General features: G+C 40.0%; 59 protein-coding genes (2 of these 59 cut by a window edge). 9 read left to right on the forward strand and 50 right to left on the reverse strand.

Annotation, left to right across the window (positions count from 1 at the left end):
• The 23 genes from spoIIGA to ACFQWC_RS08205 all read right to left on the reverse strand — a co-directional run.
• Positions 1-792, reverse strand: the 5' portion of a protein-coding gene (gene spoIIGA / locus ACFQWC_RS08095; RefSeq protein ID WP_377106832.1) for a sigma-E processing peptidase SpoIIGA. It extends 135 nt beyond the left edge of the window; 792 of the gene's 927 nt are visible here — the first part of the coding sequence; it begins with the start codon at positions 790-792; its stop codon lies beyond the left edge, outside the window.
• A 292-nt stretch (positions 793-1,084) separates the two neighbouring features.
• Entirely contained in the window at positions 1,085-2,251 is a 1,167-nt protein-coding gene (gene ftsZ / locus ACFQWC_RS08100; RefSeq protein ID WP_299740689.1) for a cell division protein FtsZ, read from the reverse strand.
• A 41-nt stretch (positions 2,252-2,292) separates the two neighbouring features.
• A complete protein-coding gene (gene ftsA / locus ACFQWC_RS08105) occupies positions 2,293-3,591 on the reverse strand; it encodes a cell division protein FtsA (protein WP_148968668.1) in 1,299 nt (432 codons plus the stop codon).
• Positions 3,592-3,706: 115 nt separating this feature from the next.
• Entirely contained in the window at positions 3,707-4,069 is a 363-nt protein-coding gene (locus ACFQWC_RS08110; protein ID WP_044337473.1) for a small basic family protein, read from the reverse strand.
• Between the two features lies 1 nt (position 4,070).
• The gene (locus ACFQWC_RS08115) at positions 4,071-4,799 is read right to left on the reverse strand and encodes a DUF881 domain-containing protein (protein WP_299740684.1); all 729 of its coding nucleotides are present in this window, start codon (positions 4,797-4,799) and stop codon (positions 4,071-4,073) included.
• Between the two features lie 71 nt (positions 4,800-4,870).
• Entirely contained in the window at positions 4,871-5,572 is a 702-nt protein-coding gene (locus ACFQWC_RS08120) for a DUF881 domain-containing protein (RefSeq protein ID WP_341357986.1), read from the reverse strand.
• Entirely contained in the window at positions 5,556-6,341 is a 786-nt protein-coding gene (locus ACFQWC_RS08125) for a cell division protein FtsQ/DivIB (RefSeq protein WP_377106837.1), read from the reverse strand. The genes ACFQWC_RS08120 and ACFQWC_RS08125 overlap by 17 nt, the downstream gene beginning before the upstream one ends.
• Before the next feature lie 635 nt (positions 6,342-6,976).
• The gene (gene spoVE, locus ACFQWC_RS08130; protein WP_299740680.1) at positions 6,977-8,077 is read right to left on the reverse strand and encodes a stage V sporulation protein E; all 1,101 of its coding nucleotides are present in this window, start codon (positions 8,075-8,077) and stop codon (positions 6,977-6,979) included.
• A gap of 113 nt (positions 8,078-8,190) precedes the next feature.
• The gene (gene murD / locus ACFQWC_RS08135; protein WP_299740678.1) at positions 8,191-9,540 is read right to left on the reverse strand and encodes a UDP-N-acetylmuramoyl-L-alanine--D-glutamate ligase; all 1,350 of its coding nucleotides are present in this window, start codon (positions 9,538-9,540) and stop codon (positions 8,191-8,193) included.
• Positions 9,541-10,515: a phospho-N-acetylmuramoyl-pentapeptide-transferase gene (gene mraY, locus ACFQWC_RS08140; protein ID WP_299741287.1), complete on the reverse strand. Its 975-nt coding sequence runs from the start codon at positions 10,513-10,515 to the stop codon at positions 9,541-9,543.
• Between the two features lie 2 nt (positions 10,516-10,517).
• On the reverse strand, positions 10,518-10,928 hold the full coding sequence (locus tag ACFQWC_RS08145; protein WP_377106839.1) for a hypothetical protein: 411 nt from the start codon (positions 10,926-10,928) through the stop codon (positions 10,518-10,520).
• 2 nt (positions 10,929-10,930) lie between these two features.
• Positions 10,931-12,391: a UDP-N-acetylmuramoyl-L-alanyl-D-glutamate--2,6-diaminopimelate ligase gene (locus tag ACFQWC_RS08150; protein WP_299740674.1), complete on the reverse strand. Its 1,461-nt coding sequence runs from the start codon at positions 12,389-12,391 to the stop codon at positions 10,931-10,933.
• Between the two features lie 220 nt (positions 12,392-12,611).
• Positions 12,612-14,528 (reverse strand): stage V sporulation protein D, encoded by a 1,917-nt coding sequence (locus ACFQWC_RS08155; protein WP_299740672.1) that lies wholly within the window; start codon positions 14,526-14,528, stop codon positions 12,612-12,614.
• Between the two features lie 233 nt (positions 14,529-14,761).
• Positions 14,762-16,963 carry a penicillin-binding protein gene (locus ACFQWC_RS08160; protein ID WP_299740670.1) on the reverse strand — a complete coding sequence of 734 codons (2,202 nt, stop codon included), beginning with the start codon at positions 16,961-16,963 and terminating at the stop codon, positions 14,762-14,764.
• Positions 16,963-17,325, reverse strand: a complete 363-nt coding sequence (gene ftsL, locus ACFQWC_RS08165) for a cell division protein FtsL (protein ID WP_377106842.1) — start codon at positions 17,323-17,325, stop codon at positions 16,963-16,965. The genes ACFQWC_RS08160 and ftsL overlap by 1 nt, the downstream gene beginning before the upstream one ends.
• A 25-nt stretch (positions 17,326-17,350) precedes the next feature.
• A complete protein-coding gene (gene rsmH, locus ACFQWC_RS08170) occupies positions 17,351-18,286 on the reverse strand; it encodes a 16S rRNA (cytosine(1402)-N(4))-methyltransferase RsmH (protein WP_299740666.1) in 936 nt (311 codons plus the stop codon).
• 38 nt (positions 18,287-18,324) lie between these two features.
• A complete protein-coding gene (mraZ, locus tag ACFQWC_RS08175) occupies positions 18,325-18,756 on the reverse strand; it encodes a division/cell wall cluster transcriptional repressor MraZ (protein ID WP_148968656.1) in 432 nt (143 codons plus the stop codon).
• A 248-nt stretch (positions 18,757-19,004) separates the two neighbouring features.
• Positions 19,005-20,624 (reverse strand): bacillithiol biosynthesis cysteine-adding enzyme BshC, encoded by a 1,620-nt coding sequence (gene bshC / locus ACFQWC_RS08180; protein WP_341357852.1) that lies wholly within the window; start codon positions 20,622-20,624, stop codon positions 19,005-19,007.
• A gap of 90 nt (positions 20,625-20,714) precedes the next feature.
• Positions 20,715-21,101, reverse strand: a complete 387-nt coding sequence (locus ACFQWC_RS08185; protein WP_377106846.1) for a DUF3397 domain-containing protein — start codon at positions 21,099-21,101, stop codon at positions 20,715-20,717.
• A gap of 1 nt (position 21,102) precedes the next feature.
• The gene (locus ACFQWC_RS08190; RefSeq protein ID WP_299740658.1) at positions 21,103-21,999 is read right to left on the reverse strand and encodes a 2-dehydropantoate 2-reductase; all 897 of its coding nucleotides are present in this window, start codon (positions 21,997-21,999) and stop codon (positions 21,103-21,105) included.
• Between the two features lie 134 nt (positions 22,000-22,133).
• Positions 22,134-23,675, reverse strand: coding sequence for an acyl-CoA carboxylase subunit beta (locus tag ACFQWC_RS08195; RefSeq protein WP_299740656.1), 1,542 nt, complete (start codon positions 23,673-23,675; stop codon positions 22,134-22,136).
• An 85-nt stretch (positions 23,676-23,760) separates the two neighbouring features.
• On the reverse strand, positions 23,761-23,976 hold the full coding sequence (locus tag ACFQWC_RS08200; RefSeq protein ID WP_299740654.1) for a biotin/lipoyl-binding carrier protein: 216 nt from the start codon (positions 23,974-23,976) through the stop codon (positions 23,761-23,763).
• Positions 23,977-24,042: 66 nt separating this feature from the next.
• A complete protein-coding gene (locus ACFQWC_RS08205) occupies positions 24,043-25,392 on the reverse strand; it encodes an acetyl-CoA carboxylase biotin carboxylase subunit (RefSeq protein ID WP_299740652.1) in 1,350 nt (449 codons plus the stop codon).
• 232 nt (positions 25,393-25,624) lie between these two features.
• On the opposite strand from ACFQWC_RS08205, the gene ACFQWC_RS08210 reads away from it, so the two are divergent.
• Complete coding sequence (locus ACFQWC_RS08210) at positions 25,625-26,101, forward strand: N-acetyltransferase (protein ID WP_299740650.1); 477 nt, start codon at positions 25,625-25,627, stop codon at positions 26,099-26,101.
• Between the two features lie 236 nt (positions 26,102-26,337).
• Here ACFQWC_RS08210 and ACFQWC_RS08215 read toward each other — a convergent pair whose 3' ends face one another.
• From ACFQWC_RS08215 to ACFQWC_RS08230, 4 genes are all read right to left on the reverse strand, one after another.
• A complete protein-coding gene (locus ACFQWC_RS08215) occupies positions 26,338-26,952 on the reverse strand; it encodes an RsfA family transcriptional regulator (protein WP_299740649.1) in 615 nt (204 codons plus the stop codon).
• A 137-nt stretch (positions 26,953-27,089) separates the two neighbouring features.
• A complete protein-coding gene (locus ACFQWC_RS08220; RefSeq protein WP_377106850.1) occupies positions 27,090-27,848 on the reverse strand; it encodes an enoyl-CoA hydratase/isomerase family protein in 759 nt (252 codons plus the stop codon).
• Between the two features lie 130 nt (positions 27,849-27,978).
• Positions 27,979-28,152 carry a 50S ribosomal protein L32 gene (rpmF, locus tag ACFQWC_RS08225; RefSeq protein ID WP_044337494.1) on the reverse strand — a complete coding sequence of 58 codons (174 nt, stop codon included), beginning with the start codon at positions 28,150-28,152 and terminating at the stop codon, positions 27,979-27,981.
• Positions 28,153-28,216: 64 nt separating this feature from the next.
• Positions 28,217-28,759 carry a YceD family protein gene (locus ACFQWC_RS08230; RefSeq protein ID WP_299740644.1) on the reverse strand — a complete coding sequence of 181 codons (543 nt, stop codon included), beginning with the start codon at positions 28,757-28,759 and terminating at the stop codon, positions 28,217-28,219.
• A gap of 239 nt (positions 28,760-28,998) precedes the next feature.
• On the opposite strand from ACFQWC_RS08230, the gene ACFQWC_RS08235 reads away from it, so the two are divergent.
• Positions 28,999-30,210 (forward strand): nucleotidyltransferase, encoded by a 1,212-nt coding sequence (locus tag ACFQWC_RS08235; protein WP_299740642.1) that lies wholly within the window; start codon positions 28,999-29,001, stop codon positions 30,208-30,210.
• 36 nt (positions 30,211-30,246) lie between these two features.
• Here ACFQWC_RS08235 and ACFQWC_RS08240 read toward each other — a convergent pair whose 3' ends face one another.
• The gene (locus ACFQWC_RS08240) at positions 30,247-31,290 is read right to left on the reverse strand and encodes a SepM family pheromone-processing serine protease (RefSeq protein WP_299740640.1); all 1,044 of its coding nucleotides are present in this window, start codon (positions 31,288-31,290) and stop codon (positions 30,247-30,249) included.
• A gap of 4 nt (positions 31,291-31,294) precedes the next feature.
• Positions 31,295-32,074: a patatin-like phospholipase family protein gene (locus ACFQWC_RS08245; protein ID WP_299740638.1), complete on the reverse strand. Its 780-nt coding sequence runs from the start codon at positions 32,072-32,074 to the stop codon at positions 31,295-31,297.
• A gap of 177 nt (positions 32,075-32,251) precedes the next feature.
• On the opposite strand from ACFQWC_RS08245, the gene ylbJ reads away from it, so the two are divergent.
• On the forward strand, positions 32,252-33,472 hold the full coding sequence (gene ylbJ, locus ACFQWC_RS08250) for a sporulation integral membrane protein YlbJ (protein WP_341357851.1): 1,221 nt from the start codon (positions 32,252-32,254) through the stop codon (positions 33,470-33,472).
• 89 nt (positions 33,473-33,561) lie between these two features.
• Here ylbJ and coaD read toward each other — a convergent pair whose 3' ends face one another.
• The 4 genes from coaD to ACFQWC_RS08270 form a co-directional block, all read right to left on the reverse strand.
• Positions 33,562-34,059, reverse strand: a complete 498-nt coding sequence (gene coaD, locus ACFQWC_RS08255) for a pantetheine-phosphate adenylyltransferase (protein WP_299740633.1) — start codon at positions 34,057-34,059, stop codon at positions 33,562-33,564.
• 28 nt (positions 34,060-34,087) lie between these two features.
• A complete protein-coding gene (gene rsmD, locus ACFQWC_RS08260; protein ID WP_341357850.1) occupies positions 34,088-34,645 on the reverse strand; it encodes a 16S rRNA (guanine(966)-N(2))-methyltransferase RsmD in 558 nt (185 codons plus the stop codon).
• A 261-nt stretch (positions 34,646-34,906) separates the two neighbouring features.
• Entirely contained in the window at positions 34,907-36,316 is a 1,410-nt protein-coding gene (locus ACFQWC_RS08265; protein ID WP_299740629.1) for a hypothetical protein, read from the reverse strand.
• A gap of 87 nt (positions 36,317-36,403) precedes the next feature.
• Complete coding sequence (locus ACFQWC_RS08270) at positions 36,404-36,721, reverse strand: hypothetical protein (RefSeq protein WP_341357849.1); 318 nt, start codon at positions 36,719-36,721, stop codon at positions 36,404-36,406.
• 100 nt (positions 36,722-36,821) lie between these two features.
• On the opposite strand from ACFQWC_RS08270, the gene ACFQWC_RS08275 reads away from it, so the two are divergent.
• Positions 36,822-37,211, forward strand: coding sequence for a DUF7147 family protein (locus tag ACFQWC_RS08275; RefSeq protein ID WP_299740625.1), 390 nt, complete (start codon positions 36,822-36,824; stop codon positions 37,209-37,211).
• A gap of 87 nt (positions 37,212-37,298) precedes the next feature.
• Here ACFQWC_RS08275 and ACFQWC_RS08280 read toward each other — a convergent pair whose 3' ends face one another.
• On the reverse strand, positions 37,299-37,574 hold the full coding sequence (locus tag ACFQWC_RS08280; RefSeq protein ID WP_299740623.1) for a YlbG family protein: 276 nt from the start codon (positions 37,572-37,574) through the stop codon (positions 37,299-37,301).
• Positions 37,575-37,712: 138 nt separating this feature from the next.
• Between ACFQWC_RS08280 and ACFQWC_RS08285 the strand changes: the two genes are divergently transcribed.
• Positions 37,713-38,027: a hypothetical protein gene (locus ACFQWC_RS08285; protein WP_299740621.1), complete on the forward strand. Its 315-nt coding sequence runs from the start codon at positions 37,713-37,715 to the stop codon at positions 38,025-38,027.
• Between the two features lie 43 nt (positions 38,028-38,070).
• Here ACFQWC_RS08285 and ACFQWC_RS08290 read toward each other — a convergent pair whose 3' ends face one another.
• The 4 genes from ACFQWC_RS08290 to ACFQWC_RS08305 all read right to left on the reverse strand — a co-directional run bounded on the left by ACFQWC_RS08290 (position 38,071) and on the right by ACFQWC_RS08305 (position 39,870).
• Positions 38,071-38,517: a YlbF/YmcA family competence regulator gene (locus ACFQWC_RS08290; protein WP_299740619.1), complete on the reverse strand. Its 447-nt coding sequence runs from the start codon at positions 38,515-38,517 to the stop codon at positions 38,071-38,073.
• Between the two features lie 159 nt (positions 38,518-38,676).
• Complete coding sequence (locus ACFQWC_RS08295; RefSeq protein ID WP_052504421.1) at positions 38,677-39,072, reverse strand: hypothetical protein; 396 nt, start codon at positions 39,070-39,072, stop codon at positions 38,677-38,679.
• Positions 39,073-39,196: 124 nt separating this feature from the next.
• Positions 39,197-39,439 carry a YlbE-like family protein gene (locus ACFQWC_RS08300; protein ID WP_044337507.1) on the reverse strand — a complete coding sequence of 81 codons (243 nt, stop codon included), beginning with the start codon at positions 39,437-39,439 and terminating at the stop codon, positions 39,197-39,199.
• Positions 39,440-39,453: 14 nt separating this feature from the next.
• Entirely contained in the window at positions 39,454-39,870 is a 417-nt protein-coding gene (locus tag ACFQWC_RS08305) for a YlbD family protein (RefSeq protein ID WP_299740613.1), read from the reverse strand.
• A gap of 168 nt (positions 39,871-40,038) precedes the next feature.
• Between ACFQWC_RS08305 and ACFQWC_RS08310 the strand changes: the two genes are divergently transcribed.
• Positions 40,039-40,527, forward strand: coding sequence for a PaaI family thioesterase (locus ACFQWC_RS08310; RefSeq protein ID WP_299740611.1), 489 nt, complete (start codon positions 40,039-40,041; stop codon positions 40,525-40,527).
• A gap of 65 nt (positions 40,528-40,592) precedes the next feature.
• Here the strand turns inward: ACFQWC_RS08310 and ACFQWC_RS08315 are convergent, their stop codons facing one another.
• Both ACFQWC_RS08315 and ACFQWC_RS08320 read right to left on the reverse strand, forming a co-directional pair.
• The gene (locus ACFQWC_RS08315) at positions 40,593-41,642 is read right to left on the reverse strand and encodes a CAP domain-containing protein (RefSeq protein ID WP_299740609.1); all 1,050 of its coding nucleotides are present in this window, start codon (positions 41,640-41,642) and stop codon (positions 40,593-40,595) included.
• A gap of 210 nt (positions 41,643-41,852) precedes the next feature.
• The gene (locus tag ACFQWC_RS08320; protein WP_299740607.1) at positions 41,853-42,287 is read right to left on the reverse strand and encodes a CBS domain-containing protein; all 435 of its coding nucleotides are present in this window, start codon (positions 42,285-42,287) and stop codon (positions 41,853-41,855) included.
• Positions 42,288-42,538: 251 nt separating this feature from the next.
• Between ACFQWC_RS08320 and ACFQWC_RS08325 the strand changes: the two genes are divergently transcribed.
• Both ACFQWC_RS08325 and ytvI read left to right on the forward strand, forming a co-directional pair.
• On the forward strand, positions 42,539-42,898 hold the full coding sequence (locus tag ACFQWC_RS08325) for a YugN family protein (protein ID WP_299740606.1): 360 nt from the start codon (positions 42,539-42,541) through the stop codon (positions 42,896-42,898).
• A 216-nt stretch (positions 42,899-43,114) separates the two neighbouring features.
• Entirely contained in the window at positions 43,115-44,173 is a 1,059-nt protein-coding gene (gene ytvI / locus ACFQWC_RS08330) for a sporulation integral membrane protein YtvI (protein ID WP_299740604.1), read from the forward strand.
• A gap of 115 nt (positions 44,174-44,288) precedes the next feature.
• On the opposite strand, the gene ACFQWC_RS08335 is transcribed toward ytvI, so the two are convergent.
• The 8 genes from ACFQWC_RS08335 to cyoE form a co-directional block, all read right to left on the reverse strand.
• Positions 44,289-45,434: a GNAT family N-acetyltransferase gene (locus tag ACFQWC_RS08335; RefSeq protein WP_299740602.1), complete on the reverse strand. Its 1,146-nt coding sequence runs from the start codon at positions 45,432-45,434 to the stop codon at positions 44,289-44,291.
• Positions 45,435-45,560: 126 nt separating this feature from the next.
• Positions 45,561-46,022, reverse strand: coding sequence for a DUF420 domain-containing protein (locus tag ACFQWC_RS08340; protein WP_299740600.1), 462 nt, complete (start codon positions 46,020-46,022; stop codon positions 45,561-45,563).
• Positions 46,023-46,094: 72 nt separating this feature from the next.
• Positions 46,095-47,000 carry a cytochrome c oxidase assembly factor CtaG gene (gene ctaG, locus ACFQWC_RS08345; RefSeq protein WP_299740598.1) on the reverse strand — a complete coding sequence of 302 codons (906 nt, stop codon included), beginning with the start codon at positions 46,998-47,000 and terminating at the stop codon, positions 46,095-46,097.
• A gap of 427 nt (positions 47,001-47,427) precedes the next feature.
• Positions 47,428-47,760: a cytochrome c oxidase subunit IVB gene (ctaF, locus tag ACFQWC_RS08350; protein WP_044337517.1), complete on the reverse strand. Its 333-nt coding sequence runs from the start codon at positions 47,758-47,760 to the stop codon at positions 47,428-47,430.
• A gap of 4 nt (positions 47,761-47,764) precedes the next feature.
• On the reverse strand, positions 47,765-48,394 hold the full coding sequence (locus ACFQWC_RS08355) for a cytochrome (ubi)quinol oxidase subunit III (protein ID WP_044337518.1): 630 nt from the start codon (positions 48,392-48,394) through the stop codon (positions 47,765-47,767).
• Positions 48,394-50,265: a cytochrome c oxidase subunit I gene (gene ctaD / locus ACFQWC_RS08360; protein WP_299740595.1), complete on the reverse strand. Its 1,872-nt coding sequence runs from the start codon at positions 50,263-50,265 to the stop codon at positions 48,394-48,396. Before ctaD ends, ACFQWC_RS08355 begins: the two co-directional genes overlap by 1 nt.
• A 29-nt stretch (positions 50,266-50,294) precedes the next feature.
• Complete coding sequence (gene coxB / locus ACFQWC_RS08365) at positions 50,295-51,371, reverse strand: cytochrome c oxidase subunit II (protein WP_299740593.1); 1,077 nt, start codon at positions 51,369-51,371, stop codon at positions 50,295-50,297.
• A 102-nt stretch (positions 51,372-51,473) separates the two neighbouring features.
• Entirely contained in the window at positions 51,474-52,388 is a 915-nt protein-coding gene (cyoE, locus tag ACFQWC_RS08370; protein WP_299740591.1) for a heme o synthase, read from the reverse strand.
• Between the two features lie 479 nt (positions 52,389-52,867).
• On the opposite strand from cyoE, the gene ACFQWC_RS08375 reads away from it, so the two are divergent.
• Entirely contained in the window at positions 52,868-53,785 is a 918-nt protein-coding gene (locus ACFQWC_RS08375) for a COX15/CtaA family protein (protein ID WP_377106863.1), read from the forward strand.
• Positions 53,786-53,820: 35 nt separating this feature from the next.
• Here the strand turns inward: ACFQWC_RS08375 and pyc are convergent, their stop codons facing one another.
• Positions 53,821-57,261, reverse strand: coding sequence for a pyruvate carboxylase (gene pyc / locus ACFQWC_RS08380; RefSeq protein ID WP_299740589.1), 3,441 nt, complete (start codon positions 57,259-57,261; stop codon positions 53,821-53,823).
• 142 nt (positions 57,262-57,403) lie between these two features.
• Positions 57,404-57,671: the final stretch of an FtsW/RodA/SpoVE family cell cycle protein gene (locus tag ACFQWC_RS08385; protein ID WP_299740588.1), read on the reverse strand. 950 nt of this gene lie beyond the right edge of the window; the window shows 268 of its 1,218 coding nt (coding positions 951-1,218); its start codon lies off the right edge, out of view — the gene reads right to left on this strand; the stop codon is at positions 57,404-57,406.

Consider the following 57,671-nt stretch of genomic DNA (forward strand, 5'->3'; position numbering starts at 1 on the left):
CTTCAGAATGAGAGAATCAGGCTTTATAGCGGCAAGAAGTTGGCTTTTTCTTCCGACTGATTGGGCGGGGACAATTCTCATCCGGTCAGACCAGCGTGGGTCAATAGATTTTTCACCAGAGAAAATGTCTTCAACATCGTGACAAAGTGCCATCACTTCACCTGGAATTTGACCTTCAATTTCGGCGATTGACAGAATCATGACCGGGCTTTTGGATATGGGGTCTTGAAGTTGATTCCCACTGTCAACAAGGCCGTTTACGGTACAATGAAATTCTTCAATTTTTATCCTTACCTTCAGGAGCTGATCATACTGTATCTTCACATGCTCGATGCTATCTACTCTCCCTTTAGAAAAATACCAGGCAAGAGGCAGAGCGAGCATAACGAATATCCAGCTTATTGGATCACCAAATCCACGGATACTTGCAAGTAGCATGGATGATTCTGCACTTGGGTCGAAACTTATAAAATAATGAGTTCCTATTAAAATCCCACCTGTAAAAAAGGTAACAAAATAAAACATAAGAAGATTTGATAAGTAATAGCGTAACCTTCTATACCCGAATGCTGAGTACACCATGATGATTGAAAACAATAATTTCATAAAAGGATTTCCTGCAAGATGCGCATAAGGTGAAAAGGCAAGGAGAATAATGATCGAGCCCATCAAACTGCCAATTCCAATCCTCCAAAGGGCATATTGTCTCTTTAAGATGATCCCAGTTAACCATAATAAGAAAAAGTCTACTAACAAATTCAACAACCAGATGACATCCAGATATAAGGTCAATCTCTACCCTCCTTTTGAAACTTCACCCAGCTAAAGTTACTTGAATTTCGAGATAGGAATGACTTATCAGAAGTATATCGTACATACCCTTTAAAAGGTTGTCATTTTTTGTATGCTTCAGAGGAAAACTTTTCAGAGATAAAAACGAAATATGTCACTAAATATATTCCTGATTCGAGGTATAAAAAAATGCTTTAGGGAGGGGATTCTGATTGAATGAATTAGAGAAAAAAAACAGTCCCAAAGGCATGGGTGCCTTTGGGACTGTTTTACTTTTCTTATGGTCAAGCCATTATCTACGGCGATTACGGTTTCGTAAGAAGGTTGGAATATCCAGTGTTTCTTCAGCACCCTGGTTCTGGTTTGAAGAGGTTCTCACCGGCTCTTGGTGTTGAGGCTCTTCACGTTTAGGTTGTTCGCGCTTGATAGATTGGCTTGGGTTTGGATTTTGATTCGGTTTCATTCCACCAAATGTAGGTCGAGTTTGCTTTGGAGGTTGAATGACCTCTTCATTAAACCCGGTTGCAATAACTGTTACCACAATATCATCTTTTAAATCTTCGTTAATGACGGAACCGAAGATCATATTCACTTCTTGATCTGAAGCGGATGCTACAATGTCAGCAGCTTCTTGAACTTCATATAGACTTAAGGACGTACCACCTGTAATATTCATCAGAACACCTTGTGCCCCGTCAATGGAAGTCTCAAGTAATGGACTTGAAACGGCTTTTTTTGCGGCTTCCGTTGCCCGGTTTTCACCAGATGCTGCACCGATACCCATTAGGGCTGAGCCTTTGTTAGACATAATCGTCTTTACGTCGGCAAAGTCAAGGTTAATCAGACCAGGTGTAGCAATTAGATCTGAGATACCTTGTACACCTTGTCTTAAAACGTTATCAGCTTCACGGAAAGCTTCAAGCATTGGTGTGCTCTTATCCACAATCTCAAGAAGACGATCGTTTGGAATAACGATAAGGGTATCCACTCCTTCTTTCATTGCAGCGATACCACCGCTTGCCTGATTTGAACGCTTTCTGCCCTCAAAGGTGAAAGGTCGTGTCACAACACCGACTGTTAATGCACCGATCTCACGGGCAATTTGAGCGATTACCGGAGCTGCACCAGTTCCGGTACCCCCACCCATTCCAGCCGTGACAAAGACCATGTCCGCACCTCTTAAAGCCTCTTCAATTTGTTCTTTACTTTCTTCAGCAGCTTTTTTACCTACTTCTGGATTCGCACCTGCACCTAATCCTCTAGTTAATTTACCACCGATTTGCATTTTTATTTCAGCTTTTGATAGATTCAGAGCTTGCGCATCTGTATTAACAGCAATAAATTCAACACCCTGTACTCCATGCTCAATCATTCGGTTTACAGCGTTATTTCCTCCACCACCGACACCGATAACTTTTATTGTCGCTAACGAATCTAAATTTGTATCAAACTCCAACATGACAAATCCTCCTAACTCATCGAATCTATGGATTCCTTTATTTATTCAAAGAAGTATCCAAAGAACTTTTTCACTTTTGACATGGCCTTTTCATCTTCATGTTCTTCTTCTTTAACCTTTGCAGGCTTTGGCTTTTTATTAGCTGGTTTCGATTGACGCTTCTCAGCAGCCTCTACAGGCACTGGTTCTGCACTAACAGATCTTCCTTGTAATCTAGCATTCTTTTGAGCGTACTTGATCAATCCTACTGCTGTCGTATACTGAGGTTCTCTCACTCCAATATAATCCGGAATTGCCACCCGTACACGATTTTGGAAAACGATTTGTGCTAATTCTAACACACCTGGAAGATTTGCTACACCACCAGTTAACACATATCCACCCGGCAGGTCTCTTATCCCCATTCGTTTCAACTCATGGCTGATTAGGTCTAAGATCTCTTCCAGCCTTGCTTCTATGATATCAGAAATTTCTAATTGATTAAATTGCTGATGTTGATCACTACCAATAATTGGTACACTGAACACTTCATCTTCTGATGCATGGTCATAATAAGCATGTCCATATTTTGTTTTGATTTTCTCTGCATCGTCAGTTGAAGTTCTTAAACCAATAGATAAATCCTTGGTAATATGTTCTCCCCCTACAGGTAGTACAGTTGTAGCTTTTAAGTGACCTTGTTCAAAAACAGCTATCGTTGTAGAACCGCCGCCAATATCTATTAACGCGGCACCCAGATTCTTCTCATCCTTTGATAAAGCAACAGAACCAGCTGCCAGAGGTTGGAGAACGATATCTACAATTTCAAGGCCCGCCTTTTCTACACAACGTAGAGTATTATGTAAAATCGTCTTTGATCCTGTAATAATGGTGCCTTCCATTTCCAGTCGAACACCGATCATGCCTCGAGGATCTGTAATCTCATCCAATCCATCAACAATGAATTGTCTTGGGATTACATTGATGATTTCTCTTTCTGGAGGAATAGAAACAACCTGGGCTGCATCCATCACTCTTAGAACATCTTCATCGCCGATTTCCCGATTATCACTTGATACTGCCACCACACCATGACAAGATTGAAGAGACACGTGGTTGCCAGTAATACCTACGATGACTTGGCTTATGGATAAACCAACCATCCTTTCCGCTTGTTCAACTGCTTTCTTGATTGTATGAACAGTTTCGTCTATATCTACGATGGAACCTTTTCTGATTCCTTCTGAGTTCACATTTCCTACACCGATAATGTTTAAGGAATCATTTGTCATTTCACCAATGATTACTTTTACTGTGGATGTACCGATGTCTAGGCTAACGTAAATTTCATTGCTGTTCACTCTATGGCACCTCCTTAAAGAATGTTTATTTGGAACAACAATCCTAGAAAAACACTATTCTAAGTATATCTTATTATGATATTCGTCGTAACAAAAACGATTCCCTTTTAAAATTCTAATTTTTTTCTCTTTTTTCTTGTTTATTTGACCAATTGCTAATAAGTATTCTCCTAATCACTGCAATGTTCTGGAATAACCTTACTCCAAAAGCAAATACAGCCGCCAGGTATAAGTCTACACCAAGATGTACACCTAGAAAAGCTAAACTTGCTGCTAGTAAAATATTAAAAAAGAATCCAGATACAAAGACCTTGTCATCATAAATATTCTGGAGGTGGGCACGTATCCCGCCAAATAATGTATCCAATGCTGCCAGGACGGCGATTGATAAATAATTCGAGTACTCATCTGGAATTCTAATATCTGTAAGAAGCCCCAATACGACCCCTACCAGCAACCCTAAAAGGGGAAGCCACATATTACCCGTTCCCTCCTCTTTCCTTAACCGGCTCCATTAAACGGACCCGTATGGTATCTTTGTGTGGTGGAACCGTCACTTTTTCTAAAGGCTTTGAAATAGAGACTCGAAGATTATCGATAAAAAAGTCCTCCACAGATTGTGATACCTGCATCCGATTATACAACTCTTTTGCAGAGGCTAAATCTTTGGTTAAAACTCTCACTTCAAATGGTATTGTCTTAATTGAATAACCATCAACCTTGGTTTCTCCATTAATATCACGAATGACCGAGGTATTGATCAAGCGATGGCCATCTATGGAAATGTCCACTGCATCATAACGATTCAGCTCATTCACAAGTCTTTCCAACAGTTCAGGTGATACATTTTGAACTTTTTCCCCGAGTAGGACTTCTTCCATGGCAGGCTCAATCGTTAAGATAACTCCAGCTCCTGTTTTCTCAGTCAAACCCGCTTCTGTTTTCAATTCCTCTAATGTTTGTTTCAACGCTCGTTCTGGACTCGACTGCTGTTCTGTCTTATACTGTTCCAACTTCGTTTCTACAGCACGCATTTCTGCATAAAGATTGGAGTTGACTTCTTTTTCTTTTAATAGTGCATCTCGTAGTTCCCATATATCTCGTGTATCCCGGACAACAGGTTCTTTGACTGTTTGGAACTGTATAGCAATCATAAACCCAATAATAATCGTAATGATGGTGAAGCTTATCTTTAATTTGTTGTCCATTCATTGCACCTTACTTTCACATCTAGCCCTTACTTGTTAACTGGGCGAATCGTCAATGCGTCATCAATTGCTTAGGATTCGCTGATGCTTGGTTCTAAAATAACGGTATTCTTTTTTTCCAGTTTAAAAATAATATTATCATTTACAAGCTGGTCTTTAACCCCGCCCGTGATGTTCATGGCTGAAGATAACACTTCCGGGTCACCAATAGCGGTAATTTCAAACGGCGCAGGATATTCGATTCCATCAATTTGAATAACAGGACCATTACATAGTATGTATGAATCATGCTTTAGCCTTTGTCCATTTATCGCTACGGCAGAAGCCCCGGCAATGTATAATTCATTGATCACCTTAAAGACATGGTGCTCATGAACGATATAATTATTGGCGTTTTCTTCATTCGGATCGTAATCAGCATCTGATAACGTTACGTTTACCCCAGGACCTTGTACTTTCGTCTTCCCCAGGTACATGCGATACTTCTCTGCATCTTCTGCCAGGTTAAAATAAATTTGTTTCTCTTTAGAAAATTCCTTCTCCATATTGACGACCTTCTCCTGTTTCTCAAAGAGTTCCTCTTGCAGATTATTATTCTTCTGCTGATACTCAAGGATCTGATCTCTCAATGCTTCTTCCTGTTTCCACTGACCATTCGTTCGGTTCCCAAGTTCTGCTTGTTCTGTGTTAGCAAGACTAAATGAAAAAGCAAGGATGAAACCTAACACCAGACATACAAGAGAGAGGATTACATGCTTACCTCTCACCCTCATCCTCATCATCGCTTTGTTCACCTTCCGTTTCATATGCTCTGAAATAAGAACCTACCTCTAAATCAATGACTCCTTTTACTGAAGGATCCAGTTGACTGACAATGGAGGGGTAATGGACCATCTTCTCTGAAAAGGTCCTGATGGTAGCACTCACTTCGAATCCATCATTCATAAATAGAGTCAAGTGATATTGGTCTGTTTTCTTTGGAACCAGGTTGATTTCCGATATGAGATGCTGAACCTCTTTCGGAAGCTCACCTAATTCTTCCACCATTTTCACAAGGACCTTATCTTCCTCGAAACCTCTAAGTAAAGGAGCGTCCACAGGTATTGATTCCGTGCCTTTATTCAGAACGTTCCCATTTTCTAATATGACAAAGAATTTATTATCTTTCGAAAGATATGCCTTTTTATCATATTCTTGGATGTTAACTTCATAGGAATTCGGAAAGGACATCTTAACCGTCGCATTCTTCACTTCAGGAAGCTTCTTTAATTGTTCCACAGTTTTTTCTTTGTTTACGCTCCACAAATTCATACCGCTGTCAATTCCACTATTCAGAAGGACCGTTTCATTTGAAACAAGCTCATTCCCGTGTACCACCACTTCTTTCACATGACTTAAAGGTGACTGAAAGTAAACCACCGATAGAATCATGAGCAAGAACAAAGAAAGTAAAAAAAGCAGTCTGCGATTCGCTTTCTTTTTTCGGTGTTGTTTTAATTTAGGAATACGATCTTCAAGGGAAACAACATTTTCTTTTTTCATTTCGTTCTCCTCAATTTCACTTTGTATTCATTAAGTCATGAATAAGATATTCTCACCACGTCTTATAATGAAAGTACTCTTTACATTGGGATACCTTTCATTCTATCTGAAGGCAGCAAATGTTAAAAGAGGAACAGAACGTTATTTTCTGCCATATGACATAATGTTGAACAAGAAACCCTTATGATAGAGTTGCAGGATGGATAATCGGGAGTTTGCACTCTAAGATACATTGTCCATACCACTTTTCGTATATGTATTTCCATTCACCATTTCAAAAAGAGGCCATCCTTACTATTACACTCTTACACTCTATTTTAAACAACAATTTCTACATAATGAAAGTATGTCATTGAATTGTAAAAGATTTGGCTAACAAAAGTAATAAACTCTCCTTTATTTTGAAAAGGTCTGATCATAATGCATTACGTATATGTAATTAATTGTAACATCTCCCCATTAAATATCCTATCGTTATTTCAATAAAAAACAGGGAATTCAAGCGTTTTTTTCATTAATTGAAAAAGAGACTGACCTTAAAAGACAGGTGAGGACATGAATGATGAATTCCTGACTATCAGGCTTTTATCATTCACTTCTTCCCGGCTTTTAAAGTCAATCTCTTTTTTTAATCGTTACTGTCTCGTATAGCGGCTTATATTCAGCAGCACCCCGACAGCCATTAGCATGAGGGTCAAAGAAGATCCCCCGTAACTTAGAAACGGGAGGGTGATTCCCGTAACAGGCATAAGACCTGTTACAACCCCTACATTGATCATTACCTGGATAGCAATCATTGACACGATTCCTAACGCTAGAAAAGTTCCGAATAAATCAGGAGCCCCCAAAGCGATTCTAATTCCCCTCCATAAAATCAATGAAAACAGAAGCAATACGAGCGTCCCCCCAATAAAACCGAGCTCTTCTGCTAAGATAGCAAAAATAAAATCGTTTTGAGGTTCTGGAAGATAGAAGAACTTCTGCCTGCTTTGTCCCAGTCCTAATCCAAACAAGCCTCCCGGTCCAATTGCATATAAGGACTGAATGATTTGAAATCCGCTGTTTAACGGATCCTGCCATGGGTCTAAAAAGGACGTTATCCGTGCAATGCGATAAGGTGCAGATATAACAAGACCAATAAAGCCGACTAATCCAATCATCCCCAGACCGACAAAATGCATGACCCTCGCCCCTGCAATAAAGATCATCACTACTGAAGTGCCAACCATGACAGTACCCGTACCCAGATCCGGTTGTAACATGATCATTCCAAAAGCAGCGAACACTAAGAGAAGCGCCGGCAGGACTCCTTTTCTAAAGGAAGTAATATACTTTTGGTTTTCGGATAAATACTTTGAGAGAAACGCAATCATGGCAAGTTTCATAAATTCTGAAGGCTGAATGGAAAACGCCCCTACTCCAATCCAGCTCCTGGAACCGTTCCTTAGAACCCCTATACCCGGGATTAACACCAGTACAAGAAGGACAAAGCAAATGATGATGATGATTTTCGCCCAATTTCTCCATGTCCAGTACTCTACATTCATGATGAAGAACATAGCGACTAACCCTACACCCGCAAAGAGCACTTGCCTTTTTGCAAAGAAAAAGGAATCATCGAATTTGTAATCAGCCCAGACAGCGCTCGCGCTGTACACCATTATCAATCCAATCGCAAGTAAAGTGAGTGTAACCATAATGAGTATAAAATCGGGAGTCGATTTTTTTAAAGGCAATCTTCAACACCTCGAATAGACAAATTTAGAGCCGTTCGAGCAAGGAAAACTACTTATCTTGGATTGGTATACTGGTTGTTAAAGTATGGATGCTCTTTATGGACAAGCCCTTATTAAAGCTTATGCACCGCTTCAATAAAAATGTCACCACGTTGTTCAAAAGTTCGATATTGATCCCAACTTGCACATGCTGGGGAAAGTAACACAACATCTCCCTCTTCGGCATATCCAAAAGCAACAGGAACTGCCTTTTCAACATTATCGACAGGAATAATGGATTGTATCCCTGCCTTTTCTCCTGTTTTAACGAACTTCTCAGACGTTTCCCCGAAGGTGATCAACGTTTTTACATTCTTCAAATATGGAATCAGGTCATCGAATTCATTTCCACGGTCTAAGCCGCCAGCCAGGAGGATGGTTGGCCCTTCAAAAGCATGCAGAGCACTTTTCGTCGCCAGGCTATTCGTTGCTTTCGAATCATTGTAAAACTTTACACCCTTCACTTCACGAACAAATTGCGTCCGATGCTTGACCCCTGTAAAAGTCCCCAGTACTTTCTCAATACTTTCATTTGGCACTCCGTAGATTTTACATGCAGCAACCGCACAAAGTATATTCTCCAGATTATGCGCACCAGGTAAAACGATAGAAGCTATTTCAACGACCCGCTCACCTTTGAAGAAGATAGCTCCATTTTTTATATAGGCCCCTTCCGCTACTTCTTTCCTTGTGGAAAATGGAATTAATTGTGCTTTTGTAAAGGCAACTGATTCTAACACATGGTCTTGATCTGCATTAATGATCAAATAATCATGTTCTGTTTGATTTTTCGTTATATTGGATTTCGCCTTCCAATATTCACCCAAGTCACCGTGGTAATCCAAATGTGCATCATATAAATTCGTAATGATGGCAATATGAGGAGCGAACTCTTCAATCCCCATCAGTTGGAATGACGAAAGCTCAACCACCATTTTTTCATTTTCTTTCGCTTTCTGAGCTACTTCAGAAGCGACCGTTCCGATATTGCCTGCAATAAGAGGCTTTTGATCGGCCTCTTTTAGCATTTCAAACAGAAGTGTCGTTGTCGTGGTTTTACCATTTGTTCCTGTAATCCCAATCATTTCTGCTTCAGAAATTAAGAAAGCAAGTTCAACTTCTGTCAGAACGGGTATGTTCTTTTCGATTGCTTTCTTAATTAATGGGTTGTGATATGGTATTCCCGGGTTTTTAATTACATACTGAAAGCCTTCATCAAGAAGTTCGATGGGATGGCTTCCGCAAATCACTTTAATACCTTCCTGAAGTAGACCCTGAGCTTCCGGGTTATCAACTAAAGGCTTCTGATCGTTTACCGTTACAAATGCTTCTAGCTTATGTAGAAGAGAGGCAGCACTTACCCCACTTTTTGCTAAACCTAATACAAGAACTTTTTTATGTTTGAACTTCGTTATCTTCTTCAATTATAACCACACCTCAATATAGATTCCTAATACGGCAAAAAGCAGCCCAACGGTCCAAAACGTTACAACAACCCGCCACTCTGACCAACCGACTAATTCATAATGATGATGCAACGGGCTCATCTTGAATATTCGTTTACCTGTTGTCTTAAATGATGCGACCTGTAAGATGACGGAGAGCGTCTCAATGACAAAAACTCCCCCGATAAGAATTAAGATGATTTCCAATTTGGTTAAAATGGCAATCGTGGCTATTGCTCCACCTAACGCCAGTGATCCAGTATCTCCCATAAATACTTTAGCAGGGTGGGCATTGAATACTAAGAAGCCGAGAACAGCCCCGACTACCGCCACTCCGAAAATCGCGACGTCATATTGGGATTGATTCCAGGCTAATACAGCTAGTGCACCAAAGGCAATGGCGCTCGTTCCTGATACTAATCCATCTAAACCATCCGTTAAATTGACAGCATTTGAAAATCCTACAAGCCAAAAGATAATGAATAAACAATAAAACCAACCTAATTCGAATGAAAAATCCGTTAACGGAATCGAAACTGTAGTCGGAAAGTCATTTTGCTTAAAGATGAGATAAAAAATGACAGAAATGACAATCTGACCTAATAGCTTTTGCTTAGATGTCAGTCCCAGGTTTCTCTTCATCACAACTTTAATAAAGTCATCAAGGAACCCTAATAAACCAAACCCGACGGTCACAAGAATCATTAAATAAGTTTCAGGACCAGGCTCTGAATATTTCCCTGTCATTACAAATGTAGTAATCACGATGGAGACCAGGAACACAATTCCCCCCATTGTAGGTGTACCAGTTTTCTTCATGTGAGATTGGGGGCCTTCATCACGGATACTTTGCCCAAATTTCAATCTTCTCAGGAAAGGAATAAAGATGGGGGCAAGCAATACGGTAATGAGAAATGCCATAATGATTGTAAAAAAGATCACTTGTTCCATCATCATTATTCCCCTCCTTTTCCGTTGTTGGATTCGTTCGATAATATGTCCATTGTTTGATTTTGTTCAGATTCGTTATTAGAAATAAACTTCGTCATAATTTCCCACTTTTCTTGATTGTAATTTTGTTTGTAGTTTTCTAGTAAGTCAATATAAGCCTTGTAAACATCTTCAACCATAAATAATGGAAAGTGGTTCGGAACAAATGAAGGTACTTCTTTATTCTTAGGCCAAAGTGAAGCAATTGCTCCTTTTTCGATACTTTCAAAAAGATCTATTTCATCACCAAAAGGGACGTATAGTCCCTTCTCCATTCCCATCCTAGTTGAATTTGAAACTACTAGAAACGCAAAGCCTGGTAAATGTATCCCTGAAGTTTCAGGAAATAATTTCTTGACTTCCTCATAAAAGAGCATACTTACAACCCCTTTATGATTTGTCTGGCCACTTCGCGGTCATCAAAATCGTATACGTTGTTTCCAATGATTTGATAGGTTTCATGACCTTTTCCCGCAATCAGGACAACATCATCAGTTTTGGCAAGACTTAAAGCCTCTTTAATTGCTTCTTTCCGATCCACAATTAATCGATACTGTTTGCCGACCACACCAGATTCCATATCTTCGAGGATACCATTTGGATCCTCAGTTCTTGGATTATCAGAGGTGAAGATGGCAAAGTCCCCATATTCACAGGCAATCTCAGCCATTATCGGCCGCTTAATCTTATCCCGGTCCCCTCCACACCCGACCACCACAATAACCTTTCCCTTGGTAATCGATTGGATGGTTTCTAATACATTTTTCAAACCATCCGGAGTGTGTGCGTAATCTACAATTACCGAAAATGGCTGACCTTCAGAGATCGTTTCGAAACGGCCCCTGACACCGTGTGCGCTCTCCAGGCTTCTTACGCTGTCCTCTAGGGGTATACCAGCTGCACTAGCCGTTGCAATCGCAGCCAAAGCGTTATATACATTAAATTGTCCAGCGAATTTTAATACCATCTCTTTTTCTCCAAATGGTGAAACGAGTGTAAAAGTGGACTCTGTAGCTTTTAAGACAATATCTCTTGCATGGAAGTCAGCAGAAGGAGACAGACCATATGTAAACACATGTGCGGCTGTGACTCTAATAAAATATTCAGCTGCTTCATCGTCCTTATTAATAATGGCATACTTCGGAGATTTCTTAAAATAAGTATTCCCTAATTGAGAAAACAATAAGCCTTTTGCATTTCGATAATCATCCATGGATTTGTGATAATCCAGATGATCCTGAGTCAGGTTTGTAAATACGGCAATATCAAAGTCGCAGCCGTGAACCCGCCCCTGATCTAAAGCATGTGAAGAAACTTCCATAATCGCAGAACGTACTCCTTTATCACAGAACCGTTTAAACGTTTGTTGGAGTGTTAAGCTGTCAGGAGTCGTATTATGACTTACATGTAACTCATCCCCCACTTTAATGTGCAATGTCCCAATTAAACCGGTCATCATTCCACAGTGGCTAAAAACCTGGTCAATCAGATGGGTGGTCGTGGTTTTCCCATTTGTCCCTGTCACCCCGACCAGTAAAAGCTGATGGGAGGGCTGCTTATAGAAGTAGTCTGCAAGAATTGCCATTGCTTTCTTCGTATCAGGTACGATGATAACCGGAACGTTTGCCTCTATGCTCCTCTCAGCGAGAATTGCAGCTGCACCGTTCTTCTCTGCCTTTGGGGCGAGTGAATGACTATCAATCTCCAACCCGTTAATGCAGATAAATAAATCACCATTTCTCACTTTCTTATGATGGTTAGCGATGTTTGAAATAGCTGGATTCCCTTCACCCTCTACTGAGAAAAACGGCAGTACTTCCAGCAAAGTGTGCAATCTCATCTTTTCAACTCCTCACAGGTAGAAAGCAACCTTTTTATATTTTACAAAAAAATGCGTATGAAAGCTATCAACCTTTTAACTTAGTTCGTTATAATTATCGAAAACTTGCAGCCCCGGGCATCATTTAAGGGGATACAGGACCTCCCCTTATGGTTATAAACCCCCGGCATAAATAAGAAGTATATCATGAAATGGGCCATCATGTTGACATTCTCGGCACTTATTCCGATAGATACACCCTTACTTTTGAACCTTGCTTGATCTTCACCCCCGGATCAGGAGACTGGCTAACCACTTTATCCCCAGTTCCGCTTATATCCAAGTCCAAATTAATAAGCTGCTCCTGTAACTCTTTTTTTGTTAATCCGACTAAGTCAGGGGTTTCAATCATCGGAGTATCGGTCCACGTCATTTTCTTTTCAATTTGATCTTTTCTTTTCGGAACTCCCATTGCTTCTAAACTATCCCCTATAATACTCCCTGCAATAGGGGCCGCTACTACCCCACCGAATTGAACCGTACCTTTCGGATTATCGACAGCTACGTAAACGACTATTTCCGGATCATCCGCGGGTGCTACTCCCATAAAGGAAACGATATGATTATTCTCTAAGTATTTACCATCCTTTGCTTTTTGAGCGGTTCCCGTTTTCCCACCTACCCGATAACCATCTACAAAAGCTTTCCCACCTGTACCTTGTGCAACTACACTTTCCAATGCTTCACGAATTTGTTTTGATGTTTCTTCCGAGATGACCCTTTTCTTTATTTGAGGTGTTTTTCTCATCACCACTTCTCCACTTGAAGGGTCAATAAGCTCTTTTGCAATATACGGTTGATACAGGATTCCACCATTGACGGCTGCTGACACAGCGGCTACCTGTTGAATCGGCGTAACGGCTACCCCCTGACCGAAGGCGGTAGTAGCTTGTTCTACAGGGCCGACCCGATCAAGGTTAAAGAGAATTCCTTTTCCTTCTCCTTGAAGGTCTATGCCTGTCTTTTCTCCAAAACCAAAGTCATGAATATAGCTAAATAGTTTTTCTTTCCCCAGCCTCTCACCTAACTCTACAAATCCGGGGTTACATGAATTTTGGACCACTTCCAAAAATGTTTGGGTTCCATGTCCTCCACGCTTCCAACAATGGAGGGTAGAGCCCGCTACTTCAATATGACCAGGATCATGGAACTTTTCTTTATAAAGATCTACCTTATTTTCCTCTAACGCTGCCGCAAGAGTAATAATTTTAAATGTAGAACCTGGCTCATAGGTGCTCCAAATCGGTAAATTCCGGTTATATATTTCTTGAGGTACGTTTCGGAAATTTGCCGGGTCAAAGGTAGGACGGCTTGACATAGCCAATATTTCGCCATTTTTAGGGTTCATGGCAATGGCGATAATCCCATCAGGGTTGTAAGTGGCTTGTGCAATATCCAATTCACGTTCCACGATGGTTTGAACCTTCGTATCAATCGTCAGCTTTAAATCCAACCCATTCTCAGGCTTCTCAAAGTCATCTGCCATGTCAGGCATTCTTTTTCCTTTGGCGTCTGAGAAAAATTTCACATATCCTTTATCTCCACTAAGCTCCTCATCATATGAAAGTTCCAGCCCCATCAGCCCCTGATTATCAATTCCAGCGAAGCCAAGTACATGAGATAAATAACTGCCATATGGATAATAACGCTTAGAGTCTTCTCCTAAGTAAACCCCTTTTAAATTAAGGTCTCTAACCTCTTTCGCTTTTTCATATGAGATCTTTCTAGCTTCTTTAATCAGCACCATATTTGCCCTCTGTGTAACATATTTATATGCAGATTCCACTGAAATATTAAGAACAGCCGCCAGTTTATCCGCTGTACCCTGAGGATCAGTGATTTGTCTTGGAACGACGAATATCGTCGGTGCACTCTGATTTCCGGCAAGTTCTTCCCCATTACGGTCAACTATTTTTCCTCTTTCAGGTTGAAATGGGATATTTCGACTCCAAGAGTCCTTTGCTAAGCTTGTAAGCCAGTCCCCTTTAAAAAACTGAACATACCCCAGCCTTATATCAATAATGGAGAAAATCAGGACTCCTACTACAAGTGCTACCGCTAACCTCTTCCTAACAGTTACATTGGATACTCTTTTCACTAATGGAACCTCCCCTTCTATGGCTCGTTCCATTATATGCTTGGACTTATTGTGGTATGTTTGGAAATCCACGAAAGGAAAAGGAAAGCATATTCATTCACATCAATTTGACCGATTATTCCAATAAAAAAAGGGCGACTTCGATGTGAATGGCACTCATACACAAATCGGTTCAAAAGGAATAGATCCAGTTGCCGTTGAATGAGTCACATACATAAGTCAGCCCTTTTCATTTAATTTAGAGGTGGTTCTTCCGTATTCTCATTTTCACCTTGCTGTACTTGTTCTTCCGGGGTACTAAAGTTAACCACGAGAGGCTCTTCTTTTTCCACAGGTACTCCCGGTTGAATATTTTGACTGACGGCATAACCGTTCCCAACCATATTGATCTTCAGTCCAGCAAGATTTGCCACTTTAAAGACATCCCTTACAGACCATCCCTTCATATCAGGAATCGTGATGTCTCCATCGGTTTTGATCACAACTTTTTCCCCTTCAAGTATCGCACTTCCAGCTTGGGGCAGCTGCTTCTGAACCTCTGATCCGTTTCCAACAACAACGGGTGAAGCCCCTGCTTTTTTCAACTCTTCTTTAGCTTCTTCCACACTCATTTCTTTCGTATCAGGTAGAGACTGTTTTTTCAAACTCACTTTTTCCTGAGGTTTTATATTCAAGTATTTCAAGCTATTTTGCATGACAGGATTGAACACAGCCGCTACGGGATCCGAACCGATTTCAGTAGGTTCTAATTCGGGTTGTTGAATCCCTACATAGACAATTAGCTGAGGGTCATCAGCAGGTGCCATACCCATGAATGAAAATAGATAATTTTCTTTTCCGTACATATACCTTCCCGTTTCACGATCTGGTATTTGAGCCGTACCTGATTTTCCTGCAACGCTATAGCCTTCGATGGCAAAGCGGGTACCTGTGCCATTCTCAGATGTTACTGTTGATTCTAAGTATTCACGTACTTTTTCAGCAGACTCCTTTGTAATTGGGTTTCCAGCAACTTTTGGTTTTGTTTCTTCAACCACTTTCTTCGTATTCGGATCTACTATCTTCGAGATAACATAGGGCTGCATCATTTTCCCATCGTTCGCAATGGCCGATTCCGCTTGAATCATCTGCAGCGGGGTAACGGTTGTACCTTGTCCAAAGATCGTAGTGTATTTTTCAATCGGGTAATGATAAAGGATAGATCCAGAAGCCTCATGTGGTAACCCCACACCTGTTGGTTCTCCAAATCCAAAACTATTTAAATACCCTTCGAACTTCTTGAAACCGATTTTGTCCAGTAAATTCGCAAATGCCACATTGGAAGATCTTTGAACGCCTTCTAAATAAGAAATCGTCCCCCAACCTTCCCCTCCATTATGATCCCGGATAGGATTAGGAACATTATCAACATAATATTTACCAGATTCATAGGCTTCGTTCGGATTAAACTTCCCCTCATTTACAGCAGCAGCCAATGAAAATGCCTTCATAGTTGAACCCGGCTCAATCGTTTCCTCCACAATGAAGTTTGTCCAATTATCCAGTAGACCTTCTCTCGTGTCGGGATGAAAGGAAGGTCTTTGAGACATCGCAAGTATCTCTCCCGTTTTTGGATCAGATACGATCGCAAACATTTTCTTCGGTTTATATTTCTTTTGCACTTCATTCAGGGCTTCTTCTAAGAATGTTTGAACTTTCTTGTCAATCGTTAAGTAAATATCATTTCCATCCTGTGGTGATGTTACATGCTCATCTGCATTTGGTAATAAATACCCCCATACATCACTCTTATATTCCACTGAACCGTCCTTGCCACTTAACACATCATCAAAGCTTGCTTCCACACCCATTTTCCCTACGGTTTTGGAATCACCGTTATCCGAAGTGGACTTTTGCGCAAAACCAATAAGATGAGGCGCGAAGGAACCATTGGGATAAAATCGTTTCGCTTCTTTTCTGAATGTGATCCCAGGTATGTTTTCTTCTTTAATCTCCAGCATCATTTGATGAGTCAGGTCCCTACCAGCAGATCCAAATTCCACCTGATACGGCCCATCTTGATCGAGACGGTCATAAATTTCGCTCTCTTTCATATCAAGATATGGAGCCAGAGCCTTTGCTGTTTTCTCCGGATCTGTCACATGCTTAGGCTTTTTCGGATCACTCGTGATGCTGGGGTCTAAAATGGCCACGAGTGTATAGGCTGAAGTATCCTCGGCGATGACTTCACCTTTCCAGTCAAAAATCGTTCCCCTGTGAGCTTCTAAAATGTGACTTTTTATATATTTTTTTGCCGCTTGTGATGCCAGGACCTTACCTTCAGCTTCCCCGGTAACCTGAATCGTGACAAAGCGAACCATTAATACAAAAAAGAGCAAGCCGAAAATCCCGAAAAGGATGGCTGCCCCTATGTTCATGCTTGGTCTTTTTTTCATTATTGTTCAACAACCTTAACGTTCTTTTCTTTCAAATTAAGTCCAAGCTCTTTCGCTTTTTCAAGAATACGCTCATACGTACTAAGCTCACTTACTTGAAGCTTAAGATCATTATTTGCCTTTTCCTGCTTTTCAATGGCTGATTCAACATGCTGGACTTCTTTATTCACATCATAGATGGCAGCCTGTGTTGTCACAATCTGAACGGCTAAGAAGCAAAATACTGCTGCGAAAATCGCGACAAGGATCTTTTCCCCGGGTGTGATGACGGATCTTCTCTCTTCACTCAAGCGCTTTGGTTTGGCTTGAACGGATTGATTCTCAACTTTTTGCTGCTCGTAATTTCTGGCTAAGTTACTCAAAATTCTCCCTCCTGTTTCCTTCTATTTATATATTTTTTTCTGCGATTCTTAATTTAGCTGACCTAGCGCGATTATTTTCTTCTAATTCGTCATCACTAGGCAGGATCGGTTTTCTCGTTACAAGCTTAAGCTCTGCTTCATAACCTTCAGGAATAATCGGTAATCCCGGAGGCAGATCAGGTCCTGATGCCTTCTCCTTGAACATCGTTTTGCAAATGCGGTCTTCTAGGGAATGGAATGTAATCACGCTCACCCTTCCTCCCTTATGAAGAAGCTCTATCGCTTGTTCAAGTGAATCTTCAAAGGCCCCCAATTCATCATTCACGGCAATTCGTATGGCTTGGAAGACTCTCTTAGCAGGGTGACCACCTTTTCGTCTTGCAGGTGCAGGGATACCATCCTTAATGAGCTCGACAAGTTCACCCGTTGTTTCAATCGCCTTAATATCTCTTGCCGCTTCTATCTTTCTCGCTATTTGCTTTGAGAATTTCTCTTCTCCATATCGATAAAAAATCCGAACCAAATCTTCAAACGACCAATGATTAACCACATCATAAGCAGTTACTTCACCTTGCAAGTCCATTCTCATGTCGAGTGGAGCATCATGGTGATAACTGAACCCTCTTTCTGGAGTATCCAGTTGAGGCGATGATACACCCAGGTCGTATAGAATCCCATCCACACTATGTACTCCAAGTTGTTCAAGTTCTTCCTTTAGGTTTCGGAAGTTTGATTGAACGAATGTAACTCTATCCTGGTAGGATGAAAGCTTTTCTTTTGCGTGGTTGATGGCTGTTTCATCCTGATCGAAGCAATATAGATGCCCTTCCGGTGATAACTGGCTCACAAGATACTCGCTATGCCCTGCTCCACCCAGAGTACAATCTACATAAACTCCATTTTCTTTAATACTCAGACCATCCACCGTTTCTTTTAATAATACAGTTGTATGTTTAAACATGTTGACTTCACCTTTCCAATCGAACGTTTTGTGGGGGGTCAAATATCAAACCCTACCATATTCTCTGCAAGCTCAGCAAATGAATCTTCAGACTGTGTGAAATAGTCTTCCCATAATGATTTACTCCAAATCTCAATTCGATTGGAAACTCCTAAAATAATGCATTCTTTATCCAATTGTGCATAATTCACAAGTGTAGCAGGAATATTCACCCTACCTGTTTTGTCTAATTCACTCTCAGTCGCTCCCGAGAAGAAGAATCGAGTGAAGGCACGGGCGTCTTTCTTTGTCAGTGGTAGGGCTTTGAGCTTGTCTTCAAGAGCTCGCCACTCATCCATGGGATAACCAAATAAACATTGATCCAACCCTCGGGTAATGACAAATGAATCTCCGAGGTGATCACGGAACTTGGCAGGTACGATTAAACGGCCTTTATTATCAATGTTATGTTGATATTCGCCCATGAACATATGCACTGCCCCCACTTTCTAACACAAATGTACCACATCCCCCCACTTTTCTCCACTCTTTTATAAATTCTTTCCTTGCAAAATATTTCCTCTATTTTTCATTAGTCTTTTTCTCTCTTTTCCAGACAAGTTTTCACCGTTGAAATTTGTCTTTATTCAACGTAAAAAGGACCTAATTCGCAATATAAAACGAATTAGGTCCTTTAGTTTTTGTGCTTGTCGACTGGTAATTTGCATATTGTTTCCAATCAGATATATACCACTTTATGAGTTCCGTCAAAGGTGAAATCTTGAAGTGTCAGGTCTCTTACGAAGTTGGGTCCGTATTTGTTTAAGAAATAGAGAACATTCCACGTTCTTTCCTGCGGTCCTTCATTTGGCCTGATGCTGTTTTCCACCTTCATAAACTGATTAAAGGTTAATGAGTGCTTATCTTTCAGGGCTTTATCCACTTTGTTGCGTAAATAATCGAACTGACTCAAGTGGAATTCAAGGTTCTTTTCAATTATCGGATGTAATCCTTGATCAATACTAAGCGCCTGTTCGCGAATTCTCTCATACTTACGCTGGAGTTCTTCCTGGATTTCTTGCATTTCCAACTTTAAAGCGGGACGCTCGAGGGATTTCCAAAAAGCATCACGAGCAGTAGAAACACCTTCCGTAATCACTCCATGGAGCGTCAATTGAAGGTCATGAATTCTCTTATCTATTTCACGTTCCACGATGGTAATATTTAATCTCGGGACGACCGGCGGCATTTTTAAATCTACAAGTTCAAAGGCTTTTTTCAATTCGCCCCAATAGGCAATTTCACCAGGTCCGGCAACAAATGCGAGAGTTGGAAATAACCATTCCTGCATCATAGGTCTCGTGACCACGTTATTACTGAATGATTCTGGACTTTCTTCCAGAATGGATAGCAGCTCCACACTCGAATAAGTTTTACCACTATTCTTTTCAAAGAACGTATTCCCTTCTCTTTCTAACAAAGCCCTTTCGTTCTTAAGTTGAATAAAGAGATTGGCAGCTGCAGGGGAAATGTCTAATTGAGTACTATATCCATTTTTGCGGATTTCTTCTTGTTGCTCAAACACCGCATCCGATATGGATTGACTGCTTTCAATCAAATGGTGAAAATGTCTTGATTCAAGCTTCCTTAGTAAAGGATAGGCAGAATCAATCACCAATAAGCCGAAATCTTTGAATAAGCTCATCACAAAGTGGGCAAAGAATCGAACAATATCCTCTTCTTCATCAATCATTTCAGTAAGTTCCGATGCCAGTTGTTTTGTATGCTGTGTTTCTCCCAGTATCATTAGTATATCATCAAGCCATTTCTTCATCACTGGTTTCGTATACGTAATATGAGAGGTCATTTTTTTCTCTAATACTCTCTCCGGATATCCTACCTTTTCAACCTTTGATCCGTTTTCTACGTATATATGATTGACTTCTTGATAATCATGATCTTCTCCTGCAATCCAAAAAACAGGAACCACAGGATGCTTTAACTCGGCTTCCTGCTGTCTGGCTAATTGAATGACAGAAATGATTTTATGTATCGTGTAGAGTGGGCCAGTCAGCAGACCTGCCTGTTGTCCGGCGATGACGGTTACGGCATTGTTTCTCAATTTCCCCAACGATTCTTCAACCTTTTCAGATGATGGCAATGACTTCATGTAAGAAGAAATACATTCTGCAAGATCTTCTCTCTGAAATTGTCTCGAATCTAAATCTTTCATGCGATCTGAATAGACTGAAGAACTGTTTACGTTATAGTGGAAAAAAGAAGTGACGGGCTCTTCTTGTTTTAAGTATTGAGAGGCAAACTGATTTATTGCTGGAATGTTTAAGCTTTCCAATTCCATTTGAATTACTCCTTTTCTAGCTCTTTATATCCTAACGATGAGTATATCATTCCACATTAAGAAAAGGAAAAAACTTGCCTGTTCTTTTTTCTAATATAATTCTAGGATACGGAGGACCAGTCCTGTAATCATTAACGTTATATAAGCCGTAAAGAATAACAGGAAGTTCATCCGCCAGAAACCTCTCAATACCTTAGGGTAATGGATTTCCCCCTTTGCCTTCCAATACATGATGGCAAATAGAACGCCAATGGAGCAAATTACAAGGAAAATAAGCCATAGGTAAGAAGTTTGCCAAATGGCAATGACAATAAAGTGAACAGAGAGGATTAGTAGAAAAGTCGTAATATCAATCGCCAAATGAACAGCTTTCCGATGGTTCTTCATGATTTCTTTCGCTAGAATGAAACTGATGAAATATCCCAAAAATGGGATCATTACAAATATGGCAATGATGGTCGAAAAAATCGAAGCCATTTTATCCCCCCAGACCTTCTCTTTCAATTCCTTTAACTAATCTGTAAACGACATTCATGATGGGTACAAAATGGTGTTCTTTATGTGCTTTTTCAAGTAGAACGCCTAAGATAGACTCTATTTCTGTTTTCCTACCGGATTCAATGTCTTTTAACATGGAAGATCTGTTTTGGTATGTATTGGTGCAAATTTTTTCAACCGCTTCAAAGGAAATAATCCCTTCCATTTGTGGAAAGAGGCGAAGCAGTTCCTGGAATAAATCCATTTGTAATTGATGCAAGTGTGGGTTTTCAACCAGCTTCCCGTTCGTTAACCGGGTTAAAGCCGTTAGAGGGTTAATTAGTACATTTACAAATAGCTTGGTTAGGAGCATTTCCTCGAAGTCTTGTTTTAATAAAAATGGAAAGGAAGGAATGCTCTGTGATACTAATTCTTCCATAACTCCCCATTCTCCTTTAATTAAAGCGAGATTTGTCTTTCCGTCTCCTAAATGATGGAGAGTGTGGTCGTTTTCTTTCAAAGAGCCATGCTCTACCGAACCAGCAAGTAAATTTTGGTGGGGCAATGATTTCACCCAATCCAGGTGCCCAATACCATTTTGAAGGAATAGTAGTGGTTGACGCTTATCCATAAGCTCTAACACATTTTCCAAGGACTTTAAATCATATTCCTTTACTGCCACAATCACTAGGTCAAATTCCAAGGGAACTTCTGTAAGAAGATCCGAATGGACTTGTGTTGTGAATGAAGAGGTTTCCCTATGTACATTTATGCCATTCATTAACAGGGACTGAACCTGCCCTTCTCTCCTTACAAGGAGAGTGACATCAAACTTCTGGCCCAAATACCCTGCAAATAAAAGGCCGACTGCTCCTCCTCCAATGATTCCTATTTTCATAAAGACTCCTTATCGTACATGTTTTTAAGAATAGTTTACCAAATTTTCCGTAACTAGAAAACCATAGGCTAAAAGAATCAGTCAACGTTCGAAAGAAAGGGCCCGTCCCAAAGGAACGAGCCCTATCCAACAATCTAAACAGGATATACGGGATGTTTTCTCTCACTAAATTGAACTTCTTTGGTTTCATAGAGCTTATAACGTTGAATTAATACGGAACGCAACTCATTCGGTGCTGTAATTTCATCTACTATTAATTCCGATGCCAATTTATAAATATCGATATGCTCTTTATATTCCTTCTGCTTTTCCTGTACATACTGTATTCTCTCTTTTGGATCTTCGATAGCTTGTATCTTATTTGAATAAACAGCATTTACGGCTGCTTCCGGTCCCATTACTGCAATTTGTGCAGTAGGGAGGGCAATACAAACATCAGGATCAAAAGCTGGACCTGCCATTGCGTATAGACCGGCGCCGTATGCTTTTCTTACAATGACGGATATCTTCGTAACCGTTGCAGAGCTCATGGCAGCAATCAACTTTGCTCCATGGCGAATAATCCCGGCTCTCTCCACTTTTGTCCCGATCATAAACCCAGGTACATCTGCAAGGAATAATAAAGGAATATGGAAGGCATCACATAACTGGATGAATTTTGCCCCTTTGTCTGCAGAATCGTGGAAAAGTACTCCTCCCTTTACCTTTGGCTGATTGGCAATGATCCCCACCACTTTACCATCCATGCGGCCGAAGCCTGTGATCAATTCAGGTGCAAAGAGTTTTTTCATTTCAAAGAAGCTGCCTTCATCGATCAATGTATCGATGCAATCGTACATGTTAAAAGGCGCATTTTGATGTTCCGGGATAATGTCTTCTAACAGCTTCTCATGCTTAGGGGCAAGACCATCCTTGACGGCAGGCTTCTGTTGATAATTCGCTGGGAAATAACTTAAATATCTCTTCGCTTCTTCAATCGCTTCCTCTTCAGAAGCTGCAAGAAGATCTCCACACCCACTGACAGTGCAGTGCATTCTTGCACCACCCATTTCTTCAAGCGTTACCTTCTCACCGATCACTTTCTCTGCCATACGAGGAGAACCAAGATACATAGAGGCATTCCCATCCACCATGATCACTATGTCACAAAAAGCAGGGATATATGCCCCACCAGCTGCCGACGGACCAAAAAGAACACATATTTGCGGAACCATCCCTGACATTTTCACTTGATTGTGAAAAATCTTACCTGCCCCACGTCGATTAGGGAACATTTCTAACTGATCGGTAATACGGGCTCCGGCCGAATCCACTAAATAGAAGATAGGCACTTTCAAATTAAGGGCGGTTTCTTGTATTCGGATGATTTTCTCAACGGTTCTCGCTCCCCAGGATCCAGCTTTAACAGTGGAATCATTGGCCATTACACAAACGGTCTGTCCACCTACTTTACCGATTGCTGTTACAACGCCGTCAGCAGGTAAATCTTCTGCCTTATTGTTTGCAAACATACCATCTTCTTGATAATCCCCATTATCAAATAGTTGTTGAAGTCGATCTCGAACAAACATCTTTTTCTGTTCTTTCAATTTCTCATGATATTTCGGCTGACCACCCGAAGCAATCCTTTCTCTCTTTTCCTCGAGAGTGTTGATGATCGTTTTAGATGTCGACATAGTATCCCCTCCGTCGTTTTATGTAAATGCGTAAACAAGTCAGAGATGTTCATGCCATCTCTGACTTAACGTTTTCATACTCCCATTAACTTTCAATAACGAGTAATACATCTCCTTCATTAACGAAATCCCCTACACTAACCTTAATTTCCGAAACTTTCCCTCCCGCTTCGGCTTCAACGGGAATTTCCATTTTCATTGATTCAAGCATTAATACAGTATCTCCTACAGACACTTCTCCACCTTGTTCTACCAGTACATTTAAAACCGTTCCTGCCATTGATGATGTAATTTCCTTCATGATTGATTCCTCCAGTTTGTTCTCTTTTAGTTAAATTTTATCAGGGACTAACATCCCCCATTCTTTTTACGTGCGGTTGGCTGTCAAGAAGTCCTGTAGCCATTTCGTGGTGTAAGACCCTTTGATAAAGCCTTTATCTTCAATGATTTCCTTGAATAGAGTGACATTCGTTTTGACTCCTTCAATCGTTACCCCTTCAAAGAAGACCTTGGCTTTATGTAATGCATCTTGACGATCGTTTCCTTTGATGATGCATTTGGAAATCATCGGATCATAGAATGGAGTGACCTTGTTTCCTTCTTCATATCCGCTGTCGATTCGAACATCTTCTCCTTTTCCCCATCGCAAGGTCATTAACTGACCTGGAGACGGGTAAAACGTCTTCGGATCCTCGGCATAAACTCTAAACTCAATTGCATGACCCTTAACAGAGATTTCCTCCTGTTTGCATAGAGGAAGGGGCTCTCCGGAAGCTACTAAAAGCTGCCACTTCACTAAATCTAATCCCGTGATGGTTTCAGTGACCGGATGTTCTACTTGCAGTCGAGTATTCATTTCCAGAAAATAAAAATTTTCATCTACATCAACAATAAACTCAACTGTTCCAGCATTCGTATAGTTGACTGCCTTACCTGCCTGTACAGCAGCGGCAAACATCTTCTCCTTCGTTTCTTGAGAAAGCGCGGGAGAAGGTGATTCTTCTATCACTTTTTGATTTCTTCTTTGTACAGAACAATTCCGCTCAAAAAGATGCACCAAATTCCCATGATGATCTCCAAAGATTTGCACTTCGATGTGTCTCGCATTTTCAATACATTTCTCAAGAAAGACTTCCTCTTTCCCGAAATAGGCTTTAGCCCGGTTTTTAGTAGAATCGAAGCTTTGAACGAGCGCTTGCTCATTTTCACACCGGATCATTCCGATTCCCCCGCCTCCACCACTGGCCTTCAACATGACGGGATAGCCAATATCGCTTGCTACACGCTTGGCAGCATCAAGGGTTTCGACCCCTCCATCACTTCCTGGTACGACCGGTACAGACGCTTCATGCATCACTCTTCTAGCTTCCACCTTGTCGCCCATCTTTTCAATAATGTCATGAGCCGGCCCGATAAAGGTGATGCCTTCTTCTGCAACTCTTCTGGCAAAGTCTGCATTTTCTGATAGGAGACCATACCCGGGATGGATTCCATCCACTTTTTCCTTTTTTGCTACATCAAGTATATTGTCCACTACCAAGTATGAGCGATTCACTTGTGATTCACCTATGCGGTGTGCAATATCCGCTTCTTTAACGAAGGGCATATCCTGATCTGCATCGGAATAAACCGCGACTGTTTGAATGTTTAGTTGTTTACAGGTTTTAATAATTCTTGAAGCAATTTCTCCCCTATTTGCAATTAGAATCTTATGCACAATCTCTCCCCTTTCTTCATAGAACACATCTGTTCATATTACGAATTCTACAAAAATCGTCGAAATCCTTCTTCTTAATTGTAAACGTTTTCTTAATTAAGTGCAGAATTTTTTGTTTATTTGTTATATAATAATAATAAATACTTGCTTGATCATTAAATCCGTTGCAAACGGATTCATGATTCACCATGTTTTCCCATACTTATTTTTTAGCATTTTAGGAGGTAATACGATGGCAGTAAAAGTGGAGAAATTAAAAGTAAACTATAAAACTCTTGAAGAGTTTAAGAAATTTAAAGAATATGGTGTACAGGAATTATCCATGTTAGAAGACTTACAAGCCAACATCATTGAAAACGATAGCGAGTCACCTTTTTATGGAATTTACTTTGGCGATACCTTGGTTGCCAGAATGAGCTTGTACCAGCGCAATGCTCGTTTTGATCAGTACTTCGATCCTCCCCAAAATTACTTGGAACTATGGAAGCTAGAGGTATTACCAAAATATCAAAACAAAAACTACGGAAAAATGCTCGTAGAATTTGCCAAAAGCTTTGGTTTACCTATTAAAACAAATTCCCGTATTAAATCCCAGGGATTCTGGGAGAAAATGGGCTTCGAAGCCGTTACGTACGAAGTGGAAAGAGATTTAGGTGAAAATCCATACGTATGGTTCCCAGAAGGGGTCACAGAACAGAAAATCAGTTAAATACGAAAGCGGAGGCGGCTTGCCCAGAGGCGACAAGCATAAGGCGGACCTACCGGAAAGGCGCTCTTTCCCTTTTTGGTAGGTCTGCCTTATGACCTCGAGCCTCTAGCCGCCGTAGCTGGATGAAAACGAAAGCGGAGGCGGCTTGCTCAGAGGCGAAAAGCTTACGAAAACCATTATCAATTAACTAAGATAGGCTGGCTAAATAAATTTATTTAGCCAGCCTATCTTTCTCTTCATTTATTCAATCGCTGAAGGTTGCCGTTTTTATCCATCTGAAACTTCACTTTGTCTTCATTTCCTTGCAAAAGAGCCATTTTCCTTGCTTTTTCAAAAATAGCTAATAATGACTTATGATCTTCTTCAAGAAGATTAAATTTTGCTTCATACTCTTTCAACTCAGCTTCAACCTCTTGAAGCCTTTCTTTCAAATAAGAGATTTGTCCATGAAGCTGAGTATTTTCATTCCGTACTTTTTCCCCGTTTCGAACGGCATCTTCAGCTTTTTGAAGATAATTTATCATACTCCCCATTGAAAACACTTCAGAAGCTTCAAGCTCTGGTGAACTCTCTACTTGCACTTCTTGATTTTCTTCATTTGCCTTACCTATTGGAGAGTCCTTTTTAGATTGCTTTCTTTGTTTTTTAGCAAGTTCGATTCCGGATTTATATTGTTTACGAACAAATGAGTTCCAACGAAAGCCGCAAGCCGCTGACGTTCTTGATAGTTTTCTTCCTACCTCTTCAAACGCTTGAAGCTGGGTACCACCTTCTCGTATATTGCGTAATACCACTTCCGCTAACAACACATCTTCATCTTGACTCCATGCATCCTGCCTATTTGAAGACATTTCCATCCCCCCTGTAAGATCCAGTTTATCCAATCATATGCTCTTACTAGAGAAGATAGAATCTGCACCACTATTTTTTTAATGCATACAAAAAGGAACCGGCTTTCTGGCACCGGTTCCTTTTTATTATGCTTTACCTATTTATTAAAGAATCTCTCCACTGCCTCGTGATGCTCATCACTTGCCCATAGCTTTGAACATTGGCTTATTTCCTTCATTATATTTTCTTCTACTCTTTTTCTATCCCATTTCCCAAGAAGTTGCTGCTTATATGCCCTCAAGACTCCCTCTGATTTCTGTGAGATCAATTTAATGAGGGGAAATTCATGGATTGGGACATTGGCATCGACTAGTTCATCTACAAACCCCATATCATAAAGGACTTCTGCTTCTTCCACCCTTGCTGTCATTAGCAGGGAAAGCGCATTAGACGCTGAAAGCCTTTCAAGAAGTAAGGTCCCACCTCCCCATCCTGTGGTAATGGCGAGATTCCCTTGAACGAATCCCATCTTAGTTGTTCTTTTGGCGATTCTAAAGTCACAAGCAGTGGCGATCTCACACCCTCCGCCAATCGCCGTTCCATTAATAAAAGCGATTGTAGGTTTTGGTAGGAAGGCTAGTTTCATAATGAGGCTGCCCATTTTACTGAGCATTCCATAACTTTCACTTTCTGTTTTAAGGTTATGAAATTGAGATAAATCTCCCCCGGAGCAAAAAGCCTGATCACCACTTCCAGTAATAAGCAGCGCTTTCACATGATCATTTTGAATACACTCATCTAGCGCTTTTTCGAGTCCTGCCATAATTTCATAACTCACTGCATTTCGTTTTTCCGGACGGTTGATGATAAACTGCAGAATCCCTTCTTCATTCATATGTATCATATATTCTCCCAAATCAGACCCTCCTTTCATACTTTTAGTGTATGGTTTTCTAAATGAGATGAACAGACATTTCTTTAAAATGACAATAAAAAAAGCGTGAAGAGCCATGGCCTCTTTCACGCTTTTTTTGCTGTAAACAATATTATTTGTTTACAACTTCTTTACCTTTATACGTTCCGCACTCTTTACAAACACGGTGTGCTAGTTTCATTTCACCACAGTTTGGGCATGCTACCATACCAGGTACACGTAGTTTGAAGTGTGTACGACGTTGTCTTTTTGCTGTTTTAGATGTTCTTCTAAAAGGTACTGCCATTCTTCCCACCTCCTTAAAAGAGATTCATACTCATTATGAAGCCAGTCGAACTGGTACTTCGCTTTTAAGATTTCTTGTTTTGATCAAGAAGTTTTGCTAACTCAGCGAGACGAGGATCAACTTTCTTCTCTTCCTCTTGTTCGACTTGATAAGCTTGTTCTTCCGTCAGAACTTCCCAGTTCTTACCTGAAGGCATCTCATCTTGTTCTCTCGCTTCATCACTGATTACTTGCATTGGAATCTCAAGTAATAGTAATTCTCTTATAGCAGGTTTTAAATCAATAACATCACCTTGAATACGATGTATTTCCTCTTCCTCATACTGATCATAATCAGTTTCATTTAGAAGATAGGTTTCAATCGTTTTAATGTCAACTGGTAAATCAACATCCACAAGGGTTCTTGAGCAAGGTAATACTAACTTTCCTTCTATATGAAGATGGAAGGTGACCCGGTTCGAACCGATATCTGCCTTTCCAGACACTCGAATAGGTGAGACTTCTATAATTTGGGGATCGATTTTTTTCAATTCATCCAAATTAATTGTTTCGTCAATGGAAAGTCCCTTGTCTCTAAATTTTTGTAATTGTATTATTGACCATTTCAATGTAATCACCTCAAGGCAACAAAGGTAATTATAGCTTTCATAATACCGTTTGTCAATATTTTTTCTTTACACTCTTTACAACCATAGTGTTGTAATTATAACGTTTAAATATAAGGACTTTCAAATATTTTATAATATTAGTTATGATTATGTCATAAAAGGAGAGAATCTATATCATTTCCATATATAATGAACTACATAGCAGATAGTTGTGACTTAGAAAGGATGTGGAGAATTTCATGAAAGCAACAGGAGTAATAGTAGAGTATAATCCCTTTCATAATGGCCATTTACATCATTTAAGGGAAACGAGAAGGGCAACAGGAGCTGATGTAGTGGTTGCGGTTATGAGTGGGCATTTCCTGCAACGTGGAGAGCCGGCACTGGTATCAAAATGGTCCCGCACCAAAATGGCTTTAGAAGCAGGGGTTGACGTTGTCATTGAGCTTCCCTATAGCTTTGCCACACAGCATGCTGAATTTTTTTCACGGGGAGCCATTTCACTCCTTGATGCCATCGGGTGTGAAAGCTTTTGTTTCGGCAGTGAAGATGGAGATATCGATACTTTCGAGAAAACGGTCCTATTCATCGAAGCTAATAGGAAGAAATACGATACATATATAAGTGAGTTCATCCAGGAAGGCACGAGCTATCCTTCTGCGTTGGCCAAAGCTTTCCAAATGCTCGGGAGCGGGGACTCGGTCATCGATCTAAGTAAGCCGAATAATATACTGGGATTTCATTATATGGAAGCAAGAAATCAGATTCACTCATCATTGAAAGCTTTCACCATCCCAAGGGAATCTGCTGGATACCATGATGAACATTTTTCTTCTCCTTCGATTGCGAGCGCTACAAGCATCAGGAAAAATATTTTCAGCAGTGAGGGTGATATCAAGATCGACTCTTATCTCCCCCCTACATCTGTTGATCAATTATCTCAGTACCAACTTGAGTACGGGGGATTCCATAGATGGGAAAATTATTGGACATTTTTGCAGTATAAGCTTCTTTCTTCGTGCAAAGAAGAACTGAAGGAGATATATGAAATAGAAGAAGGTATAGAGAATCGGATGATAGAGTTTGTTAAAAGCTCGGCTTCCTTTGAAGAATTCATGATGAAGCTTAAAACAAAACGATATACATGGACGCGTCTTCAACGAATGCTCCTTCATGTTTTAACCAATACAAATAAGGAAGAAATGCGAAGCAGACACAACTCCCCACGCCATATTCGCCTGCTTGGTATGAATAAAACTGGGAGGGAATTTATCCATTATCAGAAAAAAGCAATGCCTTTGCCTTTAATCAGCAAGCTTTCAAGTGCAAATCAAAAAGATATAGCTTTAGATGTCAGAGCGGCTGAAATTTATTCTTTAGGTTTAGAAAATGGGGCAGCCCGAAAAAAACTGCTTCATCTAGAATGGTCTCAACCGCCAATTATGATATAGAAATAGAAAGAGGCTGACAGAAGGCAGCCTCTTTGTTTATTTTTCTAATGTCTGTAAAAATGCTAATGCTTCATCAAATGTTTTCACAGGTATTACTTTCATGTCCGTACCAATGTCTTCAGCTGTTCTTTTGGCAGCAGTATAGTTCGATTCAAGATCAGGATATTTTTCTTTCATTTCCTTTGTAACCGTTTCATGGGGAGCAAGAAAATACTCTGCACCCGCTTTGTCAGCCGCAATGACCTTCTGCTCTATACCGCCAATGCGTCCAACTTCCCCGTTTTCGGAAATCGTCCCGGTTCCCGCAATAGAATGACCCTTCGTAATGTCATCCTTCGTTAGTTGATTATAAATCTCCAAGCTAAACATCAATCCTGCGGAAGGGCCACCAATCTCTTCAGTATCCAGTTCCACCGGTGGGTCTGTTTTGATGTCTTTATCGTCACTCAGCGTAATACCAAGACCTACTTTATCGGGCATATCAGGGAAAGCCTCCAAGGAAATCGTCTCCACCATTTCTTCCTTATCCCGAACGAAGGTAATCTTCACACTATCCCCACTTTTTTTCTTACTCACATATTCAATGAATTCCTCTGATGATTGAAATGCATTCCCATCAACGGCTGTAATACGATCACCAGGCATCAAAACTTCCTCGGCTGGCATCGACGGGTAAATATTTAAGACATAGATACCTTTATATGTGTATTCATAGGGTTTACCTGCTTTTTTGAAGGCCACTTCAATGGCATGGTTTTGAGAGTCGGCCATAAGGTGAAGTTGACGAAGATTATATTCCTCGTCACTTTCATGAGGACTTCTGATTTCTTCAACAGGAAATATATATTCGTATTTTTTTATGCTGGCAATAAGATAGGCATAGATATTTGCTCTACCCATCCTGACGGTTGTAAGCATTAATTCACCTTCATCCTCATATCCATCCTTCACTTCTACGATCGGATCCAGTTCATGTGCACCTCCCGGCTTCGTTACATAGAATGGAAGATAATAAAAGGATGTAGCAACCATAAAAATGGTCATGATGACTAAGGTTCTAATTAATGTTTTCGTTTTCATGTTCTTACTCCTTCCAATTATCTAAAACTTTCTGAATAGAAGGAATAACCTTCTTTGCCTCTTCCTCTCCCATATCTATAATTTCTTCAATATTTTTGAACGCTCTGGTACTGTACATTTCTACATGGGGTCTTATCATAAAGTCGGAGGCAAATTCCCTGTGTGCGACGATTTCTAGTTGAAGGATATCGATGCTTTGCATAATCACATCATAGATCGTTGTGATTTCTGCATTACGTTTCACATGAGATACATCGACTCCTATGACGATGTCGGCCCCCATCTCTTTTACAACCGAAACGGGTACCCGGTCAATGACTCCTCCGTCCACGAGTAAACGGCCGTTTATTCTTTCAGGTACAAATATACCTGGAATCGCAATACTTGCCCGAACCGCACTTGAAACAGGTCCCGTCGTAAATACCACTTTTTCACCATTTGTTATGTCTGTAGCGACTACACTTACGGGGATGTTTAAATCTTCAATATTTTTATTATGTGTAAAAAGCCGAATGAATTCTCTTATCCGTTTACCCGAAATAAATCCCATCTTCGGAACGGTAAAGTCTAAATAATATTTTCTTCTGAAGGTGGTAGAAAGCTTGTAAAGGTCTTCCATCTTATGCCCTACCCCATAAAAGCAGCCGACCAAAGCACCCATACTGCTTCCTGCTATCATATCAATCGGAATCTTCGCATCATCAAATGCCTTTAACACGCCTAAATGTGCAAAACCTCTTGCCCCACCCGAGCCGAGGGCTAATCCAATTTTCGGTCTCTCCATGCCCTTCCCCCTTTTCCCGAGTTATCGGTACATTTCATCATATGGTCTATTTCAATTATGTATGAGTATATTGAATAATATGAGGACAAGTTGAATTAATCCCATTTTATCATTCTTTTCCCATTTCACAAGGAATTGATATAGAAGGAACTTATTTCATACGAGGGGGAAGTCCGGTTGTTCAAATCGAAAATCAAAACCTTGGCTTTATCCATAAGCGTGACGGTGTTTGCGGTATCTCTCATCATAATGCCCGGAGAATCTCTTGAGGCGTCCATACGTGGATTAGATATGTGGTGGGAGATCGTTTTCCCTTCCTTACTGCCATTTTTTATCGTGTCTGAAATGTTGATTGGATTTGGGGTGGTCAGGTTTATCGGGGTCATTCTGGAGCCCTTGATGAGGCCATTATTTCGGGTCCCCGGAGTCGGAGGGTTTGTGTGGGCAATGGGAATGGCATCCGGGTTTCCATCGGGAGCCAAATTGACGGCTCGCCTGAGACAAGAAGAACAAATCACCAAACTGGAAGCAGAGCGCCTTGTTTCCTTCACGAACTCTTCCAATCCTTTATTCATATTTGGAGCTGTGTCAGTCGGCTTCTTTCAAAACGCTACCCTTGGCATTGTTTTAGCTGCCGCTCATTATATTGGAAACATCTGTGTAGGTGTCGTCATGAGGTTCTATGGTGGAAAAGAAAAGGAAGAAATGAGGAATCGCTCTCCCAGAAAAAAGGGCTTTATCATTCGGGAAGCCTTTTCTGCCCTTCATCGCACAAGACTGCAAGATAAGCGCCCTATAGGTAAACTCTTGGGAGATGCTGTCACCTCTTCTATTCAAACCTTACTAATGATCGGTGGTTTCATTATCTTATTTTCGGTCATTAATAAAATGCTTTACCATCTTCACATTACGACCTTTTTTGCAGAAGGGTTGTCAACTTTATTTATTCTGCTTCAATTACCAGAGCAATTAAGTATTCCTTTTATATCCGGCTTATTTGAAATTACGTTAGGCTCAAAACTGACAAGTGGAGTAAACGAAGCCACTCTCCTTCAGCAAGCCATTATTACAAGCTTTATATTAGGGTTCAGTGGATTTAGTGTCCAAGCACAAGTGGCAAGCATATTAGCCGAAACCGATATACGGTTCAAACCTTTTTTCTATGCCCGTTTTGTTCACGGAATAGCCGCGTCCATCACGACCATCCTGATTTGGAAGCCGATATATGAGAGATTTTCCGATGAGCAGCTCTCAAATGCCATACCCGTATTCGCAATGAAGAATAATGCATTCTGGACGGAAATGCTATATTGGTTTAAGACTGCAGGACCAGTGATCACGATTTTCAGTTTGATTCTCTATATCGTTCTGTATGCAAGAAGACAAGTGTATAAATAAAGAAAGGGGTTGATCCTTTTGCCTATGCCGGTTTACTTTTCACATCATGTGTAAGTTAAGGTTTAGACACCTGGATCAACCCTGTTTAATTATTCAGGCTTATTTAATTCATTATATTTTTCCTTTAACGATTCTTCCACACGCTTCGGGACTAATTCCGAAATGTTACCTCCATACTTAGCCACTTCTTTTACAATACTCGAGCTCAAGAAAGAGTATTGATTATTCGTCATGATAAAGAACGTCTCGATATCATCTTCTAAAACCCTATTCATGGACGTGATCTGCATCTCATATTCAAAATCTGATACCGCACGCAACCCTCTAATAATCGCTTTCGCATTCACTTTTTTTGCGTAATCTACTAAAAGCCCTTGAAAGGAATCGACCACTACATTTGGAATGTCCCCGGTAACCTCACGAATCAATTCAATTCTTTCATCTACAGAGAATAAAGGTTTTTTAGAAGAGTTATTTAAGACCACTACATAAATTTGATCGAAAACCTTTGCGCCTCGTGTAATAATATCTAAATGTCCATATGTAATGGGATCAAAGCTTCCCGGACAAACTGCTATGCTCGTCATCTTTTTACCCCCAGTATATTTAGTATCTTCAATCGTTTTCCTTCGAAAAAATGGAGATCCTTATGATTCCATACGTTTCTTCCCTTACTTTCTTCAAGCCCCCGGCTCTGTCTTCCAATGTAATATCCGAGCCATGTTCACACATGACGTAACCGCTTTCATTTAGAAGATTGTGCTCATCGATGAATTCCAAGAGGTGTTGAAGCTTCTGCTGTTTATAAGGAGGATCCAAGAAAATATAATCAAAGGTTAACTCTCTTTTTAAAATCGCCTTTAATGCCCTCGTTGCTTCATTCCGATACACTTCGCTCTGGTCCATTAAGTCACAATCCTGGAGGTTTGCCTTAATGGTTTGAAATGCTTTTGCATCACGGTCTACGAATATAACAGAATCAAGCCCCCGACTTAGAGCTTCTATTCCTAGTCCACCGCTTCCTGCAAACAAATCCAATCCTGATCCCCCTTCAAAGTAGGGACCTAACATATTAAATATAGACTCTTTCACCTTATCTGTTGTCGGCCGTGTTCCACTACCAGGAACAGCTTTCAACGGTCTACCTTTTAACGTACCTGATATTACTCTCATAATCATCCACCATATATGTATTTTTTCTTCACTATCCTATCATATCTCGACAGATATCGCTACATACTGAAATTGTTCCAAAAATGTATAAAATCATTTTGATAGGTGATAATGGAAGTAACAGCATCCTAACTGATGTTGTTGCCAACCGCGGAGAAGACTTACGATTCCCCATAAGTTCTTCCTCCGGTTTCTCCTCTCCCTTTGCCTTCTTTCCAGAAATGGATATAGAAGGACCCTGCAGAATTTCTGCAGGGCTTTTTACATTTCTTCTTTAATTTCGATTGAATTTCCTTTATTCACCACTTTTACATTAAACAATTTCTCAAACCAGTGAACATCCATATAAATGGAGCCTCCAACCGTTTGCACAGGCTTCGTTAATAAGCCGTAATTTTCTTCATTATAAATAAAATAATCTTCATTCACATAAAACCTGAATGTATTTCCGTTTATCGATGTGAAAAATACGTTGGGCTGAATCTCTTTTATATCCAGTCCAAGAGCCCTCACTGCTTGTGGAAATTGAATTAACTCTTTCTGTTTATAAGAAATGTAAGACAGGTTATGGGATTTCTTATTGATGAACACCGGGTGATCGTTTTTAAGAACCATTGGGACATTCTTTCTTCCTTTTGCACTTTCATTAAAAAATGTAGATTCAAAGCCTGTAACCGCTCCTAAAATCATATCTAATTTTAATGCATCGACCGATTTTGTCTTTTCCCCTTCAATTCTTCGCTTAAATGCATCCAATTGGGAGGAGGTTAGTCCTTCAATTAATTCCTTATACGCCCATGCGGAATTTGAAGTGTGCGGTTGTTTTTTTAAGATGATGCCAACAATAAACTCTTTGAGCCAAACCTCTTCATCAGTGGAAGCATACTGTTGATACAGTAAGCCGCCTTTCACATCATCCAGGAGCTCCTCTTCAGCTGTGTTCCTCACAATCAAATATGGAGATTGATAGGGCTTTATTTTGTTCGTCATGATGACGGTCACAAATCCTTCAAAGGAACTCAGGGAAGCCATACCGATATCTTTGATGACCGTCGTGTCGTACAACATTCTCACTGTAGATGATTTTTTTTCTAACATCGTCTCTTCTGTCCAATATAAAGCGGAAGGCTCACTTCCACCGCTGAAGGAATAGTAATCAATATATTTCATTTTTTTATGGCTGGCAGATTTATATCCTGTTATCCATTTTCCAGTCCTGAAGCTCTTTTCTGTTATTTGAATATCCGTATTTATTGTAAAAACAGAGGAAAGTGTGGGATGCCAATCTTTTACTAACATTACTTCTGCATTAAGTGGCTGTTCGAATGTATAGGTAATCGTGATCTCCTGTAGGTCATCATAGAGATTACTTAATAAGAATTCCCCGTCTTCTTTTGTGAAACAATCTTCCCCTCTGTCATTGACACATAAAAAATCCCTTGCATGATCTGGCCACTCAATTGATATACGTTCAGGGATCGATGATAAAAAATGAATGGTTTGAGTAACAATGAATTCGTCTCCCGTATGCGTAATGGAATAAGACTGATTCACCTTTACTGCACCGGACTCTTCGGCACTTTCCGTCGTAAACCCCATCCATTGAAAGAAAAGAATGCTAAAACTAATCAGTACCATAAGTAGACCAAATGTAAATAGAATGCGTTTCATACCATACTCCTTAACTCCGTCTGCTACATAAAGAATAGCAGATTCCAGCAGCTAATTGTGGAATATTTTAAGGATATTGCCATTTATTCATACAATATCCAGATCTTTACTGTCTGTAAGAAAAGGGGAGTCGCCTAAATGATCGCTCAGTAAATGATTCCATTCACTTTTATCGACCAAACCATTACCGATAAGAGTTTCTTGTAAACCTTCAAGAGTAGAGTTTTGCAGTTCATTTTCTTCTATGAGGGATAAGATTCCGTGAGCCGCCAGTGTGGATAGGATCGCTGACACGATAAAAGAATCACTATTCTTTATCTCAACAATCTCTTTCCTTTCAAGCCTCCCACCCATTACATACAAACATGATAACCCCAGGACGATAAAAAGAAATAACCATACCATCACGATCACCCCTATAAGTTATTTTAGAATCTTTACTTATGACTATATGTTTGAAATAATAAGGAATTGATAAACTCGGTAAGAAAAGGAGATTGAATGAATGATTCAACGTTTTATAGAATTAGGAGAAGGATATTCAGATATTTATGAACTAATGGAGCTAGCAAAAGCTAATAAAGAACGATTACAGCATATGATGACATTTCATACAATTGTAAAGAATCGGGCCGTTTCATCCCTGGCTCTTGTGATGAAACCTACAGAACAGGGGAAATTCCAAGCAATCTATGTGTGCAGGGAAGGAATTCCAAACCCGAACATCACACCGAACCAGCGCTACTCCCTTTTTGAAGAAACAGCTAAGGAATTAGACAAGGTCATTATCCAAATGGATGTTAAACCATCCACTTTATATCCAGAAAAGGCATTGTACTATCAACATCTGATTGCGATACTGCGCTTGAATCATTATATACTGCCTTTACAATAAGGTATGTTAATCGTGCAGCTTTTTGAACGGGGAGCTATTCATACTTAAGAAAAAAGCTGCCAAAACAACAGTCTTTGGCAGCAAACATTAAAATCCCATTTTGTAATCATATTCCTTCGCCTTATCGGGGCGGGAATTTTCAAAAACAGACTTAATAAATGGCTTAAATGAAGGATCTACTTTTTTCACATATGAATAGGTAGCTATTCGTTCCATTACAGAGTCAATTTCATCCTGATTACAATAAAGTACAACATATTTCATTTTCTTTGAAACATAGTGAACATTCCCAAATCGTCTCAGGGACTTGGCATGCTTCAAACTATGTAACCAAACAACTAAACCTTGTCTCTCTGTTAACATATAGTTTCCCCTCTAGGAATCACTTTTTTATAAGTCTAGCATAATAATGTGGGGGTAAGCAATATGTAATGGTCTTAACTTACATTAAATAAGCGTACAGTGAATACTACATAATGAAGTAGAAAACGGAGGGCCACCATGGACTTAAATGTGATTTGGGACTTTTTTATCGATCAGCTTCGACAAGAAGACGGGATTGAGGATGCCCGTGTAAAATGGAGCGCAGGCATTCCATTCATCTATATACAATCCAATAAAGAGAAAAGCGACATCGAGTACTCCATTAAAAAGTGGTCGGCTAGAGCGATGCGGGGAAAGAGATTGCATTCTGATACGATCTTTTTCAGGGAAGAAGAATCAATATATGTATATCGCCACCGGTTTTATGTTCCCCAGGAAAAGATGTTTTGCTGCGGGAACCTCTGCGTGGATTGTGTTCGGTTAAGGCAGTAATAAAAGAAGAGCGGACACATCGCCCGCTCTTCTTTCGACTTGTTTACGCTGAACAGCCGCAGCTTCCGCCAGAACCGCAGCCTCCCCCGCAGGATCCTCCGCTTGAGAAGAAAGGATTCCCTGAAGGAACCTTTACATTTTTAGATACGGAATGGCCGATTAGCAGGCTCACCTGATCAAGGAGATCTTGCAGCTCGTTTTCCACTCTTCTGAACTCCGCTACATTCTCATCAAGGTCCATTTCTCTTTTCACTTCACGGATTTCCTTCATGATGGTTTTGTAGTCCGGGTGGTAACGTCCGAAGCGTTGAACTTCTTCGTAACTTTCTTTCATTCGCGAAAAGGTTTGTATTTTTCGTTGAGTTTCAGAATTGTTGCGAAGTTTATATAAAGACTTACGATAATTTTCTGCCACATCAGATTCTAAAATCCACTGAGATAATTCGTCAGCTGAATCCAATATTTCCATTCTTTCTATAGTAGCAAGCATAATGCTCACCTCCGTAAAGTCATTTTAACATGTTTCACGAAAGGAAGCGAATATGCAAATTGATTTATTAGACTTGCTCACTTAATGAAATGCTGGGCTCATTCATCCTAAAGAAAAAAACGCCGTGAAATAGTTTTCACGGCGGCAGATCCATAAACACTATTGAATCGTCACATAAAACTGCTTTTTCATCCCTAAAGGTTTGTTATTCGTCCCTACTATTTCCACGTTGAGAAGATGTACACCTTTTGGTAACCCTTTTACAACAAAGGCAGCTGTATGATACTCCTTATACAAATTCCCTGTATTTGAACGAACGACAATCTTCCCTTTTTTCGCTCCGCTTTTTTCAGAAGTGAAAGTTACATTGGGAACGATACATTCAATATATACTTGACTTCCTTGTACCATATGTTTGATGGAAAGAGGCTTTTGCTCAGTGTTCGCTGCTTCAACTTTTTTAGTGAACGTAAAGCTTTCTGGTTCTGGCATTTTTTCCTTACAGCCACTTAATACAATAAGTAACGCAATGGATAGAAAAATGATTTTCTTCATCGTGTACACCACTCCTTACTAATAGCCTTGCCCAATCCACACGAATTTTACTCAAAATAATTGATAGGTGTTTGTGATGAAGTATGATGCAGAGCCATTTACCAACCTCAAAAAAAATAGCACCTCAACTATCGGCACTATTCATTGATTGAAACATACTGATCATCATGGAAGCCATTTGGACTCCGTTTGAGAATTTTTGTACGCGATGAGGAATCGTCTTTTGAAAATGGTTGATGGACGCTATTTCGAATTTCTCTAATTCATTGGGATTTCGAGAAAGTGTACGATACCACTGTGGCTGATCCCTTAAAAATAATTTCAGATCTTCTTTGGCATAAATATACTCAATAATGTCTGCTCGCATTATTAATCACCCTCCTAATCTTTCCGGAATGAAAATGGATGGGAGGGTTTAGATGGTGTTTCAGTTTTCGTTGCCGTTCCTGATCCCCTATTGTTATTTGACTGAAATTGACTAAGTACCCCTTGCACGGCTCCCAAGGCTTCACTTAAGTTGTTAATATGTTGTTGCAATTGATTAGCGTCCATTTTTTTCACCATATCTCCAACTTGATCCATCCAGCCGCTTTTACTTCCCTGGTTGGTTGGGGTTGATTCTTTCGCAGCTTCGTCTTTATACTTATCCCACCTTGTATCATCTTCCCCCAGTAAGTACCAGTCTTCAAAGAGATCCTGCCAATTGGCATCACCATTCCGCACATCTTTCACAATTTTCGGATGCTTTCTCACAAATCCTTTAAACTCTTTTACCTTAGGGTGTAATGATTTACCCATTTTATGAACACCTCCATTACAGGCATCTACCTACTATACTTTATGAAGGATCGAAAAGAATGGTGATACATTCCTTTTTGTAGTAATATTTACAAGTATATAGTGATGATTTTCAACAAACAGTTTCCAAGGACAGGCGGCTGTGAATAAAGAAAAGGATGTATGATGATGAAAGAACGGGTACAACAGTTATTTGATGAATGTCTTTCAGCTGCAACGGATGAGGAACTGCTTATCATGAAGCAGCTTTTAGAAGGGGTTAAAAGGAAGAAAGAAAAGGAAAATGGGTCAATCATTGGCGGAATATTTGCTATGGACCGTGAAGTGAAAGATGGGAATTTCGAAATAAGTATTCCGATCACCCCAGTTACATATAATTCACTGGAGATCGTTCATGGAGGAGTAACGGCTACTTTGGTAGACTCAGCTATGGGGACATTAGCCAATATGATGCTTCCAGAGGATTATGGGGCCGTAACGACAAATTTAAACGTTCACTACTTGGCCCCGGGTGTAGGAGAACGATTAACTGCTCATGCAACAGTGGTTCATCAAGGCAGTAAGACAATTGTTGTGGATGGGAAAGTTGTAAGTTCGGACGGTAAGATTGTTGCTCATTCTACAGGTTCCTTTTTTATATTCAAAAAGAAGCAGTAAACGAGCCTTATAAGACAAAAGAAAAGGTTGATTCCCCATTCGGCATTGGAGAATCAACCTTTTTATTATTCGTTTTCGACTTTTTCTATAAAGTTTTGAGTGTAGTACCTTTTGTATACTCCTACACCAAGATGGGTGAATTTTTGTTCCAATAAAATCTTTCGATGCCCTTCAGAATTCAGCCAGCCATGAACGGCTTCAGGAGCATCGGCGTACTGAGAAGCAATGTTTTCCCCTGCTGTATTGAACATAACATTTTCACTTTCTAGACGCTCGGAAAGGTTTCCAGATGTAGGTGAATCATGGGAGAAATATTCCTTTTCATACATTTCTTTACTATGACCTCTTGCTACCTTTGCCGTTTCTTCATCCCATTTTAGGATATCTTCCTCAAATTGATGTCTGAGCACATTTGTAATATCAAAGATCTGCTTTTCACTGGCACCATTCACTTTATCCCATTCATCTTCACTCGGCTCCTGTTCTTCTGCCAGTTCCCCTCGATACATCATTTCATATGGATGCATCTCAATCAATGTCTGGCTATCCAGAAAGCGGATACTCGTAAGCTTACCGGTGAATTTGTCTAAATAAAGCTGGGCATAAATATCTCCAAGAGATATGAGTAACCTTGTATTCAGATCTTCTTCATTCAATTCAAATTGATAAGCCCCTGAATCATCATTTACCACGATTTCGGAATCAACAATGGTAAAACGGTAAATGTCTTCTAAACTTTGCCCCAATTTATAAGGGGCCACATCCACTTGATTCCCAATGGCAAACAACGTAACGACTTTATGATTATTAACGCCCATTTGTATGTACTGTTTATCCGAAATCGGGTAGATCCACCATTCATAACCATAGGAGCTTGGTTCAACCCGTTCCGGCTCTCCAAATGCTACTGTTACCTTTTTCGTATCTTTACCAATCCACGTTGATAAACCGGATGTAGGACGTTCACCAGGTGTTTCAATTGATTGGTTTAATTGGTTTTCGTTGTCTTCTTTAAGAGTTTGGGTTTCTGGTCCTTTTAGAGGTTCATTTTCTTGTTTTTGACCTTGATAAATACCAATAAATAAGATAATGACAAGAATGATCAAAATACGCAAAACTGTTCTCAGAAATTTCCCTCCTCTCTACTTTCTCTACCAAGATATGCTGCAAATGCTAGATTTATTATACCATTGTTTATGATTCTAAAACTTCAGTCTAGTATAAAGGATAGCATATTTTCATTCGTTCTAAAACAAATGAATCTCTAATGGGAGAGGTTTCTGTCCCAATTATAATAGAGATGATCAAAGATCATCTCCTCAAGATTAAAACGGTTTATTTCTGAAATTCGATTCAGATATATTTTCTAACGCAACGTAGGCCTGTCTGCCCAGTGATTCCCTTATAGCAAAATCACCTAAAGAGACCATCCCGAGCAATCGGTCTCCATCGACAATAGGGAGTCTGCGAATCTGATGCTCGGCCATGATATGAGCCGCTTCTTCTGCTTCGCTCTCAGGGCCAATGGTTATTAAGTGTGTACTCATAATGTCCTCTACCTTTGATGAAGCTGGGTGTTTTTCAGCAATACAGCGGAGGACGATATCCCGGTCTGTCATCATTCCAACAATCTTTTCACCATCCACGATGGGAATGGATCCTACATTATGTTCCTTCATTTTAAGAGCAACCTCATAGACATTGTCCAGTAATGAACAGGTTTCAACGTCTTTTGTCATTATTTCCTTGATTTTGGTCATATTTATCCTCCTCATGCGTTCAGAATCACTTTCTATATTTTTCACTTTCTCCTGAAGGATATTCACCTTTTATAAAAATGACATAATCAAATGATGCAAGACATTGCAAGATAAAGGTTTTTCCACTATTATTAAGAATGAGAAATACCGCATTAGTATCATTGTACATACACCGATATAAATGCTTCTACCATACGTATAGCATGTGGGCTCCATAGCCATCATGCCAGACAATATAGGAGGGAATTATTATGCGTTTTGAAGGAACAGAATTTGAAAGCTTAAAAGTGGATTTAAACCGATTAGACGAAATCATGGAATCTCATGGTCTTGTTCGTGCAGGTCAATGGGATTACGAAAGAGTAACATACGATCGCAAATTCGAAATTAGAGAAGGTATTTTCTATTTACGAATTCAAGGTCTTGCTGTTGAAGGAGATATCGGTAAGCATGACGCCGTTATTCAATTAATGACCCCACTATTAGGTAAGCACTATTATCCACATGGTGTAGAATACGGTGAAGGTGAAGAATTCCCTAAACACCTGGTCACTTCTTGTGAAAAACTTATTGCAGATGTCAAAAAAGAAGCAACGAACTTCGCTTGGTAATATCTGATTATGATTAGACTGTCTATCTTCAGACAGTCTTTTTCTATGTCTCATTTAGAGTGGACCTATCCTTCAATCTCCCCTATTCAACATTCGATAGAACGTGTATTAAACAGAAATAAATCCTTTGAAATTTCATTTTCTTCCTACTGTTCATTCTTCACATTCTCTCATATAATATATAGTAAGAGGTTTCTGTTAGAAAGGGGTACACAATTGTCAAAGTTTTTCACGAAAAAGGTATTAATGATTACGCTGATCTTCTTAATACTTGCTATAACTGCTTTTTTTATATTACCAGTTTCCGTCCCCTTAATTACTGCGATTATTACTGCTCTTTTCCTGGAGCCTGCCGTTAGCTTTATTCAAAAGCGTTTCTCGGCAAAACGTCGAATTGCGGTACTTTCCGTTTTTATACTGTTTCTACTTCTTATTAGCGTTTCCTCGTTCTTCGTTACTACCAAAGTCGTTGGTGAAGGTATCAAGCTGATAGAAGATGCACCGAAATATGTTAACCAGTTGAGCGATATATGGCTTGATTATGAGGATAGGCTGTTGAACGCGACGGAGGATCTTCCTGATGAATTAGTGAAAAGCTTCAGTGAAGACGTTCAAAACTTCCTGAATAGTGGAAAGACGAAAATTCTTAACTCTGTAAATATTGAAAAGATAAGCGTATTTTTATCTTATATACCCAATTACTTAGTAAGTTTTCTCGTTTACTTAATAGCTCTTTTTCTATTCATGTTGGATTTACCACGCATTAAGAAATCCATTTATGGTCACTTGACAGAAAGAACTGCAGAGAAAGTAACGTTTATGACTTCCCGACTCACTTACGTTATTTTTGGATTCTTTAAAGCTCAATTCCTGGTGAGTATTATCATCTTTATCGTTTCCTTAATCGGATTATTATTTATAGCTCCCGATGTTGCGATCGTTATGTCGATCATCATATGGGTGATTGACTTTATTCCTTTGATTGGATCGATCGTCGTGTTGGGCCCTTGGGCTATTTTCCATCTGCTGACAGGAAATATCGCATTAGGAACCCAACTTGCTGTATTAGCTGCCATTCTGCTTATTATTAGAAGAACGGTAGAGCCTAAGGTGATGGGTACCCATATTGGTTTATCTCCGCTTGCTACATTGATCGCCATGTATCTCGGGCTTAAACTCTTTGGTGTATTGGGCTTTATCATCGGTCCATTATTACTCATTGTGTTTAACTCCGCTAAAGAGGCAGGTATTATAAAAACGAATTTCAAGTTATAATTTAAAGGACAAATCCTATCGACTAGGATTTGTCCTTTTCTGAATCTGTAATGATAATTTCTTTGGCTATGTCACATTTTTGTTGATCTGTTAAGACGGACTCACGGACTTCATTTTAAAAGAAATCATAAAAAAACGGCTGTTTTCCCTGCGATAAGGCTTTTAGCTTATGAAGCTCCCCATCTCCGCATTGGAGTTTTCCCATTTGGATTAGAGCCTGTGGGGTATGTACTCCAAAAGCTAACCCGGAAAAAGTGTTTATATCCATTGAGATAGGATCCTCCACCTTTCCTCCCGCGAGCACTTCATTTTTGTTAACAATGAAAGTATTGTTATTCCAGGCAGCTGTTGAATCAGTAATGGAAAGTGACAGTTGATAGGAAAAATTGATTTCTTTTACATGTTTCTTTAAGAAGTTTTCCACGTCGACGATTCTTGCCATAAAGTATGGGTACTTCTCCATTTTAACTGCAGGGTCCTTCAACATATACGGTAAGGCTTCACACGGATTCAAAATAAGCTCTGCCTCTTTTACCATGGAGTCGTGCTGACAAATAAAGTTCCATAATCCAATTCTTGCATCACTTGTAAGTGGAATAAATTCTTCAACCTTTATCTTTTCCTTTTTCACTTCATATGTAAGATATCCGGTTGCGTCACCTTGTTCATTATAATATATAGCTATCCATAAATCCGTGATGCTTCTTTCCCTCCACCAGTTTTCAGAACGGACGAGCATACCATTATAGTCTTCCGCGTAACGATTATAAACCACTTCTAATTCATTGGGATACGTATCCTTGGTAAATCTTTTAATGTGGCCATTGTGAGGTTTTAAAGGTACAAGGTCCTTCTTCTCAAGCTGTACCTTGTGGAAGAATGTAAATACCTCCCAGCCGAATTTACGATAGAAATCAATATAAAATGGATGAAGCATGGATATGACTTTGCCTTCTTCCTTCATCATTAGTAATGAATGGTTCATCAATTGACGTATGTGCCCTCTTCTTCTAAACTCCGGATAGGTGGCGACTCCTGCAATGCCCCCCATGGGGTACACCTGTTTCCCCATCTGTATTTCCAAAGGTATCAGGTGAAGCTTTGCTGCTAATTTTTCTTCTTCATATATTCCATATACAGTATGTTCTTTAGTTTGTTGAAAACGTCTCTCCCTGTCTTCACTTGGTACAGCATACTGAAACGCATATTCGGATAACTGTAAGGATTCTTCAAATTGATCGTAGTTTAATTTTGTAATCATTATTTTTCTGCTCCCTTCTACTATTTCTACATTCGACGGGTATTCTACCATTCCCTTTAGTAAATCACCATTTATTAAACAAAGAAAAAAACCTATTATGTGATGTATCACATAATAGGTTTTTCTTTAATATCCCAGGATTGCCCGAATGACTGAGGTTGTTTCTCCGCCTTTGTAGAATACGTAAAGGAGGAGATACACAGCGACTCCTGTAATAGCCGTAAAGAACCAGATTAAACTAGTGATCGGTCCCAGCTTACGGTGCCTCGCTAAACGATCTTTATATCCTGTCCACAAGCTCATTAAACCAAATACAGCACCCGTTGTGGCCAATGTAATATGGAAAACCAAGAAAACCGTATAATAAATCTTAATGCTATCAGGACCGCCAAAAGACGTATTTCCAACAAATATCGTTCTGCTCATATAAATGATGAAAAAGATAAGCGCAAAAATACCTGCAAGTGTCATGGTTTTCTGATGTTGCTCAATCTTTCTCTGTTTAATCTGCCACCATCCAATTGCGACTGTCACTGCACTTAATACGATGAAGGTGGTACTAATTGTAGGTAAAATAGGTAAACCCATCTCTATTCCTCTCTTTTCTAAAAATACTAAGCTATGTACTTAGAGGAATGAAGTTAATCATCCCCTGATTCGTTACTGTTCTGTCAATTTTGGATCAATGGGATCATACGAGAGCTTTTCTTGTTTCTCCTGATCTTTGCGATACCATTGAAAAAACAGGTTGAATAGCATAACTCCAAATACAATCTCCTGAACAATCTTCATGATCACTCCGCCAAGCTGCTGATCATTTTGTGTAGACATATCAGTAAATAATTCCGGCCCAGTCAGCGTCAACCCTTCAAGAGTATTAACAGGCACACATAGTGCCAATGCTTTAAGAAACTCTTGTGGATCATAATAAGGGGCATATAAAGGATTCTCGGCAAAAATAATCAAACCGCATGCCGGTGTCAATAAGACTGCACTCCCAAGAATATATCCAATACGCTTGAGCCCACTTAAATCAATATCGTCATCCACTGGATTTAGTAAAGGCCACCACATGAATAAGGCTAGCAAGAATAGAATGATGGTCGCCAAACCGTGAAGAGTAGCATCAGTTCTGACATTATCAAACACTAAAGGAATATGATAAATCGAAAAGATGATATTGAAAGATAGTAATGAGATCAATGGTTTTGTCATAAACTTAAAGATTTGCTTAACCACTGGTAACTCAACTGCAGCTTTCCAGACCCATTTAGGTATTCCTAACACGAGCAGAGGAGTGACCACTAAATATAGTAACGCCATTTGTGCCATGTGAGCAGAAAATAAGATTGTGCTCATAATTTCTACTGGCGAACCCTTAATTCCATATAAGAGAACCATTGATAGAATAAAATAAGTGGCTTCTTTGCTGGTCAGTTTTTTACTTTCTTTAAAGCTGTCTCTCCATTTGACAGTGATTAAGAAATACACGACCGTTATAAATGCTAAAGCCAAGAAAAAAAACGGGCTCCATAAAGCCATAAAACCAAAAATACCTAAAGGCATTTCTTCACCTCATTTCACGTTTCCTAACCCCATTATACTGACAACCCTCCCCCACTTCAATGTAAGGTAATGACAAGTTCTTGACAATTAGAAAAGCGGAGCCGACTGTACAGGCCCGACAAGCACATTGGGAAAACCCAAAAAGGCGTTCTTTGCCTTATTGGGTTTTCTCAATGTGACCTCGAGGGACTAGGAGGCGCAGCTGGACAATGAAAAGCGGAAGCGGCTTGTACAGGCCCGACAAGCATAAGACGATTCTGCCGGAAAGGCGTTTTTTGCCTTTTTGGCAGAAGTGGCTTATGACCTCGAGGGCCTAGCCGCTGGAGCTGGACAATGAAAAGCGGAGCCGACTGTACAGGCCCGACAAGCACATTGGGAAAAATCCCACTCCAACGAAAAAAAGCCAGCCATAAGGCTGACTTTTTCTTTAGATCCATACAATCGTTACAAATGCTAACACTGTGATAAATGCAACAAGTGCACCAGAGTACAGGAATAATGCAGGAGCTTCATGACCTTTATGACTCATATGCATGAAGTAATAAAGTTGAAAAATTAGTTGAACGACTGCAAGTAAGAGGATGAAAGGTACAATAAAGTACTTATCAAAATCTCCTGCCACTGCAATGAACGCCACTAATGTTAAGAAAATCATTAACATGAAGGATGTAACCTGCATTCTCATGTCTTCTGCATTTTTCTTACGACGATATTCGTAATCTACACTTGGGTTACCTGAATTTGATTGTTGATTCGCCATCAGTTTATCCCACCATTCCCATTAAGTATACTACTGTAAAGATAAATACCCATACAACGTCGATAAAGTGCCAGTATAGAGAAGCTAAATAGAACTTTGGAGCATTGTAAAGGTTTAAACCACGTTTAGCGTTACGAAGCATTAAGCTTACAATCCATAGAAGACCGAAAGCTACGTGTCCTCCGTGGAATCCAACTAGTGTGTAGAAGGCTGAACCAAATGCACTACTAGTAAAAGTATGCCCGTATTCATGTACGTAATGATTAAACTCATAAATCTCTAATCCAAGGAACGCTGCACCTAGAAGAACCGTGACTAATAACCAAGCCTGCATACGTTGGAAGTTATAATTCTTCATATGATACATTGCATAAACACTTGTAAGAGAACTTGTTAAAAGTAACATAGTTGCAATAAATGCAAGTGGTAGATCGAAGATGTCAGCAGCAAGTGCATGACTGTCACTAGGGACTTTGTCTTTAAGCGCTAAATATGTTGCAAAAAGAGATCCGAAAAGAACCGTTTCTCCACCAAGGAAAAACCAGAAGCCCATGAACTTGTTTTTCCCCTCAAGGGTTGCCTTTTCAGGGGAGGCTGGCCAGGTCTTTGGCGTGAATTTTTCTTCAGCGTGCATTATGCCTTACCCCCTTTATCATCATCCATTAAATCTTCTTTGTGAACATGATATCCATGATCATCAAGTACTGAACGGAAGAACATTGCACCTAATGTAATAAGCATACCAATTACCAGAACAGGAATTGCCCATGCTTTATCACCATCCGGATGATACATAGCACCAAACGCTGCGATAAATAATCCGAGTGAAATGATCACCGGTAAGATGGAGTTATTCGGCATATGAATGTCTCCGATTGGTTCTGCTGGAGTTAAGTCTTTTTTACCCTCCATTTTCTCTAACCAATAAGCATCCAAACCACGGATAAGTGGAGTTTGCTTGAAGTTATAGAATGGCGGTGGTGATGGGATCGCCCATTCAATCGTACGACCATCTCCCCAAGGGTCATTAGAAACCTTAACACCTTTGACTTGAGTCATGATGACATTAACAAGAAGAACAATAACCGCTACTCCCATGAAGCCTGCTCCAATAGAAGAGATCAGGTTTCCTGTTTCTAACCCTTGACCAGGCAAGAACTTCCAAATACGACGAGGCATACCCATTAAGCCAAGGAAATGCTGAATAAAGAATGTTAAGTGGAATCCGATAAAGAATAACCAGAAAGCGATCTTCCCTAAGAAATCATTTAACATTGTACCGAACATTTTTGGCCAGTAATAGTGAGTACCTGCTAATAGGGCAAATACTACCCCACCTACGATAACGTAGTGGAAATGGGCAACAACGAAATACGTATCATGGAATTGATAGTCAGCTGTTGCAGCTGCGTTCATGATTCCAGTAACCCCACCGGCTACGAAAGTAGGAATAAACGCTACTGCGTAGAGCATTGGAGTCGTGAAGCTGATACTTCCTCCCCACATGGTAAGGAGCCAGTTAAAGATTTTGATACCTGTTGGTACGGCAATGGCCATTGTCGCAACGGCGAAGATTGCATTTGCGATTGGTCCAAGACCTACTGTAAACATATGGTGAGCCCAAACCATGAAGCCTAAGAAACCGATAAGCACGGTCGCAAATACCATGGATGAGTAACCGAATAAACGTTTTCTAGAGAAGTGTGGAATGATCTCAGAGAAAATTCCGAAAGCAGGCAATACAAGGATGTATACCTCAGGGTGACCAAAAATCCAGAAGAAATGCTCCCAAATAATGGTGTTACCGCCATTCGCTACATCAAAGAAATTCGATCCGAACATACGATCAAATAACATTAAGAATAACCCTACCGTTAATGCAGGAAACGCGAATAAAATAAGTGCCGAGGTAACAAATACTGTCCATGTAAATAGCGGCATACGCATGTAGGTCATACCAGGGGCACGCATATTAATGATGGTTACAAGGAAGTTGATCCCACCTATTAATGTTCCTGCACCTGAAATCTGTAAACCTAGTACATAGAAATCAATACCATGCCCTTTAGATGCCATTGAAAGTGAAGCATATGATGTCCACCCTGCATCTGGTGCTCCTCCTAAGAACCATGAGAGGTTAAGGAAAACCCCACCTGCGAAGAATAACCAAAAACCTAATGAATTCAGGAATGGAAATGCAACGTCACGAGCACCGATTTGTAATGGTACAACCGCATTCATGAATGCGAAAATCAACGGCATGGCCGCTAAGAAAATCATCGTTGTACCGTGCATTGTTAAAACTTCGTTGTATAAGCCTGCACTAACAAAGTCATTGTTAGGAACAGCCAGCTGTATACGAATGATAAGAGCTTCCAATCCACCGACTAGGAAGAAGAATCCTCCTGCCATAAGGTAAAGGATGGCGATCTTTTTGTGGTCTACTGTTGTTAAGTAGTCCCAAACAGTCGCGCCGAAGCCTTTTTTCTGTGCATAGCTACTCACGATTAAACCTCCCTTTAACTAATCCCCAATTAATCTTGAACTTTTAATCCCATTAAATATTCTGCAAGGGCATCAAGTTCATCTTCCTTCAGGTTACCGTATGTACCTGTCATTTTATTTCCTGGCTTGTACTGCTCAGGGTCAACTAACCAATTTTTTAGTTCTTCTTCATTGTGATCTAAAATACCTGCGATTCGGGTACGCTCACCAAAGTTTGCTAAGTTCGGAGCAAGACGTGCTGATTCAGGACGTCCATCCTGAGGTGATACTGCGTGACAGCTTAAGCATTTTTGGTTGAAGATTTCTTGTCCTTGTTGTGCTAAATCAGAAGTTGGTTTAGGTTCTCCTGCATTTTTCATATCTTCTACCCATGCCGTAAACTCTTCCTTAGGAAGCGCTTTTACTTTAAAGTCCATTAGTGCATGAGAAGGTCCACATAGCTCAGCACATTTCCCGTAGAATAATCCGCCTGCTTCTTTAGACTTTTCTCCATCAAATTCAAGGAAGAATGTGTTTACGTTGTCGACGTTTGTATCAATCTTTCCTCCAGCTGCCGGAATCCAGAAAGAGTGCTTAACGTCAGAAGCCGTAACATTGAAGTAAACCCTTTGATCGGTTGGGACAACTAAGTCCTGTGAAGTGATGATTTTTTCATCCTCATACTCAAATTCCCACCAGTAAAGATTAGCGCGAACATTTATAACTAAAGCTTCGCGATTACCATCTGCGTCTTTTTTGTCCATAGCTTTTGTATCCGCTAATTCGAAAGTCGACGTTACGGTTGGAACAGCCAGGATAAGAAGAAGGATTATTGGTATTACTGTCCACACGATTTCAAGTGTGTGACTACCTTCAACTTGTTTCGGGATAGTAGTATCTCCCTTTTTTCTGCGGAAACGAATAATTGCCACCATATAGACGATGACTACTACAATGATTACTAATACCATTATTAATGTAGACAGTATCATTAAATCATATTGTGACTGTGCTACTTCACCAGCTGGCTGTAATGTGGAGAGAAATGGCTCTCCACAACCAGAAAGAACTAGCGCTAACATTGCTACAATTGAGAATAAGCGCCACTTAGATAGCCTTGCTTTCATAGCTTAATCAAACCCCTCTTTCGTGTAATATACTTTTGAATAAAACAAGGACTCATGAAAATATCTATTTGGATTTCTTATCAGAAAGAATTCCCACTAATCTTAAATTACGGTAACGATTACCATCGCTACGAACAAGATAGTTAAATAATTTAGTGAATAGACAAACATAAGTTTCGACCACTTAATATCGTCTTTCATTTTGTAACCTGCGAGACCCAGTGCCAGCCAGCCAATGTTAAAGGCTGTTGCAAGGACAAAGAAGAACATTCCTAAATCCATCAAGAAGAATGGAAGTGGCAATAAAGCTGCAACCCATGCTACGATATGGTGCTTTGTGGTAGCAAATCCCTTCACCACTGGAAGCATTGGGATATTCGCTGCCCTGTATTCTTCCACCCTCTTCATCGCTAATGCGTAGAAATGAGGTGGCTGCCAGATAAACATCATTAAGAATAGTACCCAAGCGATTACATCAAGGTTTGCATCAACAGCTGCCCAACCGATTAATGGTGGAACCGCGCCAGAGATACTTCCTACAATCGTGTTGCTCACATATTTTCTCTTTGACCACATTGTATATAATACAACATAACTAAATACCCCGATAATTCCTATTACACCTGCAGTAACAGTGGTCATAAATAACATAATGATTCCCACTGCAATCATTATTAATCCCAAAGACAATGCTTTAGGTCCATTGATCTTGCCCGTTACGGTAGGACGTGCTTTTGTACGTTCCATCAGATGGTCGATGTCACGATCATACACATTATTAATGGTGCAAGAACCCGCAATAATAAGGGAAGAACCTATCAATGTAAGGAACATTATATCAAGAGAATTTAGAAAGTGCGTATTCGTAAAGTAAAAAGCTAACCACATACCTGTAAAGGTTGTAATTAAATTTGAATTAACGATACCAATTTTGATTAATGCTAAAAAATCCTTCCACGCAGTTGAGGTTGTCAAATCTGCTTCTTCTACGTTTGTCATCATTCGACTATTAGCCATTTTCTTCCTCCTCTCTATAAAAAGCCAGAGGCCAGTTGCCACCTCTATACTATATAGGAAATGTTTCACTATTTCTATATCACCTGTTAACATGCACAGATAAGAAATAGTATATATGCTATCAATATTATATTAAACCATATATTTTTTCCTTTTTGGGGGAGAATTAGACAATTATGTGAAGAAATTGTGAAGAAAGAAAAGCGCAGAGGTTTCTTCAAATTTCTACAAACATTTTAAACCCATCATACCATAAAACGAAGCTAAGCGCTTACAGATTTTGTTTTTCTGCAAATTAGTCATTATCTACTAATACCTATTCTCTTCATATAATTAATTATCATGCTCATAATTCTGTAACATTTTATCGGTTGAGTTTTACTGACCTTTTATGTATTATCGTAGGGGCATATATATTTTTCTACTATATTTATAATTTAGAAAGTGTGTAGAGTCTATTAGTTAAGAAGGTGAATAGATTGCATAAAGGTGTTCACAAAGGATTAAAATGGCTTGCCGTCCTCACTACTCTTGGCATGTTATTTGTTCTATTAGGAGGAGCCCTTGTAACAAAGACAGAATCTGGTATGGGATGCGGCCGGTCTTGGCCACTATGTAACGGGCAATTAATTCCAACTGATATTACATTTGAGCTTGTCATAGAATTAGCACATCGGGTTGTCTCCGGTGGTGTAGGCTTACTGGTATTGGCCTTATCAATATGGTCATGGAGAGCGATTGGATATAAGCGCGAAACGAAATTTCTTGCTGCACTCTCTTTCTTTTTCTTAGTATTACAAGGTCTTATTGGAGCTGCCGCTGTACTTTGGGGACAATCAGACTTCGTACTCGCATTGCATTTTGGAATTTCTCTTATATCATTTGCTTCAATCTTATTATTGACACTGCTGATTTTTGAAGTCGACCAGAAATTTGATGCCCACTCATTGGTCATCAATAAACGCATGAGATTTCATACAATCGGGGTCACTTTATATAGTTACATTGTTGTTTATACTGGAGCTTTAGTAAGACATACGGATTCAAGCTTAGTATGTAAGGATTGGCCGCTATGTGTCAATTCGTCCCCGGGTCTGCCCACAAATCTCTATGAATGGATTCAGATGGGACATCGAACAGCAGCAGGACTCATTTTCTTATGGATTGCATATATCACATATATTGCGATTAAAGAGCATAAACACCAGAAGGTTATTTATTGGGGATGGATCATTGCATTTACGCTGGTATCTCTTCAAGTCATGTCCGGAGCACTCGTTGTGTTAACACGATTGAACCTTGGGATCGCTTTATTACACGCATTGATCATCTCTTGTTTATTCGGTTTACTATGCTACTTCATTTTACTTGCTTCAAGAAGTAAACTTAAAGAATAGAAAAAGGATTCCGGACTTATCCGGAATCCTTTTCTTTATGCTTTTTGCACTTCAATTAATAGATCTCCAGGATTAATGGCATCGCCGTTTTGTACATAAATGTCTTTAACTACCCCTGCAAACGGAGCTTGAACGGTCGTTTCCATTTTCATGGCTTCTGTGATCATTAGATGATCTCCTTTTTCAACCGTTTCTCCTTTTTCTGCAATGACCTTTATAACGGTTCCTGGCATGGAAGCCCCGATATGATTTTCATTCTTCACATCTGCCTTCATCTTGGCTGCAACTGTTGATTTAATACTTTCATCCTTAATGACAACCTCACGGGCCTGGCCATTCAGCTCGAAATAAACGATTCGTGTACCATCTGCCTGAGCCTGACCAATCGAAACAAGCTTAACAATCAGTGTCTTCCCAGTTTCGATTTCCACCTCTATTTCTTCACCCAGTCTCATCCCGAATAAGAAAGTCGGGGTATCAAGAACTGAAATATCTCCAAACTGATCCATTGTTTGTGCGTATTCCATGAACACTTTCGGATACAGGGCATATCCAAGGGCATCAAAGCTCGTGACAGGACGCTGAAGATCCTCGAAGAGCTTTTCTTTAAGGGCGGTAAAGTCCACATCATCAAGGAGCTCTCCTGGACGAACGTTCAATGGAGTGCGCCCTTTCAGAATCACACTTTGTAAGTCTTTCGGGAATCCTCCATGAGGTTGTCCAAGGTACCCTTCGAATAATTCTACCACTGAGTCAGGGAAATCGATTTTTTCACCTTTTTCGATTACATCTTCTTCTGATAGATCATTCTGAACCATAAATAATGCCATATCTCCCACGACTTTAGATGAAGGAGTAACCTTTACGATATCCCCAAAGAGGTGGTTGACCCTTGCATACATTTCTTTCACTTCTTCCCAACGGTGCCCAAGTCCTACAGCTTTTGCCTGCTGCTGAAGGTTACTATATTGCCCCCCTGGCATTTCGTGCTTATAGACCTCTGAATGTGGAGACATCATGCCGCTTTCAAAGTCTGTATAATACTTTCGAATGTCTTCCCAATAGTGAGAAAGAGTTTCCAGTGAGTTAATATTTACATTCGGTTCTCTTTCGGTTCCTTTTAATGCGTAGTATAGCGTGTTGGCACTTGGTTGAGATGTTAGTCCCGACATTGTGCTTAGTGCTGTATCGACAATATCTACACCAGCTTCAACAGCTCTTGCGTATGTGTATATTCCGTTACCGCTCGTGTCATGAGTGTGTAAGTGGATAGGCAGGCTAACGGTATCTTTAAGTTCCGAAATTAGTCGGTAGGCAGCCTGAGGTTTTAAGAGCCCTGCCATATCTTTAATCGCTAAAATATGCGCTCCGCTTGCTTCTAACTCTTTTGCCATATCCTTATAGTAATCAATACTATACTTTGTTCGGGTAGGATCATCTATGTCTCCGGTATAGCAAATGGCAGCCTCGGCGATTTTTCCGCTTTGTCTTACAGCATCAATCGCTACTTCCATCCCCTTAACCCAGTTTAAACTGTCAAATATTCTGAAGACGTCTATACCTGCAAATGCGGATTTCTCAACAAATTCTTTAATGACATTATCAGGGTAGTTCTTATAACCAACGGCATTGGATGCTCTCAGAAGCATTTGGAATAGAACATTTGGAATGCGCTCTCTCATTGTTAATAATCGATTCCAAGGATCTTCCTTTAGGAAACGGTAGGCTACATCGAACGTTGCCCCTCCCCACATTTCATAGGAGAACATATCCGGAAGTAAATGAGATGTAGGCTCTGCAATTTGCTTCAGGTCATTTGTTCTGACACGCGTAGCAAGTAAAGATTGGTGCGCATCCCGGAAAGTTGTATCAGTCAGGAGTACTGAGTTTTGTTCCTTGACCCAATTAACCAACCCTTCGGCACCATGTTGATCTAAAATTTGCTTTGTCCCGGGTTTGAAGTCTTGTTTCAAGTCAAGGGATGGAATCCTAGGCTTAGAGAATACTGGCTTTTTCTTCTTCTCGATTCCCGGGAAACCATTTACGGTTACATTTCCGATATAAGTAAGCATCTTCGTACCACGGTCTTTTCGTTTCGGAAAAATAAACAGTTCAGGTGTCGTGTCAATAAAGGATGTATCGTATTTACCTGTAATAAAGTTTTCATGCTTAACAACATTTTCTAAGAACGGAATATTCGTCTTGATTCCACGTATTCTAAATTCTTGAAGATTTCTGACCATTTTCGATGCAGCTTGTTCAAAGGTTAAAGCCCAAGTAGACAGTTTAACAAGAAGTGAATCATAGTATGGTGTAATGACTGCTCCCTGGAAGCCGTTACCTGCATCCAATCGAACCCCGAATCCGCCTCCTGAACGATAAGCCATGATTTTCCCCGTGTCAGGCATAAAGTTATTTAATGGATCTTCTGTTGTAACACGGGATTGAATCGCAAACCCATTTGTCCGGATCTCTTCTTGAACAGGAATCCCAAGCTTACTGCTATGTAAGGCATGTCCTTCTGCAATCATCAATTGAGACTGAACGATATCTACCCCTGTAACCATTTCCGTAATCGTATGCTCTACTTGAACGCGAGGGTTTACCTCAATGAAATAGAACTGATCATTTGCAACCAGGAACTCAACCGTTCCGGCGTTTACATACTTTACATTATCCATTAAACGGACGGCTGCCTCACAAATATCTTCTCTCAGCTGATCACTCAAAGATACGGATGGTGCTATTTCAACTACCTTTTGGTGACGTCTCTGGATGGAACAATCCCGTTCATACAAGTGAACAATATTGCCGTCTTCATCCCCAAGTATTTGAACTTCAATGTGCTTAGGATTCTCCACAAATTTCTCAACATATATTTCATCATTTCCGAAAGCTGCTTTCGCTTCAGATTTAGCGCGCTCATAGGCTTCTTTCAAGCTTTCCAGGTTACGGACGATACGCATTCCGCGTCCACCACCACCTAATGAGGCTTTAATGATGATTGGGAAGCCATGGTCCTTCCCGAAGGCAATGACCTCTTCCAAAGTCTCTACGGGGCCATCTGTTCCCGGAATAACAGGGATATTAGCTAATTGAGCCTGATGTCGTGCCTTAACTTTATCCCCAAACATATTTAAGTGCTCTGAATGAGGCCCAATAAAAATAATCCCCTCTTCTTCACAACGTCTGGCAAAATGAATATTTTCAGAAAGAAACCCATAACCAGGATGGATGGCATCGACATCAGCGTTCTTTGCGATTCGAATAATCCCCTCTATATCTAAATAAGCATCAATAGGTTTCTTCCCTTCTCCTATTAAGTATGCCTCATCAGCTTTATAACGATGATATGCTCCCGAATCTTCCTTACTGTAAATGGCGACGGTTCTTATACTAAGCTCCGTACATGCACGGAACACACGGATGGCAATTTCACCGCGATTTGCTACTAATACTTTTTTAATTTTCTTCAATACACTCTCTCCTTTAAGCTATTCATGATTGAAAATCTCTATAATGCAGTCTATGAAAAAAGGACTGACCCGAAAGATAATAAAGAAGTATCTTAGGGGGCAGACCCTAGACTTAGAGTTTTAGATACTCTATCAAAGTGACCTACATTTTTACACCATATATTTTTTTGCTATTATCAATATTCTCCGAAGGATAGCCATTTTCCTTCTTTGTTTTATATTTTTCTTCATATTTCACAAACATCGACACATTTACAAGGACACCCATCGACAAAGATAGTACTAATAATGACGATCCTCCATAGCTGATGAATGGAAGTGGGACACCTGTAATCGGAATTAATCCGGATACACCTCCTAAATTAATGAAGGCTTGGATACCGATCATGCTCGATATTCCGATTGCCAGC

Origin of the sequence: Rossellomorea sp. GCM10028870 (assembly GCF_042666755.1) — a bacterium.
In the GTDB taxonomy this organism is placed as follows: Bacteria; Bacillota; Bacilli; order Bacillales; family Bacillaceae_B; genus Rossellomorea.

Bases quoted from the DNA above. Each gene is read 5' to 3' on its own strand.
- ACFQWC_RS08120 (WP_341357986.1), bottom strand. From the start codon at position 5,572: ATGAGGGTGAGAGGTAAGCATGTAATCCTCTCTCTTGTATGTCTGGTG.
- rpmF (WP_044337494.1), bottom strand. From the start codon at position 28,152: ATGGCAGTACCTTTTAGAAGAACATCTAAAACAGCAAAAAGACAACGT.
- ACFQWC_RS08215 (WP_299740649.1), bottom strand. From the start codon at position 26,952: ATGTCTTCAAATAGGCAGGATGCATGGAGTCAAGATGAAGATGTGTTG.
- ACFQWC_RS08355 (WP_044337518.1), bottom strand. From the start codon at position 48,394: ATGCACGCTGAAGAAAAATTCACGCCAAAGACCTGGCCAGCCTCCCCT.
- ACFQWC_RS08275 (WP_299740625.1), top strand. From the start codon at position 36,822: ATGATTCAACGTTTTATAGAATTAGGAGAAGGATATTCAGATATTTAT.
- ACFQWC_RS08265 (WP_299740629.1), bottom strand. From the start codon at position 36,316: ATGAAACGCATTCTATTTACATTTGGTCTACTTATGGTACTGATTAGT.
- ctaG (WP_299740598.1), bottom strand. From the start codon at position 47,000: ATGCCTTTAGGTATTTTTGGTTTTATGGCTTTATGGAGCCCGTTTTTT.
- ACFQWC_RS08240 (WP_299740640.1), bottom strand. From the start codon at position 31,290: ATGAAAACGAAAACATTAATTAGAACCTTAGTCATCATGACCATTTTT.
- mraZ (WP_148968656.1), bottom strand. From the start codon at position 18,756: ATGTTCATGGGCGAATATCAACATAACATTGATAATAAAGGCCGTTTA.
- ACFQWC_RS08320 (WP_299740607.1), bottom strand. From the start codon at position 42,287: ATGACCAAAATCAAGGAAATAATGACAAAAGACGTTGAAACCTGTTCA.
- ACFQWC_RS08305 (WP_299740613.1), bottom strand. From the start codon at position 39,870: ATGGGTAAATCATTACACCCTAAGGTAAAAGAGTTTAAAGGATTTGTG.
- mraY (WP_299741287.1), bottom strand. From the start codon at position 10,515: ATGATGGAACAAGTGATCTTTTTTACAATCATTATGGCATTTCTCATT.
- ACFQWC_RS08185 (WP_377106846.1), bottom strand. From the start codon at position 21,101: ATGGCTTCGATTTTTTCGACCATCATTGCCATATTTGTAATGATCCCA.
- cyoE (WP_299740591.1), bottom strand. From the start codon at position 52,388: ATGGCTAATAGTCGAATGATGACAAACGTAGAAGAAGCAGATTTGACA.
- ACFQWC_RS08210 (WP_299740650.1), top strand. From the start codon at position 25,625: ATGGCAGTAAAAGTGGAGAAATTAAAAGTAAACTATAAAACTCTTGAA.
- ACFQWC_RS08235 (WP_299740642.1), top strand. From the start codon at position 28,999: ATGAAAGCAACAGGAGTAATAGTAGAGTATAATCCCTTTCATAATGGC.
- ACFQWC_RS08200 (WP_299740654.1), bottom strand. From the start codon at position 23,976: ATGAAGGAAATTACATCATCAATGGCAGGAACGGTTTTAAATGTACTG.
- ACFQWC_RS08335 (WP_299740602.1), bottom strand. From the start codon at position 45,434: ATGATTACAAAATTAAACTACGATCAATTTGAAGAATCCTTACAGTTA.
- ACFQWC_RS08280 (WP_299740623.1), bottom strand. From the start codon at position 37,574: ATGTTAACAGAGAGACAAGGTTTAGTTGTTTGGTTACATAGTTTGAAG.
- ctaF (WP_044337517.1), bottom strand. From the start codon at position 47,760: ATGGCGAATCAACAATCAAATTCAGGTAACCCAAGTGTAGATTACGAA.
- coaD (WP_299740633.1), bottom strand. From the start codon at position 34,059: ATGACGAGCATAGCAGTTTGTCCGGGAAGCTTTGATCCCATTACATAT.
- ACFQWC_RS08110 (WP_044337473.1), bottom strand. From the start codon at position 4,069: ATGTGGCTTCCCCTTTTAGGGTTGCTGGTAGGGGTCGTATTGGGGCTT.
- rsmD (WP_341357850.1), bottom strand. From the start codon at position 34,645: ATGAGAGTAATATCAGGTACGTTAAAAGGTAGACCGTTGAAAGCTGTT.
- ACFQWC_RS08310 (WP_299740611.1), top strand. From the start codon at position 40,039: ATGAAAGAACGGGTACAACAGTTATTTGATGAATGTCTTTCAGCTGCA.
- ACFQWC_RS08125 (WP_377106837.1), bottom strand. From the start codon at position 6,341: ATGAAAAAAGAAAATGTTGTTTCCCTTGAAGATCGTATTCCTAAATTA.
- coxB (WP_299740593.1), bottom strand. From the start codon at position 51,371: ATGAAAGCAAGGCTATCTAAGTGGCGCTTATTCTCAATTGTAGCAATG.
- bshC (WP_341357852.1), bottom strand. From the start codon at position 20,624: ATGGAATTGGAAAGCTTAAACATTCCAGCAATAAATCAGTTTGCCTCT.
- ACFQWC_RS08160 (WP_299740670.1), bottom strand. From the start codon at position 16,963: ATGAAAAAAAGACCAAGCATGAACATAGGGGCAGCCATCCTTTTCGGG.
- ACFQWC_RS08300 (WP_044337507.1), bottom strand. From the start codon at position 39,439: ATGCGAGCAGACATTATTGAGTATATTTATGCCAAAGAAGATCTGAAA.
- ACFQWC_RS08245 (WP_299740638.1), bottom strand. From the start codon at position 32,074: ATGGAGAGACCGAAAATTGGATTAGCCCTCGGCTCGGGTGGGGCAAGA.
- ACFQWC_RS08270 (WP_341357849.1), bottom strand. From the start codon at position 36,721: ATGGTATGGTTATTTCTTTTTATCGTCCTGGGGTTATCATGTTTGTAT.
- ACFQWC_RS08195 (WP_299740656.1), bottom strand. From the start codon at position 23,675: ATGTCGACATCTAAAACGATCATCAACACTCTCGAGGAAAAGAGAGAA.
- ftsZ (WP_299740689.1), bottom strand. From the start codon at position 2,251: ATGTTGGAGTTTGATACAAATTTAGATTCGTTAGCGACAATAAAAGTT.
- ACFQWC_RS08295 (WP_052504421.1), bottom strand. From the start codon at position 39,072: ATGAAGAAAATCATTTTTCTATCCATTGCGTTACTTATTGTATTAAGT.
- ACFQWC_RS08145 (WP_377106839.1), bottom strand. From the start codon at position 10,928: ATGCTCTTTTATGAGGAAGTCAAGAAATTATTTCCTGAAACTTCAGGG.
- ACFQWC_RS08340 (WP_299740600.1), bottom strand. From the start codon at position 46,022: ATGGGTTTACCTATTTTACCTACAATTAGTACCACCTTCATCGTATTA.
- ACFQWC_RS08325 (WP_299740606.1), top strand. From the start codon at position 42,539: ATGCGTTTTGAAGGAACAGAATTTGAAAGCTTAAAAGTGGATTTAAAC.
- ACFQWC_RS08115 (WP_299740684.1), bottom strand. From the start codon at position 4,799: ATGGACAACAAATTAAAGATAAGCTTCACCATCATTACGATTATTATT.
- ACFQWC_RS08190 (WP_299740658.1), bottom strand. From the start codon at position 21,999: ATGAAAATAGGAATCATTGGAGGAGGAGCAGTCGGCCTTTTATTTGCA.
- rsmH (WP_299740666.1), bottom strand. From the start codon at position 18,286: ATGTTTAAACATACAACTGTATTATTAAAAGAAACGGTGGATGGTCTG.
- ACFQWC_RS08285 (WP_299740621.1), top strand. From the start codon at position 37,713: ATGGACTTAAATGTGATTTGGGACTTTTTTATCGATCAGCTTCGACAA.
- ACFQWC_RS08150 (WP_299740674.1), bottom strand. From the start codon at position 12,391: ATGAGATTGCACACTTTGCTGGAAGTACTGCCGTTTTTCTCAGTAGAG.
- ACFQWC_RS08290 (WP_299740619.1), bottom strand. From the start codon at position 38,517: ATGCTTGCTACTATAGAAAGAATGGAAATATTGGATTCAGCTGACGAA.